54 protein-coding genes and 1 tRNA gene (1 of these 55 running past the window's edge) are annotated in these 57,671 nt (G+C 39.5%); 30 read left to right on the forward strand and 25 right to left on the reverse strand.

Annotated elements, in window-relative coordinates; genetic code table 11:
- Positions 1-1,498, forward strand: a 1,498-nt coding sequence (locus KME09_22675; GenBank protein MBW4536740.1) for a type IV secretion system DNA-binding domain-containing protein, incomplete at its 5' end; no start/stop codon positions are given.
- A gap of 372 nt (positions 1,499-1,870) precedes the next feature.
- Here KME09_22675 and KME09_22680 read toward each other — a convergent pair.
- Positions 1,871-3,448, reverse strand: coding sequence for a pentapeptide repeat-containing protein (locus KME09_22680; protein ID MBW4536741.1), 1,578 nt, complete (start codon positions 3,446-3,448; stop codon positions 1,871-1,873).
- A 392-nt stretch (positions 3,449-3,840) separates the two neighbouring features.
- Here KME09_22680 and KME09_22685 point away from each other — a divergent pair, with 392 nt between their 5' ends.
- The 3 genes from KME09_22685 to dnaB all read left to right on the forward strand — a co-directional run bounded on the left by KME09_22685 (position 3,841) and on the right by dnaB (position 6,573).
- A complete protein-coding gene (locus KME09_22685) occupies positions 3,841-4,137 on the forward strand; it encodes a hypothetical protein (protein ID MBW4536742.1) in 297 nt (98 codons plus the stop codon).
- 79 nt (positions 4,138-4,216) lie between these two features.
- Positions 4,217-5,221: a helix-turn-helix domain-containing protein gene (locus KME09_22690; GenBank protein MBW4536743.1), complete on the forward strand. Its 1,005-nt coding sequence runs from the start codon at positions 4,217-4,219 to the stop codon at positions 5,219-5,221.
- Positions 5,218-6,573: a replicative DNA helicase gene (gene dnaB / locus KME09_22695; protein ID MBW4536744.1), complete on the forward strand. Its 1,356-nt coding sequence runs from the start codon at positions 5,218-5,220 to the stop codon at positions 6,571-6,573. Before KME09_22690 ends, dnaB begins: the two co-directional genes overlap by 4 nt.
- A 108-nt stretch (positions 6,574-6,681) precedes the next feature.
- Here the strand turns inward: dnaB and KME09_22700 are convergent, their stop codons facing one another.
- From KME09_22700 to KME09_22720, 5 genes are all read right to left on the reverse strand, one after another.
- Positions 6,682-7,050, reverse strand: coding sequence for a DUF5615 family PIN-like protein (locus KME09_22700; protein ID MBW4536745.1), 369 nt, complete (start codon positions 7,048-7,050; stop codon positions 6,682-6,684).
- A 2-nt stretch (positions 7,051-7,052) separates the two neighbouring features.
- Positions 7,053-7,340 carry a DUF433 domain-containing protein gene (locus KME09_22705; protein ID MBW4536746.1) on the reverse strand — a complete coding sequence of 96 codons (288 nt, stop codon included), beginning with the start codon at positions 7,338-7,340 and terminating at the stop codon, positions 7,053-7,055.
- A gap of 184 nt (positions 7,341-7,524) precedes the next feature.
- Entirely contained in the window at positions 7,525-8,724 is a 1,200-nt protein-coding gene (locus tag KME09_22710) for a site-specific integrase (GenBank protein ID MBW4536747.1), read from the reverse strand.
- 161 nt (positions 8,725-8,885) lie between these two features.
- Positions 8,886-8,959: transfer RNA gene (locus KME09_22715), tRNA-Pro, on the reverse strand.
- A gap of 96 nt (positions 8,960-9,055) precedes the next feature.
- Positions 9,056-9,727: a Fe2+-dependent dioxygenase gene (locus KME09_22720; protein ID MBW4536748.1), complete on the reverse strand. Its 672-nt coding sequence runs from the start codon at positions 9,725-9,727 to the stop codon at positions 9,056-9,058.
- 353 nt (positions 9,728-10,080) lie between these two features.
- Between KME09_22720 and KME09_22725 the strand changes: the two genes are divergently transcribed.
- Complete coding sequence (locus KME09_22725; protein ID MBW4536749.1) at positions 10,081-10,929, forward strand: alpha/beta hydrolase; 849 nt, start codon at positions 10,081-10,083, stop codon at positions 10,927-10,929.
- A gap of 224 nt (positions 10,930-11,153) precedes the next feature.
- Complete coding sequence (locus KME09_22730) at positions 11,154-11,558, forward strand: nuclease A inhibitor family protein (protein ID MBW4536750.1); 405 nt, start codon at positions 11,154-11,156, stop codon at positions 11,556-11,558.
- 101 nt (positions 11,559-11,659) lie between these two features.
- Here KME09_22730 and rpoD read toward each other — a convergent pair whose 3' ends face one another.
- Complete coding sequence (rpoD, locus tag KME09_22735; GenBank protein ID MBW4536751.1) at positions 11,660-12,781, reverse strand: RNA polymerase sigma factor RpoD; 1,122 nt, start codon at positions 12,779-12,781, stop codon at positions 11,660-11,662.
- A gap of 793 nt (positions 12,782-13,574) precedes the next feature.
- Between rpoD and KME09_22740 the strand changes: the two genes are divergently transcribed.
- A complete protein-coding gene (locus KME09_22740; GenBank protein MBW4536752.1) occupies positions 13,575-14,642 on the forward strand; it encodes a hypothetical protein in 1,068 nt (355 codons plus the stop codon).
- A gap of 216 nt (positions 14,643-14,858) precedes the next feature.
- Here KME09_22740 and KME09_22745 read toward each other — a convergent pair whose 3' ends face one another.
- Both KME09_22745 and tilS read right to left on the reverse strand, forming a co-directional pair.
- Entirely contained in the window at positions 14,859-15,878 is a 1,020-nt protein-coding gene (locus tag KME09_22745; GenBank protein MBW4536753.1) for a polysaccharide deacetylase family protein, read from the reverse strand.
- A 315-nt stretch (positions 15,879-16,193) separates the two neighbouring features.
- A complete protein-coding gene (gene tilS / locus KME09_22750; protein MBW4536754.1) occupies positions 16,194-17,165 on the reverse strand; it encodes a tRNA lysidine(34) synthetase TilS in 972 nt (323 codons plus the stop codon).
- 235 nt (positions 17,166-17,400) lie between these two features.
- On the opposite strand from tilS, the gene KME09_22755 reads away from it, so the two are divergent.
- Together KME09_22755 and KME09_22760 are read left to right on the forward strand one after the other, a co-directional pair.
- A complete protein-coding gene (locus KME09_22755) occupies positions 17,401-18,450 on the forward strand; it encodes a response regulator (protein MBW4536755.1) in 1,050 nt (349 codons plus the stop codon).
- A gap of 116 nt (positions 18,451-18,566) precedes the next feature.
- The gene (locus tag KME09_22760; protein ID MBW4536756.1) at positions 18,567-19,469 is read left to right on the forward strand and encodes a tetratricopeptide repeat protein; all 903 of its coding nucleotides are present in this window, start codon (positions 18,567-18,569) and stop codon (positions 19,467-19,469) included.
- A gap of 67 nt (positions 19,470-19,536) precedes the next feature.
- On the opposite strand, the gene KME09_22765 is transcribed toward KME09_22760, so the two are convergent.
- The gene (locus KME09_22765) at positions 19,537-20,241 is read right to left on the reverse strand and encodes a pirin family protein (protein ID MBW4536757.1); all 705 of its coding nucleotides are present in this window, start codon (positions 20,239-20,241) and stop codon (positions 19,537-19,539) included.
- 104 nt (positions 20,242-20,345) lie between these two features.
- Between KME09_22765 and KME09_22770 the strand changes: the two genes are divergently transcribed.
- Both KME09_22770 and KME09_22775 read left to right on the forward strand, forming a co-directional pair.
- Positions 20,346-21,245, forward strand: a complete 900-nt coding sequence (locus KME09_22770; protein MBW4536758.1) for a LysR family transcriptional regulator — start codon at positions 20,346-20,348, stop codon at positions 21,243-21,245.
- A gap of 242 nt (positions 21,246-21,487) precedes the next feature.
- Complete coding sequence (locus tag KME09_22775) at positions 21,488-21,778, forward strand: hypothetical protein (protein ID MBW4536759.1); 291 nt, start codon at positions 21,488-21,490, stop codon at positions 21,776-21,778.
- Positions 21,779-22,048: 270 nt separating this feature from the next.
- Here the strand turns inward: KME09_22775 and leuS are convergent, their stop codons facing one another.
- The gene (gene leuS, locus KME09_22780; GenBank protein ID MBW4536760.1) at positions 22,049-24,637 is read right to left on the reverse strand and encodes a leucine--tRNA ligase; all 2,589 of its coding nucleotides are present in this window, start codon (positions 24,635-24,637) and stop codon (positions 22,049-22,051) included.
- Positions 24,638-24,753: 116 nt separating this feature from the next.
- Between leuS and KME09_22785 the strand changes: the two genes are divergently transcribed.
- Complete coding sequence (locus KME09_22785) at positions 24,754-25,458, forward strand: hypothetical protein (GenBank protein MBW4536761.1); 705 nt, start codon at positions 24,754-24,756, stop codon at positions 25,456-25,458.
- 222 nt (positions 25,459-25,680) lie between these two features.
- Here KME09_22785 and KME09_22790 read toward each other — a convergent pair whose 3' ends face one another.
- From KME09_22790 to KME09_22810, 5 genes are all read right to left on the reverse strand, one after another.
- Entirely contained in the window at positions 25,681-26,142 is a 462-nt protein-coding gene (locus tag KME09_22790) for a DUF4281 domain-containing protein (GenBank protein MBW4536762.1), read from the reverse strand.
- 117 nt (positions 26,143-26,259) lie between these two features.
- On the reverse strand, positions 26,260-27,282 hold the full coding sequence (locus tag KME09_22795; protein ID MBW4536763.1) for a DNA polymerase III subunit delta': 1,023 nt from the start codon (positions 27,280-27,282) through the stop codon (positions 26,260-26,262).
- A 56-nt stretch (positions 27,283-27,338) separates the two neighbouring features.
- Complete coding sequence (locus KME09_22800; GenBank protein ID MBW4536764.1) at positions 27,339-27,773, reverse strand: FHA domain-containing protein; 435 nt, start codon at positions 27,771-27,773, stop codon at positions 27,339-27,341.
- 179 nt (positions 27,774-27,952) lie between these two features.
- Positions 27,953-28,474: a DNA recombination-mediator protein A gene (locus KME09_22805; GenBank protein ID MBW4536765.1), complete on the reverse strand. Its 522-nt coding sequence runs from the start codon at positions 28,472-28,474 to the stop codon at positions 27,953-27,955.
- A gap of 115 nt (positions 28,475-28,589) precedes the next feature.
- Positions 28,590-29,786 (reverse strand): DNA double-strand break repair nuclease NurA, encoded by a 1,197-nt coding sequence (locus KME09_22810; GenBank protein ID MBW4536766.1) that lies wholly within the window; start codon positions 29,784-29,786, stop codon positions 28,590-28,592.
- 392 nt (positions 29,787-30,178) lie between these two features.
- Here KME09_22810 and KME09_22815 point away from each other — a divergent pair, with 392 nt between their 5' ends.
- A complete protein-coding gene (locus KME09_22815; GenBank protein MBW4536767.1) occupies positions 30,179-30,454 on the forward strand; it encodes a chromosome segregation protein SMC in 276 nt (91 codons plus the stop codon).
- Between the two features lie 635 nt (positions 30,455-31,089).
- Entirely contained in the window at positions 31,090-31,368 is a 279-nt protein-coding gene (locus KME09_22820) for a YggT family protein (protein MBW4536768.1), read from the forward strand.
- A gap of 2 nt (positions 31,369-31,370) precedes the next feature.
- Here KME09_22820 and KME09_22825 read toward each other — a convergent pair whose 3' ends face one another.
- From KME09_22825 to pds, 3 genes are all read right to left on the reverse strand, one after another.
- Positions 31,371-31,829: a hypothetical protein gene (locus tag KME09_22825; GenBank protein MBW4536769.1), complete on the reverse strand. Its 459-nt coding sequence runs from the start codon at positions 31,827-31,829 to the stop codon at positions 31,371-31,373.
- A 69-nt stretch (positions 31,830-31,898) separates the two neighbouring features.
- Positions 31,899-32,828 carry a phytoene synthase gene (locus KME09_22830; GenBank protein MBW4536770.1) on the reverse strand — a complete coding sequence of 310 codons (930 nt, stop codon included), beginning with the start codon at positions 32,826-32,828 and terminating at the stop codon, positions 31,899-31,901.
- A 139-nt stretch (positions 32,829-32,967) separates the two neighbouring features.
- Positions 32,968-34,386 carry a 15-cis-phytoene desaturase gene (gene pds / locus KME09_22835; GenBank protein MBW4536771.1) on the reverse strand — a complete coding sequence of 473 codons (1,419 nt, stop codon included), beginning with the start codon at positions 34,384-34,386 and terminating at the stop codon, positions 32,968-32,970.
- A 281-nt stretch (positions 34,387-34,667) separates the two neighbouring features.
- On the opposite strand from pds, the gene KME09_22840 reads away from it, so the two are divergent.
- Both KME09_22840 and KME09_22845 read left to right on the forward strand, forming a co-directional pair.
- A complete protein-coding gene (locus KME09_22840) occupies positions 34,668-36,530 on the forward strand; it encodes a hypothetical protein (protein MBW4536772.1) in 1,863 nt (620 codons plus the stop codon).
- A gap of 29 nt (positions 36,531-36,559) precedes the next feature.
- A complete protein-coding gene (locus KME09_22845; GenBank protein ID MBW4536773.1) occupies positions 36,560-37,273 on the forward strand; it encodes a hypothetical protein in 714 nt (237 codons plus the stop codon).
- 160 nt (positions 37,274-37,433) lie between these two features.
- Here the strand turns inward: KME09_22845 and KME09_22850 are convergent, their stop codons facing one another.
- Positions 37,434-38,561 (reverse strand): 5-(carboxyamino)imidazole ribonucleotide synthase, encoded by a 1,128-nt coding sequence (locus KME09_22850; protein ID MBW4536774.1) that lies wholly within the window; start codon positions 38,559-38,561, stop codon positions 37,434-37,436.
- Between the two features lie 182 nt (positions 38,562-38,743).
- On the opposite strand from KME09_22850, the gene KME09_22855 reads away from it, so the two are divergent.
- Positions 38,744-39,394, forward strand: coding sequence for a Uma2 family endonuclease (locus tag KME09_22855; protein ID MBW4536775.1), 651 nt, complete (start codon positions 38,744-38,746; stop codon positions 39,392-39,394).
- Positions 39,395-39,472: 78 nt separating this feature from the next.
- Here KME09_22855 and KME09_22860 read toward each other — a convergent pair whose 3' ends face one another.
- The gene (locus KME09_22860; protein ID MBW4536776.1) at positions 39,473-39,790 is read right to left on the reverse strand and encodes a DUF3067 family protein; all 318 of its coding nucleotides are present in this window, start codon (positions 39,788-39,790) and stop codon (positions 39,473-39,475) included.
- A 277-nt stretch (positions 39,791-40,067) separates the two neighbouring features.
- Here KME09_22860 and KME09_22865 point away from each other — a divergent pair, with 277 nt between their 5' ends.
- The 8 genes from KME09_22865 to KME09_22900 all read left to right on the forward strand — a co-directional run bounded on the left by KME09_22865 (position 40,068) and on the right by KME09_22900 (position 51,454).
- The gene (locus KME09_22865) at positions 40,068-40,628 is read left to right on the forward strand and encodes a cytochrome b6-f complex iron-sulfur subunit (protein ID MBW4536777.1); all 561 of its coding nucleotides are present in this window, start codon (positions 40,068-40,070) and stop codon (positions 40,626-40,628) included.
- A gap of 72 nt (positions 40,629-40,700) precedes the next feature.
- Positions 40,701-41,687, forward strand: coding sequence for an apocytochrome f (locus KME09_22870; GenBank protein MBW4536778.1), 987 nt, complete (start codon positions 40,701-40,703; stop codon positions 41,685-41,687).
- Between the two features lie 206 nt (positions 41,688-41,893).
- The gene (locus tag KME09_22875; GenBank protein ID MBW4536779.1) at positions 41,894-44,590 is read left to right on the forward strand and encodes a phycobilisome rod-core linker polypeptide; all 2,697 of its coding nucleotides are present in this window, start codon (positions 41,894-41,896) and stop codon (positions 44,588-44,590) included.
- Between the two features lie 666 nt (positions 44,591-45,256).
- The gene (locus KME09_22880; GenBank protein MBW4536780.1) at positions 45,257-45,742 is read left to right on the forward strand and encodes an allophycocyanin; all 486 of its coding nucleotides are present in this window, start codon (positions 45,257-45,259) and stop codon (positions 45,740-45,742) included.
- A 107-nt stretch (positions 45,743-45,849) separates the two neighbouring features.
- The gene (apcB, locus tag KME09_22885; protein MBW4536781.1) at positions 45,850-46,335 is read left to right on the forward strand and encodes an allophycocyanin subunit beta; all 486 of its coding nucleotides are present in this window, start codon (positions 45,850-45,852) and stop codon (positions 46,333-46,335) included.
- Between the two features lie 299 nt (positions 46,336-46,634).
- The gene (locus KME09_22890) at positions 46,635-46,838 is read left to right on the forward strand and encodes a phycobilisome linker polypeptide (GenBank protein MBW4536782.1); all 204 of its coding nucleotides are present in this window, start codon (positions 46,635-46,637) and stop codon (positions 46,836-46,838) included.
- 165 nt (positions 46,839-47,003) lie between these two features.
- Positions 47,004-48,233 carry a putative lipid II flippase FtsW gene (locus KME09_22895; GenBank protein MBW4536783.1) on the forward strand — a complete coding sequence of 410 codons (1,230 nt, stop codon included), beginning with the start codon at positions 47,004-47,006 and terminating at the stop codon, positions 48,231-48,233.
- Positions 48,234-48,370: 137 nt separating this feature from the next.
- Entirely contained in the window at positions 48,371-51,454 is a 3,084-nt protein-coding gene (locus KME09_22900; GenBank protein ID MBW4536784.1) for a tetratricopeptide repeat protein, read from the forward strand.
- Between the two features lie 261 nt (positions 51,455-51,715).
- Here the strand turns inward: KME09_22900 and KME09_22905 are convergent, their stop codons facing one another.
- Both KME09_22905 and KME09_22910 read right to left on the reverse strand, forming a co-directional pair.
- Positions 51,716-51,952 (reverse strand): hypothetical protein, encoded by a 237-nt coding sequence (locus tag KME09_22905; GenBank protein MBW4536785.1) that lies wholly within the window; start codon positions 51,950-51,952, stop codon positions 51,716-51,718.
- A gap of 78 nt (positions 51,953-52,030) precedes the next feature.
- Positions 52,031-53,368: an FAD-binding oxidoreductase gene (locus KME09_22910; protein MBW4536786.1), complete on the reverse strand. Its 1,338-nt coding sequence runs from the start codon at positions 53,366-53,368 to the stop codon at positions 52,031-52,033.
- A 360-nt stretch (positions 53,369-53,728) separates the two neighbouring features.
- On the opposite strand from KME09_22910, the gene KME09_22915 reads away from it, so the two are divergent.
- From KME09_22915 to queC, 3 genes are read left to right on the forward strand one after another with little or no spacing between them, the layout of a single operon-like run.
- A complete protein-coding gene (locus KME09_22915; protein MBW4536787.1) occupies positions 53,729-54,367 on the forward strand; it encodes a tyrosine-type recombinase/integrase in 639 nt (212 codons plus the stop codon).
- A gap of 4 nt (positions 54,368-54,371) precedes the next feature.
- Positions 54,372-55,322: a transposase gene (locus KME09_22920; GenBank protein MBW4536788.1), complete on the forward strand. Its 951-nt coding sequence runs from the start codon at positions 54,372-54,374 to the stop codon at positions 55,320-55,322.
- A 44-nt stretch (positions 55,323-55,366) separates the two neighbouring features.
- Positions 55,367-56,044, forward strand: a complete 678-nt coding sequence (gene queC, locus KME09_22925; GenBank protein MBW4536789.1) for a 7-cyano-7-deazaguanine synthase QueC — start codon at positions 55,367-55,369, stop codon at positions 56,042-56,044.
- A 4-nt stretch (positions 56,045-56,048) separates the two neighbouring features.
- On the opposite strand, the gene folK is transcribed toward queC, so the two are convergent.
- Both folK and KME09_22935 read right to left on the reverse strand, forming a co-directional pair.
- Complete coding sequence (gene folK, locus KME09_22930) at positions 56,049-56,540, reverse strand: 2-amino-4-hydroxy-6-hydroxymethyldihydropteridine diphosphokinase (GenBank protein ID MBW4536790.1); 492 nt, start codon at positions 56,538-56,540, stop codon at positions 56,049-56,051.
- Between the two features lie 2 nt (positions 56,541-56,542).
- Positions 56,543-56,764 carry a hypothetical protein gene (locus KME09_22935; GenBank protein ID MBW4536791.1) on the reverse strand — a complete coding sequence of 74 codons (222 nt, stop codon included), beginning with the start codon at positions 56,762-56,764 and terminating at the stop codon, positions 56,543-56,545.
- Between the two features lie 105 nt (positions 56,765-56,869).
- On the opposite strand from KME09_22935, the gene KME09_22940 reads away from it, so the two are divergent.
- Both KME09_22940 and KME09_22945 read left to right on the forward strand, forming a co-directional pair.
- On the forward strand, positions 56,870-57,085 hold the full coding sequence (locus KME09_22940) for a hypothetical protein (protein ID MBW4536792.1): 216 nt from the start codon (positions 56,870-56,872) through the stop codon (positions 57,083-57,085).
- Between the two features lie 81 nt (positions 57,086-57,166).
- Positions 57,167-57,671 carry the 5' end (the start) of an aminotransferase class V-fold PLP-dependent enzyme gene (locus tag KME09_22945; protein ID MBW4536793.1) on the forward strand. Its footprint extends 653 nt past the window's final position, so the window shows 505 of its 1,158 coding nt (coding positions 1-505); its start codon is at positions 57,167-57,169; its stop codon lies off the right edge, out of view.

Consider the following 57,671-nt stretch of genomic DNA (forward strand, 5'->3'; position numbering starts at 1 on the left):
GGGAATGGAGAATACAGAGGTTGCTTTGTTTCTCATCGAACATCCAGTGATGATTTTGCCCTATGTGCTAGAAAAGCTGGTGACTAGATTTGGCTATTTAAAACTAATCTCTGGCAGCTTCATCGCTGCTTCGATCACTGTATATTTACTATTAAAGCCCAACAACAAACTCCACCGTCACAATCAAAGTGTGGTGCGAGGAGCGAAGGTTATACCTACTCGTCAGCTCAAAGCCAAACTCAAAAAAGAACCAAAATCAAAATATAAGCCTCAATTAGAAATTGTCGGTCTACCTATTCCCAAAAAGCTAGAAGATCGTGGTTTCTTTATGTTTGGTTCTCCTGGAACTGGTAAAACTCAGGCTATTAGCCAAATGACCGCTATTCTCCGAAAAAGAAAAGATTTTCGTGCCATCGTCTTCGACCGCAATGGCGAGATGTTAGAGAAATTCTACAATCCCCAAAGAGACTTCATTTTCAATCCCTTTGATGCTCGTAGTCTTCACTGGAGCCATGTTCACGAACAAGCCAGACCTGAAACTATGGCAGCAGGTTTAATTCCCCAGTCATCTGCAACAGAGCCTTTTTTCTCTAATGCTGGCAGGGCAGTAATGGCAGAGTTGTTTCGCCAAACTAAAAGTAATCAAGAGTTGTGGTCGTTACTAATCAGCGATAATCAAACATTAAGCTCATTCATCTCAGGAACTTTAGCTGCTAGATATTTAGCAGAAGAAAGAACAGCCACTTCTGTACTGTCTACTGCTGCCAACTACTGTCAGTTCTACGCCTGTTTGACTCAGCCTCACAATCAAGCTCTAAGTTTTTATGACTGGGGAAGGAGCGATAGTCCCTGCTGGATTTTTGTTACCCTCAGAGAAGACGAGTCGGAACTGCTTAAACCTCTTCATAGTTTAATTTTTGAGTTGATGCTCCAAGGTTTGCTATCCAACGAAGATCGAGCTAGAAAGACGGCAATTATTATCGATGAGTTAGGAGCATTGAATCAGTTACCTAGTCTCCATCGCTTACTCAGTGAAAGTCGTAAATATGGAGGATGTCCGATTTTGGGTACTCAAACCGAGGCTCAAATTAATGCTAAGTATGGACAGCAACATACTCGGATTATTTTACAGGGAACAAAGACTAAGTTAATTTTAAATTGTGCCGACCCTCAGACAGCAGAAACTATGGCGAAGATTATCGGTAAGCAAGAATTTCGCTACACGGCAGAGAATCATAGTCGCTCTCGTCGTTCTGGTAGCAGCGGTAATAGTCGAACAGATAGCTTTAATGAACAGTTACGAGAGAGTTATGCTGTGATGCCTGATGAATTGGCTAACCTCCGCGACCTTTATGGCTATCTCAAGATTGCTCAAGATTGCGCTCCTGTTAAGCTCAAGCCTAAGAAATTTGCTGCTCGTGCCAGAAGGTTTGTTTCGTTACCAAATTCATCTACAGATCACAATATTCAAGATCAGTGGCGAGATTTGGAGGATTAGATAGTTGCCAGTCGTCGGGCTGCGATGGCTCGCACAGGGAATGCTAAGATTCTAGATCTCTTCCCACGCCCGATTCGCTTCGCCGACTAGCTTAAAATAATTAAATAGAACAAGAGAGTAGTGCCAACAGCAAATTACTAGAATTATGTTTAACAGGAAAATTTAAGACTTTAATTAATTACACTTTATTTTCCGCATACATTGCGGTTAAAGTTACCCTAATTACAGGTTAAGCAACCAAAGAAAATTATTTACAATGAGTTTGTTACATTAAAAATTTTCAGATGATAAGCATCAAAAACTTAAAGAGTTAGCAAAGGTTCTAGAAAAGCTAAAACAGAATTTTTAAAATTCTGAATAAAAAGCATTTATCTACATGATAAGATTTATCAAAATGTTTTGAAGATTTACAAGTTGATCTTTACTTAAAGAAGATCTAATCATCTCAAACCTATTATTAACTATTTTTCCTCTAGCTATTTCTTCTTCTATATGATTAGATTCAAATAGAATTGCAGTTATTTGACAAATAATTATTTCCTCATCATTGTTATTTTTAATTATATATTTTTCATCAACAAATTTATTCTCTTTGGTTATATCAAGGATTTTTTGAGCTATTGACATTGCTCGCTCGAATCTATCCTGCTGTTCTTTTCTAGTATACTGAAATATCCGTTTGAGTATAATAAGATCTTGGGAAGAGAAAAAGCTTTCAATTGCATTATTTCTAATGACCAAAACTCTTTCAGATTTTTGATTATTATACCTTTTAATATAAACCTCATACAAATTGCTGTCAATTTTTTCTATGTCGACAAGTATATCGATCAGGTTGATTTTATTGCATTTGAAAAAAGCAAAAGAACCACTCTTTTTCTTGTACTTATATCTTCCATATCTATTTACTAAAAGTTGAGCATATTTCACAAAATCATGCTCAATATTATAAGAATCAACAAACTTTTGTGTCGAAAGAGGATGATAAAGTTTTAAACAAGTAAATTGTGCCAAGACGAGATCTTGTACGGTAATTCCTTCAAATCCTTGAGGTGAAATAAATACTTTTTCAGTTATTATGTCTTCTAAATTAGTTTCTAAAAAAGTAGAGCCATAAACAGAACAGGTATCAAAAACAGCTTTTTTCAAAGAGGCTTGGTTTAAATTGGCTTCTCTCAATTGTACTTTAGTAAATTTTGCAGATTCTAAATCTACTTGCTTTAAATTTGCTCCAGAAAGATCAACTCGATCAAATACAATTTGCTCCATGCAAGCTTTTTCAAAACTTACTTCTTTGAAATCTGAATCTAAAATGCAAGCTTTATATAAATTGGTTTCTCTAAAAATAGCTCGATCAAAACGAGTATATTGAATATTAATCTTCTTTAAATTAGCTCCTGAAAAATTTGAACCAATAAAAGAACCTCCTTCAAGCTCTGCTTTTTCCATGTTGGCTTCAATAAGGCTTGCATGTTGTATTGATATAAATACACCCCTAAAACCAGCTAAATTAGCATGGTCTAAATTATACCCATCTAAATTATCAAATTCTCCTTTTATCAAACAAATACCAGATAACTGAGGAATAACATCTGGATGTTTCTTTCGCCAACTATTCCAAGCTCTAGCTCCTTTTTTGAGCATTGATAAATGGCGTTCGTTGTAAGTGAGAGTTTTATTTTCTATATTTAAATCTTCAATTTTAGATATTGGTTGCTCAATAAATTCAATAAATTCTTCAAAAGATAAATCAAGCAATGAGGCGATTTTTAGAAAATGTATTCTGTCAGGATTCTGCTCACCTTTTTCCCAACGAGCTACTGTTGACTGAGTAACTGAAGGCTCAAAAATTTTACCGAACTTACCCTGAGTCAAATTATTTATTGACCTAATTTTTTTGATTAATTCTCCTAAAAGATTATTAGATGGGATTTCAGAAGTATTGGTCACTGTCTTGCAGAGCAAATGTTAACTTAAGCAATATTTTTTTAAGCAATCGTCATTATAACAGTAACATTATATGTCAGAGTAAGTTTTAGGTTTTAACTATATTTTTAGGTGTTATCACATTTTTTTGTATTTTTTTTAATAAAAAATGTGGTATCTTGAAACAAGATTCAACAATTTGAAAACAAACAACCAAATAAAAAGAGCCGAGAGAAATAGGGTTTACCGTCGAAAGTAAAAATGCCCTTCAATGCTCGACTCTCTATTAGACAGCTTTCGCTGTGCTACCTATATTTTACTCGAACGTAGTGAAATATTACCTAGCTTGTTGAACAGCTATTTTTAAGAGAGTCATGTGGTTTGTATCTCGGCGCATCACCAACAAGGAGAACAACATGACAATTCATACAGCGCTGGAAACAGTTGCCAATAGCAATTGGATAAACAAGGGTACTGCTGCCAAGTTATTGGGAATTTCAACTCACACTTTAAAAGTTTACCGTCAAAGGTATTGGACTTTAGGGATTCATTTTCAGTATTTGAATTCACGCACTATTCGATATCACGAAGGACTATTGCGAGATTGGTTTGCCAATATTTCTCAGCCTTTGGTTCATCAACGAGCGATAGAGATATATTTAGCCTCTCTGCTCTCCAATCAACAAAAGAAACGTAATCGTAAATCTAGATAATTTTTCATTTTCCAAATAAACACAGTGCCTTTTGAATTATTTCAAGGGGTACTGATTCTTCACATCATTTTTCTACATCATGTCTAATAAAAAAGTTCAAGGCAAGTTTTATCCACTCCAGCATCAAGAATTCCTTAAACTCAATCAAATTCTTACTCAGTCAGAGCTTTCTGTCTATCTATGGTTGAAAACCAATGATCCTTTTGGAGAAAAATTCATCGAAGCTGATACTCAAAAAATCGCTGAAGATTTAGAAATCAGCCGTCGCACTGTTCAACGCGCTCTAGTTAAGCTGCAACAAGTGAGCTTAATTGAACTTGTAATTAGTAAATTCAAGTATCGAATGAAATCTAAGTTGTCGTCTGACAACGGTTGTTTCTCTGAGATTAGCGATGAGTCCACAAGAAATATGTCAAAATTATCGGATGACAACAAGATCGCCTCGGCGACAATAGGATCGTTTGGACGACATCAGGATCGCTTAGACGACACTGGTGACACTTCAGCGACATCAGTGTCGCCATCATCACCTGAAACCATCTCAGAGCAAAGGTTTCAGACTCCTAAGATCTCTAAGACTTATCTAGACTTTAAAGACTCTCTCTCCGAAAGTGAGAGGGAGAATTATTTGAAGTTTGTGAAAGAAACGACTAAAAACTTTAGGCAGCCAATACAAGATATTGAAGCTTGGTTAGCCAGTCAAACCAAAGCTGGGCAAAATCGCTGGGAAGTTTATTACCTGAAGTACCAAAAGGAGAACAAAGTTCGTAAACCTAACTCTGATTCAACTTCAGTTCCTGATTCAGCAAAACAAAGAGCGATCGCTAACCATCAGAAGCAGTTAAACCAAGAAAAAACAGATCATACAAAAACTGGTAATGAAGTTGAAGTATTCACATCAGAATTCAATCGGCTATTGGATAGTCCTGACAACAAAATTAAAAGAATCGACCAACTAAAAAGTCAATCTAAACCAACAGCCAAAACGTTCGGAAGATACGTCTCTGAAAGCTGCGAACATTTACGTAACCTGAGAATGAAAAGCCTATTTGCTCCCGAATCAATTCAAGGAGGTATGGCATGAAAGAACCAAATTTACCTCCCGCCAATATTGAAGCAGAAGAGGCAATTTTAGGCGCAATATTATTCGATCCTAAAGCGATTTCTCAGGTCGAAGCTTCCCTGCTTCCTTCTGCTTTCTATGTTTCGGCTCATCAAGAAATATATCAGACTGCCTTGAAACTTTATCATCAAGGCAATCCTACGGATTTTATGGCTGTTAGTACCTATCTGGCAGATAGAGACAGGTTAGACAAAGTAGGAGGAACAGCTAAATTGGCTCAATTGTTGAACCGTACTATTTCGGCAGTGAACATCGATCGCTATGTCGATTTAGTGATGGATAAATTTTATCGAAGAAGAGTAATTGAAGCTGGTCATAAGATCGTCGATCTAGGCTATGATTCTACGCTTGAACTAGAAAAGCTCTTGAATGATTCGGAGCAAGAGATATTTAGCGTTACTCAACAAAGGACAAAATCTGGCACAGAGCATAATAGTGAGATTGCTATGTCTGCTTTTAATCAACTTGAACAAAACAGTCCGATCTATCCCACAGGAATTCAAGAACTGGATCGACTAATTATGGGACTTGAGCCTGGAAGTATGACAATCTTGGCTGCTAGACCATCAATGGGCAAAAGTGCAATCGCTCTTTATCTCGGTTTGCAACAGATAATTCACCATCAATTACCTGTGGTTATATTTTCTCTGGAAATGACTAAAAAGCAAATGGAATATCGACTTTGGGGTTTAATAAGTCGTTTATATTGCGATCACCATTCAAATTTAACTCCGATCAACGGCGATCGCATACGAAAACATCGAGCGGGATTGTCTTATCTGGCAGAAAAGGAGGTGGAGAGCATCGCCAAGATTGTAAAGGTTGCTGTAGATCTGCCTCTATACATGAATGATAATCGGGGAATCAATGTAGCGGGAATTGCTTCTGAGGCTCGTCAAGTCAAAGCCAGAGAGGGCAAACTAGGTTTGGTGATTGTAGATTATTTACAAATGATGGCATCTGACAATGGTGGCAATCGCAGTTATGAACTGGGTGATGTGGGTAGAGGGTTGTATCAACTGGCAGGAGAATTGTCAGTACCAGTTTTGGCTCTATCTCAAGTCAATCGAGGAGTAGAAGGCAGACAAAACAAGCGTCCGATGATGTCGGATCTTTCTCAGTCGGGCATTCTGGAGATGGTGGCGGATAATATTATCTTTGCTTATCGCGATGAATATTACGATTCAGCTACTTCTCAACCTGGAATTTTAGAATTGATTTTGGCTAAAGCCAGACATGGGGATACAGGAACGGTAGAGGTTTTGTTTGATAAATCTTCTGGGATGATTCGCTCTCTTAAAGAATTTGCTTAATTGAGTAAATGAAATCGTTTTGTTATATTGACTCATCTTGCGAAGCAATCAGGCTCGATGAGTTTCTTTTTCTATGAAATTAAACCTATCCAAATATGCTTGAAGAAGCTAATTTTTTACATAAGAATTTAAAAATATCAATTGATTTATCATATCTTCGGCAGAATTAGCAGCTACTAACTTTAGTAATCCAGTTAATTGCTGACCAATTGCATATTGCTGCTGAGGTGCAAGAATAATTCCTGTATGAGTTTTTCCTTGAATCATATAGTCTCGATGTAATTTACAAAAGTCGCCTATGTTGAAACTATAAATTACCCGTTTTTGTTTAGTTGACCAGATTAGTTGTTCTTCATCTGAACGTCCCAACATTCGAGCATCAATCACTGTAATGACATCTAAATCGGCATTAAGTAAAGCTTTAACTAATGCGCCTTTAATTGTATCTTCATCAAGATAAAGACAAATTTTACTCACTACTAATTTCCTGTTGTATACTCCGCTGTGAGTTGATTACACTCTTGATTGTAAATAGCAAACTCAGCATCTAAAGAATTTTTGTTGTCATAATAGTATGCTATGGCTGTATATATTGCGGCCAGCGTCAGATGAGGTTTGTCTTCTAAAATTTCTTCTGGAGTAACGCCAGCTTTAATCTCATTAATCACGTATTGAACAGTAATACGAGAGCCATCAATTCTTGGTCTTCCTCCACAAACATCTGGAGTTGATACAATTAACCTATTAATATTAACTGTAGCTGTCATTTCTTTATAATTCACAGGTTTTACTTATTAATTATATCTTTGAATTTGAGATTGCTTTGCGCTAATGATTTGGATTACTGCCTTCGGAATAATCTCGATACGCTTTAGCCCTGTAACCTGCGCGCTTCATCCGACCGACGGCTAGAAAAATTAGCGAAGACCATATCAAATATAGACAACAAAGTTATCTGAAAATTTCTGGAAGTCTCGGACGACTATTCACATTTCCCGCATAATTTTCATACAGTGTTTGAACATCATGTCCAGTCAGTTGAGCTACTTCAACTGGGTTCATTCCTTGATTTAGCGCATGACTAATAAGCGTGTGACGGGTATTATAAGGCTTTCTGTATTTCACACCTACTTTAGATAAAATCGATTTCCAAGCTCGATTTCTAAAATTATGGTCATCAATAGGATTACCTTTAGAAGATCTAAAAACAGGTTGTTCTAAATCAAAACTCTTATGCTTCATTGAAAGCAAGAGCGATCTCAATCGAGGTGTAAGGGTAATTGTTCTAGCTCTATTGGTTTTAATTGCTTTTCTGGTACCTCTACTTAAACTCTCGCCTATCCAAACCGTAGAACAGTCTTCATTAAGATGTTTCCAGCACAAGCCAATAGCTTCTCCTGTTCTGCAACCCGTACCAAATAAGAATTCAACAAACTCGACGTAGTGCGAATAATATTTATCTTGCTCAAATCCTTGAATAATCGCTTTAATCTCTTCTGATGCAAAGGGGCTGGGCATTTGTTTGGGTGGAACTTTAATTCTCTTAATTAGAGGCTTCCAAGGATCAGATTCAACTATTTCTTGCTCTGTTCCCCATTGCCAACAGGCAGATAGCCAGACTATAGACTGCTTCAAAGTCACTGGTGCTAGTTTTCCTGATAGATATTGGTAAAATTGCTCTGAATAATCTAGCTTGAAATTACTAGCAGATTGATTGGCTAAAGAGTCAGCAGTATTTTTGTCTTTTAAATTGAAAGACTTTAAATGAGTCAAGACAGTTTGATATTTTTCTAGAGAACGAGGCGAGGATACAAGCTTAGATTTGTATTCAATAAATCTTGCAATTAACTCTTCCACAGTTAGCAGATCTGCTGCCATCTGTTCCTTGATTTTTAGAGGTTTATATTTCTGTAGAGTGGTATCAAAATTATTTGAAAGAATATCTAGCTCGATTTGTCTTGCTCTCTGTTCGGCAAATTTGCGATTGATGCTAGTGTCTAGTAAACCAAGGGCAAAAGCACGTCTTTTGCCAGCATAAGTGAATCTTAATCTAAGCCAGCCTTTATCAGATTCAATCTTAACTGTTCCTTTCGCCTTCTTTTTCTGTCTACCACTTTGGCTACCAACAATATCTTGTTTACTCTGATCCATGAGGAGTTTAAGGGCGAAAATTCGTCTACCAATTTTCTACCAATTTTAACTTAAAACACCCTGAAAAATAACCAAAATACGTCGCTTATTGAGAATGAACAAGGGTTTCAAAATGTCTCTAAAAACGACAAAACCCTCTCGATGAGAAGGTTTTAAATGTATCGGAGCGACGGGATTTGAACCCATGACCCCCACTACCCCAAAGTGGTACGCTACCAAGCTGCGCTACGCCCCGTGATTAAGCACGTATTAAAGTATACGAGGTTTCCGTTGTTTTGCGCAAGTATTTTGGTGAAAGGGATAAAACGCGATCGCTGAGGGAATTTTCTCTTTACACTTGCGCCCACTTACGCAGTAAATTAGCAATACTTTTAGAGATCAAATCAAATTCTGGAGTTTTACCAGATTTAGCAAAGATCGCCCGACGCGCCGTTTCTAGATCGAAAAGAAGCTCGCGATCGCTGCTATCGCGAATTATGCTTTGTACCCAACCTACTGCAACTAATCTTGTTCCCTGAGTCACAGGGTTTACCCGATGCAACGTAGTAGAAGGATAAACAATTGCTGAACCTGCATCTAGTTTATAGCTTTGTTCTTCTTGCACACCTTCAATGGTTAATTCTCCCCCTGTATATTCTTGAGGGGAATTAAGAAACAGGGTAAAAGAAACATCAGATCGACATAACCCAGATTGGTTATTCATCAGGGCATTATCAACATGGGTATCATAAGACATTCCCTGGCTGTAGCGACTAAATAACAGGGAATGAATTGACTTAGGACGAATCGCCGATTGAAATAAGGCATTGTGGTTCAAAGCAGCGCGAATTTTGGTTTTAAGCTCTTTTTCAGATGTTCCTACTTTTAATTGCTGATTATGCTTAACTAATTTAGCGTGCCAACCTGCTGTCAGTTTTCCATCTATAAATTCGGCTTTTGATAAGACTTGTTGAATCTCTGTTAACTGATCGGGAGATAGTATTTGATTAATCGAGAAAATCATGATGTGTTGTACGTGTTTAGTTCTTAGTTTTGGGGAAACTGAGGAAAACAGCGATTAAGCATCTTAGAAAAGATTAAATATGATTAAATACATCCAATGTGAATTAAAACTTACTTTTCGGATAGCTACCGCTGCGGAAACGTGGGATTGTCAAGCCCTTTATGATAGTTCTCCAAACTTTGAATTTTAGAGAAAATTTTCAAGAAATTTAGCCAAGTAATTGAGAAATAGTATTACACAACAACATGTTGCATTATTTAACCAAGATCTTAAAACAATTGAAACAACTCCAGATCTAGATTTCCCTACAGAATAAACTAAACAGTAGAAAAGTAAATTTATCTGCAATCAGTATGCCTACAGTTGATGTTCGTGGAGTAGATCATTATTACGAGTGGATTCGTCGTTCAGAGAATGCTCATAAACCAGTCATGGTATTTGTCCATGGTTGGGGAGGATCGGCAAAATATTGGCGCAGCACCGCAGAAGCGATCGCCGATGACTTTGATTGTCTACTCTATGATCTGCGAGGCTTTGGTCGTTCTCCCATACCACAGAATGCCCCTAATTTGGGCTATAAGATGGAAGATTATGCCGATGATTTAGCTTTGCTGTTAGATGCTTTAAACCTCAATCGAGTCTATCTCAATGCTCATTCAATGGGAGCATCAGTTGCTACATTTTTCCTCAACCGCTATCGTGAAAAAGTGCAACAGGCAATTCTCACCTGTAACGGTATTTTTGAATACGATGCCTTAGCTTTTGCAGCTTTTCATAAGTTTGGTGGCTATGTAGTCAAGTTTCGCTACAATTGGTTTTTAAAATTTCCCTTTGCCGACAGAATGTTTATGGCACGGTTTTTACATCGTCCAATTGATAAAAGCGATCGCCAGGCATTTTTAGCCGATTTTCTTTTAGCTGATTATGCAGCTGCGGTAGGCACAATCTATACTTCCGTCAGTAAAGAAGCGGTAGAAATCATGCCTCAAGAATTCGCCAAACTAACAGTACCTACTTTAATGGTTTCAGGAGAAAAAGATATTATTATTCCTGCCAGCATGGGTAGACAAGCAGCCGCTTTAAACAACAAGATTGAGTATGTAGAACTACCAGAAACCTCACATTTTCCCATGTTGGAAGACAAGCCAGCTTATCTCAAGACAATTAAAGAATTTTTGCAGGTTAGCAGTGCAGTGGCTTAATAATTACTGATTACTGATTACTGATTACTAATTACTGATCAACTGGTGGGCATTATCTTAAGCGATCGGTCTTTATTCTGATTATTGGCGATGCACTAAAGCACTAGCTTCGCGTCGCCCACCCTACATTGTTCACTGCTCATTGCTCATTGTGACGCGAGCTTGCGAGCTAATGGTAAACCATACCGCTTCGCATATCCTTTAGGACTCATTGCTCATTGCGTATGACTGATCCAGATCGAGAATTAATTAAACAATTAGAGTCAGCAACCACAGATCTACTCTGGTTTAGTGAAGCAGAATACCCGATTCAAGTTGTCTATTGGCATGATGCAGCTAATTTTACTCTGGATACCTTATTACAGCAGCACGATTATCCTCCTGACACCAAAGTAGCGATGCCAGAATTTTCTGCTTTTTTTGCTGTTGCCACTAAACAGGAGACTTGGCACAACGAAGCCGAACAAGCTCAAGTGCTGAGATACCAAACTCTAGTCAATTTAATGGCAAATAATCTCACAAATATCAAAGTATATTTGCTGGGAGATATTGAAATTGATGCCTATATTTTAGGTACAACTCCGCAGATGGCGATCGCTGGATTGGCCACTCGAATAGTTGCAACTTAATGAACCTAATTAAATTGCGCTATTAAAAAGGGATCTGACAGTCAATGCCGATCCCTTTTTTTCTTGTTAGTTTCTATCTAAAGGTAGATTATTTTATTGGTTTAACGGATGTATTCTTTTAATATACTGTTGCGGTTGGGGTGACGCAGTTTACGTAAGGCTTTAGCCTCAATTTGGCGGATACGCTCGCGAGTAACATTAAAAATCTGGCCGATTTCCTCTAATGTTTTCATGCGACCATCATCTAAACCATAGCGCAGACGTAGAACATCGCGTTCACGAGGACTAAGAGTATCTAATACGCTTTCTAAATCCTCTCTTAGTAGGCTTTTGGACACCTGGTCTTCTGGGGTTTCGCCATCAGCCTCGATAAAATCGCCCAAACGAGAGTCTTCTTCTTTACCAATGGGTGTTTCTAAGGAAATAGGTAATTGAGCTGATTTAGCGATAAATCTGAGCTTCTCAATGGTCATTTCCATGCGAGTAGCAATTTCTTCTTCTGTAGGTTTGCGTCCTCTTTCTTGAGAAAGTAATTTAGTAGTTTTTTTAATGCGAGAGATGGTTTCATAAAGATGAACAGGAAGACGGATGGTGCGAGATTGATCGGCGATCGCTCTGGTAATTGCCTGTCTAATCCACCAAGTGGCATAAGTAGAGAATTTATATCCTTTTTCGTGATCGAATTTTTCTGCGGCTCTGATTAGACCAAGAGAACCTTCTTGAATCAAATCCTGAAAAGATAAGCCACGGTTCATATATTTTTTGGCGATCGATACTACCAAACGTAGGTTGGACTGTACCATTTTATCTTTCGCTCGGCGACCAATAAACAAGCGACGGCGGAATTTACGGTATTCCATGTCTACTTCTCTTGCCCATTCTTCCTCGGTAGCTTCTCTACCTAGACCATCTTCGAGACTATCTTTTAGTCTTTCTAGTTCTAATAAGTCGGCAATCTGACGTGCTAGCTCAATTTCTTCTTCTGCTCTTAGCAGTCGGATGCGACCAATTTCTTGTAGATAAATACGAATAGAATCTTCAGTGTACGGTTTCTTTCTACCGCGTTCAGCACGTTTTGTAGTACTAGCTGGTTTCTTTTTCCCTTTAGCTGCTGATTTTAGCTCGATGCTATCTTGATTCTTGCTGCTATCTTCATCGATTAGGCTCTCCCAATCGTTTCCAGGATTGGCGATCGTTGCTAGGACTTGATTAGCTTGGGTCATGCCGTTTTCCTCTTGCTCCTTCAGTGAAAAAATAATATATAGTCGTTTTAGTTAAGTTTAGTTAAGCCGAGCTTAACTATGTGTCTAATTACACTTTTACCGCTCTTGAAATTATGGAAGGTTACCTTCTTGGTGAAATAATTGATGCTATTCCATTAAACCTCAAATGAAATTAATTGCCTACTGAGTAGTATCAACTAGAAATTTGCAATTGCTTCTCGATTTTAGCTTCGATTGCTATAAGTTTGGTAAAGATTGGTCAGAAATTTGAGCATATTTCCCTAAATCTTTTAAAGAGAAGACAAAGTTTCTTTTAAATCCAGCTCCTCTGGCATTGTAAGCAATTTAACCAAAAAAAACACGAATTGATTTTGAGCATTAAAAAACTACTCTCTAAAACTTCAATCAGCAAAAGTTATGTTTTCTAAATAATCTGATGTATTGCCCTTTGGCAGGATTGTAAAGCACAATCAAAAATTCTTATTACGAAATATAAAGTAAAAATTGATCGAGCTTATTTTTTTGCCGAAAAAGCTTTGAACACATACCAGATAAGTACAATTGCTTAAGAAATTACCCCAAGGTTTTGAGTAAACATAATTATGTATAAATATCGGCGAAGCGATCGCCTAATCATGCTGAATCAAGGTAAAATTGTCGCTGATGGCATTCCCGACACGATCATAAGAAACCCTAACTTAATGGAGTCGGATGGGATATAAAGTGACTCATCCTCTAAGTCACTATCATAAGGATCTAGGTAAGAAATAATAGCAAAGAAGCAGGGAAAAAGATGTCACAAGATAGTCAGGTTAAGATGTCAGAAGCAGAAGCTCAGGAGTTAATGCGATCGCTGCTGCATAAAGAAGGAAGTTGGGTCGAGTGGGGACAAGGATGTCAGCAGTTACAAAAAGCAGGCTACAGCACTCAAAGGATTTTTGAAGATACGGGGTTTCAAAACAGTCAGCAGAATCTAGTAATTGTTGCTTCTCAGGTGTTTGATAATTTAGTTAAGGCAGAGGTTGCGCCTGAAATTCTAGACTACTTTAGAGGGCCTCGTAGTGATGTCCTGTATGAATTTCGCGTACTTAACCAGGAACAGCGGGTAGATGCTAGCTTACTAGCCTACGATAAACGGATCGACATCGATGGAGCGATCTTAATCTCAAAGGCAATCAAAGACGTTTCGCGCATGTCTCAGTTACCAGAAGCTTTTACTAATCACCCTGGAGATTGGGTCGCATATTTAGCTTGGAAACGCGCCAAAGCTCAAAAAGATCTACAACAGCGATCGCGTTTAATTGCTCAAGGCTTAAAATTTGCTTACTCTTCTACTGCAAGATCGGCGATCGAAAAGTTATTGAGCGACTTTACTATAGTTAACTCAGTTTCCGAACCATTACTTCCTTTATATCGACTAGAACTAGAGGAAGAATTGCCAAGGATAGTTCCCTTAGCTGGCTCTTATCCTCTGGGTAGCCAAGCAATCTCCACTGTCGAACAAGTAGAAATTCAAAAGTCATTTAGTCAGATTAAAGCTAAAGGCGGTGCTTATGTGCCAATTCCTGGTTGGCAAGTAGTGCTAAAAGCCGAAGATCCTGTAGGTTATCTTTGTCCTAGTAATCTTTTGCCTAAGTATCTTGGCGGAAATGTAGAAGAAGTTTTAGTTATCCTAGACCGAGCAAATCGTGCCTGGGATGTTAACAGCTATTTTGTCGTTGAAATAGAAGATAAATTAGAGCTGCGCTGGTTTGAAACTGCACCAGAAGAACCAATCATCGGTCAACTAGTGCTAATTCTACGTCCGAAAAAGATTTTAGACGAAAGTAACATTACTCAGCCTTGGCAAATGGACGACTAGAACAATGAGCAATGAACAATGAGTGAACAGTGAACAATGTAGGGTGGGCGACGCGAAGCTAGTGCTTTAGTGCATCGCCAATAATCAGAATAAAGACTGAGCGCCTAAGATAATGCCCACCAGTTGATCGGTAATTAGTCCTAAAGGATAAGCTTCGCCCTAAAGGACTAGCTTCGCGTCGCAAATAATTAGTAATTAGTAATTAGTAATTAGTAATCAGTAATCAGTAGTTAATACTTTAGATACTTGCTTTTGTGGGTTTAAACAAAGTTTAGCAATCTCGCCCATGTTTAGAGATTGCATTTTGTCTTGAGTATTTAGCTTCTGGTATGACTGAAGAATTTTCTCTAAAAAGTTCAGATTTTCTGCTAGATTGACGCCAAAGTTGTGGGGATGCCACCATAGATGATATACCAGTCCATGATTAGCAGCATACTTTAACCCTGAAGTGATGCGACGTAGACGTAGACCATCTAGATACTTAAGCTTGGCGGAATAGGGACGCAGAAAACGGCTAGCAGGAATATTGATCGGATAGGTAGAGCGCAAATCTGACCAAGACTGGCAATTGTGACCAGTCAAATTAATATATGCATCAAGCAGGCGCAAAATTCGCTTACGAGGTCGATCGCCGTCTCCCCTTTCGTCATGATAAATTGAGCTAGTTTCGTTGCCTCGATAACAATTGATCCCGCAGTCTATAATCGCTGCTAAATAAGCTTGATTATATTGATTGCGCGGAAATACTAAGCTGGTTGTGCTTAAGTTAGCTTTTTCGGCAATGGCGATCGCTGCATGAAGATCTGCTTTAAATTGTGCCTGAGTTTGTCCTGTTTCTAAACAGTAATAGTGAGAAAAAGTATGAGTGCCAATTTCTTGTCCTGCATATTGTTTAACTAATTCGATTAAATCTGGACAAAAATGCAGCTGTTGATTATCTTCTTTTTTTAAAGTATTGATGTATTGATAAGGATCGAGTTGCGATCGATCATAACTGGGTAGTTGCGCTGGGATATTTTCTTGTAATTCTTCAATATCAGCATAATAAAGAAACCCAACAGTAGCCCAAGTAGCGTGAATTTTATATTTTTTAAATAGTTCTAAAATAGCGGGTATAGCTTGACGAACTCCTACTAAATGCTTTTGATAATCATCGAGAGAAATAACGTCTCGCATTCCCCAATAAAGCTCTAAGTCAAGAGAAATAACTAGAGTTCCTGGAGATAATATATTCATATTTTAAATTTAAAATATATGATAATAAAGCTTATCTAAATACTATTTATTAGTAGTAGCTTAGATATATATTTTTTTTAAAAATACTCGATCAAAATAACTTTTTTAAACAATAGATTTTGTTGTCTAAAATTATTGCATAGCAATATGAGTACAAAACAAACTTGATATTTGCAGAACAAATGTATAAAATTAGCTTTGTAAATGAGTTTTAACTATGAAATAATATCATAATTAAACTAAATAATATAGATTTAAAATGAGCGGTTAAATTATTGCTTAAGTAACAAGATTGTACAGGTCGTAATCATATTATTATTGATGGCTAAAAATAATCCATTCGCCTGAAACTTCGGCGATCGCACCTCCTGGAAGAGTAGAAGTACGGCTTTTATTAGGAGCGGAGATTAAATTAACCACTGCTTCAATTTGCTCAAAATTTGGTTGTCGAGACATAACGCGAGGTAAGAATTGACGGATAGCTCGACGCTGAATAGCTAAGGGTGCAGGCTGTAGAGATGATCGATTTAAGCGATCGCCATTAGCTGCCTCTTGGAGTAGTTGATTGGCGGTATTTTCCAAATGTGCCAAATCGGCTCTTAAAATCTCTGCGGTTTGTGCCAGAGAGTTTTCTACTTGAGGATTAAAACGCTGTTGTAGATAGGGAATTAGCTCCCCACGAATTCGATTGCGAGCATAGCGATCGCTTTGATTAACTACATCAAACCAGACGGGTAAATCAAACTGAACACAAAATTCTTGGGTTTCTTGACGACATACCTCTAAAATAGGACGAATCAAAGAAATTTCTGGAGTTAAGGAACGTTGCCAAGTTAAAGCAGCTAATCCATTTGCCCCAGCACCACGAATTAAGTTATAAAGTAAAGTCTCGGCGCGATCGCTTTTTGTATGCCCTGTAACAATATATTCAAACTTTTGTGATTGGGCAATTTCGCTCAAAGCTTGATAACGCCATTTTCTAGCTGCTGCTTCAGTTTCTTGGAGATTGTGGGCAATTTTAAGATAGAAAGGTAATTCCCAGCTTTGCGCCACCTGACTTACTCTCTCGGCTATACCAACATCTGTTGACCACTGATGATCGCAATGAGCGATCGCCAACTGCCAATGCCACTTAGAGCGTAAATCCAAGAGTAATTTGCCTAAACAGAGGGAATCTTGTCCTCCAGACACGGCAACTAAAATCTTGGCTTCAGGGGGTAAAAGCGATCGCTGAAGTAAGGTTTTATGTAATTTCGTATGGAGGGTTGTCCAATAAATCTGAGACATACAGCAGGTAAGATTTAAAAATTATGGTAATTATCTTAAGTAATTTCCGACACATCAAGTTATTTGGTGTTGGTCACATAGCAGCTTGACACTGGCATAAAGATTGAGTAAAGGAATTTACATCAAAAAGAACCATAGGTAATTATGTATGTGTGGTTGCTAGTCAGAAAAAATACTGAGAAGATTCTCCACTAGTAGTAATGTTATTTTGTAACTTTTTAGATTACTTTTTAATATGATTCGTGTTTTATTAGTTGACGATCAAAAAATGGTCAGGGAAACCTTGAAAGTTTCGCTAGAAATGGAAACTGATATCGAAATTGTCGGTACGGCTAATAATGGTATTGCCGCAATTAAACAAGTGGAGATGCTTCATCCTGACATTGTGATCATGAATATGGAAATGCCTGGTTTAGATGGGGCTAGTGCCACAAAACAAATTACTAGTCGATTTGTGCAGACCAAAGTTTTGATGCACACTTCCTCTGACAATGATGAATACATCTCAAAATCATTGGCAATGGGGGCAAAGGGCTATCTCTTAAAAAATGTTGACACTCAAGATTTAGCAGGGGTGATTCGGAATGTAAATAAGGGCTATACTCAAATTTCGCCTGGACTATTAGACAAATTGTTAATTACTACCGATTCAGGTGTTGTGATCAGCAAACTCGAGAGTTCCCTTGCTGCCTATCAATCAGGTAATAGCACCACGATATCTACTGCCACACCCCAAAAATCCCTTTCTAATCTAAAACTTGTCTCTCGTCAGCAGCAAGAAGAGATTGGTAAGTTACGTCAGAGTCTTGACGATAATCAATCAGAATTACCCAAAATCAAGCAACATCTTGCTCGTTACCAAAAATATCTGTGGCTAATATCTTTGCTGTGGTTAATATCTCTTCCCTTACTAGTATTGTCTGTCTTAAGACTCGATCGCAAAACTAATGATCTTCAACTACAAACCAATAATCTGGAAAAAAATTTAGAATCAACCGTTATTCCCCTAGAAAGAGTTGGCTTATACGGGGAGTTTAGTCTCAATGGGATCGCTCAAAGAGTTGCTAAAGCTTATGCACAAGATTCTAAGTTGAGTCAGATTTCTTCAGTTTATGTTGCTCAAAAAGATGATGCGATCGTTTTATTTGGAACTATTGCCAATGCCACTCTCTTAAGGCAGATGGAAAATCTTGCCAAGGAAGTTGATGGGGTGAAGCAAGTTTATACTAATAATGTGACAATTCAATCTGATTTGAGCAGTAGTATCCTGGGTTCAGATCGATAAATTTGCTTGAAAATTCGGTACCAATTCAGAAAATGGTCAGAAAATTTGCCGTTCAGTAAGACAATGCAGTAACTTGTGAGTATTAATTATTTAAATTTTAAAGTAGAGACGGTGTTGTGTCTAAAAACTGGTTAATTTCTCTGATAACTTGTGCTGGTATTTCTAGTTTATCTTTACCTGCAACAGGGCAAGCCGTATTGCCTTATGTCCCTAAATTAGATTCAGAAAAACTTGAATTACAAGGATTACAACTACTGCAAGATGCGGTACAGTTAATTCGCTTCCAACAATATGACTTAGCCTTACCAAGAGCAGAATTAGCCACTCAACTCGCTCCAGCAAATTATGATGTTTGGTTTATTCTTGGCAGTCTTTATGTCCAGCAAGAAAAAATCGATAAAGGAATTAAAACCCTAGAAAAAGCTCAAAGTCTAGCTCCTGAACAAGAAGGAATTTTATTCAGATTAGGCGAAGCTTATTTTCAGAAAGGAGATTATGAAACAGCACAAGAAAAGTTTGAAGCTGGATTAGCCATCAAAAATGAGTCTCCTGACGCTTTGTTTAGTTTAGGCAATACTTATCTCAAATTAGCTATGTTTGATGAGGCAATTGAGGCTTATGAAGAAGCTTTCCAAATGGAGGCGACTTTCTGGCCAGCATTGAATAATGTTGGACTAGTAGAATATGAACAAGGCGATCGCAATGAGGCAATTTCTAGGTGGGAATCGGTTATTAAGGTTGATGGAAAACAGGCAGAACCTAAGTTAGCCTTGGCAGTAGCCTTGTTTGCCGAAGGTAAAGTTGATGAGGCTATTAAGTTAGGGAAAGCAGCTTTAAAACTCGATAGTCGTTATGCTGACATTAAGTTTCTCCAGGAGAATCTCTGGGGAGAACAGTTAATTGAAGACACTCGCGAGTTTCTCAACAATCCTCAGATTAAAAAAATTGTTTCCAATAACAAACCAGCTAATCCAGAAGAATTACCTGCGCAAAACCAAGGTGTTCCTATCCCTCAATAGATTTTTCGGCGTTGGTGATTAGTAATTAGTAATTAGTAATCAGTAATTACTAATTACTGTTCATTTCTCACATTGCCAGATCAAATAGCAAGAATTCAGCATCGGCATTATTTGCAGCGATCGCAATTTCTGTTTCATCAGTTATAGCAGCACCATCTCCCGCCTGTAGTAACCGCTCGTTGAGTTTGACTTCGCCTTTAGCCACCTGTAGCCAAATCCCTCGATTGTCTTTGATTTGATAGGTAAGGCGATCGCTCTTCGTTAACGAACCCAAGTAAAGATTTACGTCTTGATGGATCGTAACGGAGTTGTTTCTGCCATCTCGTGAGCCTAAAAGGGTTAGTTGCCCTTGTTTCAACTCTGAACTAAAGTTTTTTTCTTCATAGCTAGGCTCTAATCCTCGTTCCTCTGGCAAAATCCAAATTTGCAATAGATGAACTGGTGCTGTTGCCGAGGCATTAAATTCACTGTGTTTAACTCCCGTACCCGCAGACATCCGTTGAACATCTCCTGGACGAATTACTGAGCCATTGCCCATACTGTCTCGATGTTCTAATTCACCCGATAACACACAGGTGATAATCTCCATGTCTTGATGTCCATGAGTACCAAAACCTTCAGCGGGAATAATTTTGTCTTCATTAATTACCCGTAAACTCGCAAACCCCATATGTTGTGGGTCATAATAATTGCCAAAAGAAAAGCTATGTCTGCTATCTAACCAATTGAACTTAGCAACACCTCTTTGATCTTGAGGACGAATGGTAATCATTTGATTTTACCTCCTGGTGTTCAATATATTTATGATAGATCAGCTTAAAATAAAAGACAATATAGTATTTAATAGACATATTGTATCGATATTATCTACAATCTATGGATAAGTTTGCCAGCATGGAAGCCTTTGCTCAGGTGGTACAGTCAGGAGGATTTGCCGCTGCGGCGAGAAAGATGGGAGTCTCGCGATCGACAGTTAACAAGTTAGTGATTAACTTAGAAAATGAATTAAAGGTACAGTTGCTACAAAGGAGTACTCGCCAGGTTAAGCCGACACCGACAGGATTAGCTTTTTACGAACGATGTCTGAATATCTTAGAGGAAGTTTCAGCAGCAGAGGAGGCGGTATCTGAGCTACAAACTGAACCCAAAGGAACTCTGAAAATCAATGCACCAATGTCTTTTGGCACATTATATCTAGGTAAGGCGATCGCCCAATTCATCGCTCAATATCCAGAATTACAGGTACAGTTAACCCTAGACGATCGCTTTATCGATCCCATCGCTGAGGGATACGATTTAACTATTAGAATCGCTCAACCAGAAACATCTCCTAGTTTAGTTTGTCAGGAGATTTCACCTGTGGCCAGAGTTCTGTGTGCTTCTCCTGGGTATCTAAAAAAACGTGGTGTTCCGAGTCATCCTACTGAATTATCACAACATTCTTGTCTGCATTACGGACAGATAGTTACAGGAAACCAATGGCAATTAAATAATGGCGCTCAAAAATATCAGGTAACAGTTAAGGGAGTGCTTTGTTCAAATAACGGCGAAGTCTTAAAAGATTCAGTCTTACAAGGTTTGGGGATAGCTTTGTTACCTACTTTTATGATTGAACCAGAATTAAAACTAAAAACACTGGCGATCGTTTTACCAGATTATCAACCACCAGCGATCGCGCTTTGTCTTATTTATCCTTTAAATCGACACTTGAATACCAAAATAAAATTATTTGTCGAGTTTTTTAGACAAAGATTTGGCAATGATAATAGCGATTAGCTGGGAGATCGCGAGCAAAAATATGCCAATGTTGGGTTTCACTTTGTTTTACCCAATCTAAAAGATTAGCGTCGCTGTTGTTCAAGGTCACAATCTTAAGGCAAAATAAAGATAGTCTGCTTGAGTGTTTTGTGTCATGACGTTTAGTGAGGCTAACAACTCACCAAAAAAAATATCTCAAGTTGTCGAAAACCTCAATATATATATAAATTTTAAATTCACAATTTAAGCGTGATCCAGAAATGACTACAAATATAGAAACAGAATTAAAAGAAATACTATTGGAAATCAAGTCTGATGTTAAAGACTTGAAAAAAGAGGTATCTGACATCAAAACGGATGTAGTAGTTTTAAAAACTAATCAAGAGAACATAAAGGAAAAATTATCTACCCAACAAAAAGCTATTGATAAAATTCCTGACTTAGCCGAAAAAGTTGGAGAACTAAAAAACTGGCGACAAATCGCCATAATTATAATTACTGGAACAGCTAGTACTGTTTTTGGCTGGATTTTAAAAAGTGGTAAATTTTAACTTCTAATATTTTGCTCAATTTAAACTCTCTATCTAAAAATATTGTTCATTCTTTGACTGGTTGGCAATATATTTTAGATGCTCTATCTCTATAGCTATTTTTGAGAAATGGTATGATAACTTAATTCAATTACTATATCTTCTATGAACTATGATAGTAGTAAGCTAGATTGAGGTACAAAACTTTACAAATACCAGCTTTAGTTTAGTTTCACTATCACTCTAGCTAACCTACTAAATTTCTTGGCAAAGCTTAGCCTAGCCCTAAAACTATTTTGCCACTACAAAGTTAACTAACTTATTCGGGACAACAATTATTTTTTTCACCTCTTTCCCCTCGATATATTTTTGCGCAATCTCAGATTCAGTCGCATATTTTTCTAACGCCGACTTATCTGAGCCAGCAGGGACTTGAATTGTGCCACGAGTTTTTCCCATAATCTGCACCACTAAAGTAATCTCGTCAACTACTAAAGCTGATTCATCTACTTCGCGCCACGGCTGTTTGTGGACTGATTCGCTATTGCCTAACTTACTCCATAATTCCTCAGCTAGGTGTGGTGTAAAAGGAGCTAGCAACAAGACTAAGGTTTCAATTCCTTCCTGATATACAGGAGAAGTTTCACACTGGGCATCTTTTAAGGCATTGCTTAACTTCATTAACTCCGAGACGGCAGTATTAAACTGATAATCTCCTGTTAAGTCTTCGGTGACTTCCTTGATGGCAGTATGAATCGCTCGACGCAATTCTTTTTCGGCTTTAGTAAATGTTGATGCTTCTGTTACTTGAGCAGGCTCGTAACTGCTTACTAAAGTCCATACCCGATTTAAAAAGCGGAATTGTCCTTCTACGTCTGCATCATCCCATTCTAAGTCTTTCTCTGGGGGTGCTTTAAACAGAATAAACATTCTGGCAGTGTCTACACCATATTGTCCCAAACCTTGTTCGAGACTAACACCGTTATATTTGGATTTAGACATCTTTTCAAAGAAAACTTCTAATTTATCACCCGTTTCAGGATCTACAGGATCATCAGGGTTAATCTCAGTCGCAGGAATATATTTATTAGTTTTAGGGTTTTTATAAGTCAAACCCTGCACCATTCCTTGAGTCAGCAAGCGTTTAAATGGCTCGTCGAAATTAAGTAAACCGCGATCGCGCAATACTTTAGTGAAGAAACGAGAATATAATAGGTGCAAAATAGCGTGTTCGATACCGCCTACATACTGATCTACGGGCATCCAGTCATTAACCCGATCGGTCGCAAAAGCTGTATTAGTGTTACTAGCGTCGCTATAACGGAGGAAATACCAGGAGGAATCAATAAAAGTATCCATCGTATCGGTTTCCCGTTTAGCAGGCTTACCACAGCAAGGACAAGCTACATTAATCCAGCTAGTTAACTGAGCCAAAGGAGAACCACCGCGTCCCGATAATTCGACAGATTCGGGCAATTCTACGGGAAGATCTTGCTCTGGTACAGGTACAGTACCGCAATCATCACAGTGAATCACAGGGATGGGACAACCCCAGTATCTTTGGCGAGAAATTAACCAGTCCCGTAAACGATACTGAATACGTGCCTGACCATAACCCTGTTGTTCAGCATATTCGATAATTTTGGTTTTACCTTCAACCGAAGGCATACCGTCAAACTGTTCTGAATTAACTATCGTTCCTGGTTCAGTATAGGCATCCTGTAGGGGCGAATCGCGACGCGAAGCTAGTCCTTTAGGGCGATTCGCCCCTACATCAGTTCCTTCGGGAACAATTACGGTTTTAATCGGCAAACCCTTCTCGGTGGCGAATTTAAAATCCCTCACGTCATGAGCAGGAACACCCATTACTGCCCCAGTACCATATTCATACAGCACATAGTCAGCAATTAAGATGGGTACTTCTTCGCCGTTAAACGGATTAACTGCTTTTCCGCCAGTCAAAATACCCCGCTTAGGTTTATCTTCTGCCGTACGTTCAATTTCAGTCTCTCCTTTAATCTCTTCCATAAAAGCTTCTACTGCTGCTTTTTGTTCGGGGGTAGTTACTTCAGGAGTCAAAGGATGTTCAGGTGCAAGCACTATATAAGTCACACCGTAGACAGTATCGGGACGAGTGGTAAAGACAGCAATTTTGTCAGTTCTACCCACAACGGGAAACTCTAAATAAGCCCCCACAGACTTACCAATCCAGTTAGCCTGCATGGTTTTGACTCGTTCTGGCCAACCGTCAAGCTGATTTAAGTCCTGTAATAGCTTCTCGGCATAGTCAGTAATTTTAAAGAACCACTGTTTGAGCAACTTACGTTCCACAATTGCCCCAGAACGCCAGGAACGCCCTTCATTGTCCACCTGTTCGTTAGCCAGTACAGTTTGGTCAATGGGATCCCAGTTAACCGCAGCCTCTTTCTGATAAGCCAACCCCGCATCAAGAAATTGTAAGAACAGCCATTGCGTCCATCGATAGTAGTCGGGTGAACAGGTAGTAACTTCTCGCTCCCAATCAATCGAAAGCCCCAACTGCTTTAGCTGCTCGCGCATTTGAGCAATGTTTTGCCACGTCCACTGAGCAGGGGGAATACCGCGATCGATTGCTGCATTCTCAGCAGGTAGACCAAAAGCATCCCAACCCATAGGATGTAGTACTCGATAACCCTGCATCCGCTTTAGACGAGCAATTACGTCAGTGATCACATAGTTACGCACATGACCCATGTGTAGATTACCCGAAGGATAGGGAAACATAGACAAAGCATAAAATTTTGGGCGATCGCTTTGGGGAGGAGTTTCATCGATCGCCGATTCTTGCCACTGCTGTTGCCATTTTTGCTCAATTTCTGCTGCGTTGTATCGTGACTCCACAACTGGGGTTACTCCTATAAATTGCTTAAATTAGATAACTCTTAAATAGTATAAGTAAACTTGGTCTTAACGCTGCTCTCAATACTCTATTCTTTGAAATCCTAAAATATTAGTTTATGGCTCAAAATATTGTTCAAATTAATCCAGAATCAGCTATTTTGGCGATCGCCAATGCTACTCAAGATAACCCGATAATCATTGATTTTGATGAAACATTATTACTTAGAAACTCAACGGCTGAATATATTAATAGTCTTCGTCCTCGCTGGCTCGGCTTTATTTTGATTATGCTACTAAAAATAATTAGACCTTGGTGTTGGCTACCAGGATCGTTGAGAGGCAAGCAGACTAAAGATTGGTATTTAGTAGCAATTCCTTCTATTTTATTACCCTGGACATTATTTCTGTGGCAGCAAAAAGCCAAAAAATTAGCTGAAGAATATAGCAATACTGAAATTATTGACGCAGTTAATAGTAACACTGACGCACCAGTTATCGTGGCGAGTTTGGGCTTTGACTTGATTATCACGCCTATACTGCAACATATGCCGATGAGATGGGATTCTTTAGTTGGTTGTCGATTTTGGTCAGGAGCTAGCGATCGCCAGCAGGGAAAGCTCTTAATGATGCAAAAAGTATTATCACCTTCGGCAATTACTTCAGCCGTCTTAGTCACTGATTCTGAAGATGATTTAGGATTACTGCAAGTGGTTGAGCATCCTTGTTTTGTTTTATGGTCTACCGCTAAATATGTCGATCCGTTTCAAGACTTTTGGCTTGATGCTGTAGTCAAAAAATTCAAAAAATCACTTAAGGGTTGAGGACAAGTAAAGTTCAAACAATATCCAAGATCTATCAGGATGTTGATGCGCTGGAGATTAAGTAGGTGGGTGTAATTAAATTGGAAATGAGGTTAGGGAGTAACAAGTAACAAGTAACGAGTAACGAGTAACAAATAGCTCTAAGGGTAGGGGTTTGATAACGAAGTGTATCCTTTAGGATAACTTATTTTGCCTACCTACTTAGATCGGCTTTTTCAAATGTTAGGGGGTTGCGGGAGTAGAAGCTTCTTCATCTTTAGTAGTCGAGAAAAATCGCTCTGTAATCCAAGCCGTGAGGATATGAGATAGCAATCCCACTGGCCCTGCAAAAAGACAGAGAATTAAAGAATGAACCGTCCAAACTCCAGTTTTTTGTCCCTGCCAGTAAATCCAGCGACCAACAAAGAGATCTAAAACTAAAAAATGAACCCATCCCGTAGCTGCAATTCTTTCGGTAGCAAAAAATTGAGCGATATCTGTTAGCTTAGGATTGGACAGAGCCTGAGCCGATTCTGGAGTAATTGACCCTGAAAAAAGATAGATATATAGACCTGCTAGTGCGACAAATGGCAGAAAAGATGCCATGACTTTTTGCGTAATTCCCCATTTAGGGAGGAAAATCATCAAAATCCAGAATGGAAGCACGAAGAAATTGGCAAAATCGAATAGCTGAGCAATTGTCATTACAGATACGGAATTAACGAGTTTTCTTGAAGTGATTCTAACAAACAAGATCGATAGCTTCGCTCGTACGTGGGTAGTAAGTAGTAGGTAGTAGATATTTATCAATCCAGCTAAATATTAAGTTGTGTCAGAAGAATCAACTGATAGACTGGAAATTAAATTTAATAGCGCGCACTCCCAAACTAGACGAGGCTGCACATAACTGAGCAAATACTGACGAGTTTTTTCCCAGGTTTCCATTAGCTCTAGCTGCTGATTTTGTTGCCAGTAATAAGCTTGCAGATAATCCACCAGCCACAGTTGAACTGAACTGTCTAGCTGAGTAGTAATAGCTTGGGCTAGATTGAGAGCCTCTAAAGGAGTTTTGGGCGATCCTTTAGGGTACCCTAAAGGACTAGCTTCGCGTCGCGCGGAGCGTAATCGCTTTAACTGCTGTAATAGTTCATCGGGAATTAGCTGTAATTGCTCCCAAGCAGCGATCGCCTGTCCTGGACTTCCTTGGGCGATCGCCATTAGCTCAGGATGCTCTAAAATGGCAGTGTAGTTATTGGCTTTCAGGATCGTGCTTAAATCTTTTGAACAGAGGCGATTAAACTGGATTCGCTGACAGCGAGACACCAAAGTAGTCAATAAAGAGTCGGTATCGGGAGCAATCAGAATTATTGTGGCTTTTCCAGGCTCTTCTAAGGTTTTTAATAAAGCATTAGCTGGTGCTTCCCCCATCGTTTGAGCATCTTCAATAATGACAACCTGTCTCGTGGCTTCCAGTGCAGGACGATTGAGAAACTGGGTGATCTGGCGAATCTGTTCAATCCGAATTTTGGGTGGTGTTTTATACTGCAAACCTTGTTCGGCAGCTTGAGTGGCGGTGTATAATTTTTCCCCCTTGATGAAAGTGGGTTCTACCCAGAGTAAGTCTGGATGATTACCTGTCTCTAGCTTTCTGCTGGCGAGGTACTGTTTTTCTAGAGATAAACCATTAGTTAATAGCAGCTGGGTAAAATTTTTCGCAGCGATGGTGCGTCCAATACCCGATGAACCACAAAAAAGATAGGCTGGTGCAATTCGGTTGAGGGCGATCGCTTGTAGCAACAATTCAACTGCTTTTGATTGACCTAGCAGATTCGGGAAAGCTTGCATATCTCAAGGTCAGCTAAATATAAATGATTAAAGTACTAGATTCGTTAGTTAGTCAATTAATCATGTTCTTCATCATCAATCATGGCAGGATCGATGAGGGTAATATCAAAAGGATCGTCGGGGGGAATAGTCGGAAAAACATCATATTCTCGATATTCATACACGGCTTCCACCTGGGGGCCAAAAACCACCTTATCTCCATGCTTTAAATCGTGAAATCTAACTTTCTTCCCATTGACCAATAAACCATTGACACTATTATTGCCTTCTGAGTCACCATCGATAATTCGATAGTAACCATGATCTTCTTCCTTTCTTCTGACTAGGGTGGCATGATGACGTGACACAAACTGAGATTGCAGCAAAATATTACAGTGAGCGCTTCTACCCATAGAGTAGCTCTCATCCTGAAGACGAACTTCCCGATGACCTTTGCCATCGGTAACAATCAAAATGTGTTCTTCACGGTGTTTTACAGGTCTTGCAGTCATGAGCAATGTTTCCAATTCCCCAGTCTATTCTGATAACTAGCTCGATCTATCTAATTATGGAATAGATGGGATGCCATAAAAAATAGTAACCAGCAGCTAAACTCAAACGGTTGCTAATTTGCGATCGACAATTCTAGCGGTTACTGAGCAATATTATGACTCCAAATCAGTACCACAGCTTAATCAAAATAAAATAAGGTAACAATTTTTCTTTGTTCCTCAGCTTCTCGACAAGTTTTTAAGAGAGTATCGCTATCATGAAAAGCAAAGCAAATTAACTGTTGACAACGAGAAATAATTTCGCTGTTACACATTGCACTAGCTTCCCCTAGAGACATATGATCGTTGTTAGAATTTTCAATTAGATGAACTACTTGCTCCAATTGCTTTTTAGATTCTTTAGGCTGGCGTGAAAGACTCTGGGGCAAAATTACGGTTAATAAATTTGAGTCAGCGCGCATTGCACCTTTAATCGCCGCCGAATTAGTGCCAATCGCTCCAGAAGTAACTAACCGATTTCCTGCCAAAACCAAAGCGTAGCTCATCATTTCAATTAGCTGCTGGTGCATTAGGGGTACATGGCGAGAACCTAACAAGGCAAATCGCTTAGAACCAGTTTGTTGAATTGCTGCTAATTCTTGGGTTAATGTATCGAGGCGGATGTCACTTGCGGTAACAGTGTCTAGTGGTTGTTGGCTCAATGAACAAATATTGTGATCGTAAGATTAACGCCAGTAATTGTAACAAATGATTGTGGTTCAAGGCGATAGGTTGTGGGAAAACTTTATTTTCAAGCTTTAAGCTCCAAAAACAAGATTAAGCAATACTGCCTCGTTTACGTGCTTCTTTGTAGGATGTACCGACGTTGCGCAAACCTGCTTTGATTAGTTGCTGTTCTAATAGACCAAAAAAGCGAGCGCGATCGCCTCCTCGAACTACCGCCTGATTATGTGCTTCTGCCAGGGCTACGGGATAACCATAGCCTTTTTGTACCTGAGCCAGCATAATACCTAAAGACTGGTCAAATAGGGCTTTATCTTCCACTACCCAAGCGGGAACTTCAATCCGCGCTACTTCTGCACCAACGTTGACGTAACAAAAATGCACTCTTTGAGCTTCGGCGTAAAGTTCTAAAATACGTAAATTACTGCGATATAAAGGGCTGCGCTGTCCTGGTTGTAGGTGACTTGCCCAGAAAGTTGAATCCCTTAAAGAATCTAGTTTCTGACAGGGATATTTGTCAATTAAGTCCCCACAATGAACTACACAGTTAGGATGTTCGTGTTCGCAGGTATGTAACCGCAAAAAATTTAGTCCTTCGGTACTTCGAGAGGCGCTGACGTAACCCATCATCGGGATTTTAGTTACTCTAAGGCGTTCACAAGCAGCTAAAATCGGTGGTAAAATTTTGTCCCTAGCTTCGACAGGTAAGCCATCTAAAAACCAGTAAATCAGCGAGCCATCAACCAAAGCTAGATTAGGTACATCATGGTGTTCCCCTGGGGGAAGTACCCAATTACAAGCCATCTCTGCCAGCATCTCGGCTTCGGCTACAGTGCGTCGATAACCCATCCATTCTTCTAAACGAATACCCCACTGCCGAGATATGTATAAGTCTTCGGTTTTATAAAAAACTTCGGGGAGGCTATCTAATAATGGGTGCAAGCTTTGTCCATAGTGGAGCATAATCTGACCGATATTAATCAGATAGCAGTAGGCAATCTCATGATGGGAAGGAGAAATCTGTGAACCATCGGTGGCAAAAACACTATGGCTATAGGGCGCTGGCTGAATCTCAAAACACCGATCTAGAGGCTCAATGGGAGTAGCTGCGGCAAAAATCAGGCGATCGCGAAAATCTGTCTGTAGCTGAATTAATTCTGCCTGTCGATTAGCTGCCTGTCGCTGTAAATTCTGGGCAGACTCCAATCTTTTGCCAGAAGCGATCGCCTCTTTGTGTAGATGTTGACTAATCCCAGGAATTTGCCCCGCAATTTTGGCTAGATCCAGCATGGTTGTTAATAATTTTGGTATATAAAGCAGATTTTTCAATCATAAAACATCTGCTCAATTGAGCTGGCGCGAATATTTACAATTAACAATTAACTTTGTAGCTTGATATATTTCCCTAAGTAAAATTATTTAGTCCAGAATCATTAAAATCTCGCCTCACAAGCCTGTAAAATATAAATAAGCAATTAATTAGTAGCAAAGTTATCTACCCACAACCTCTATAAAATAATGATTGCAGGGGCTATATTGCTAAATTCACACATTATTTACATTTTTACCCCACTAATTACCCAAACTTTATAGCTTGCTCCCATATTCGTAGATATACTGAGATTAAGTCACAAAAACAAACGTAATTAGTCTGTTGTATTAATTAACATATCAGTAAATTCATGGAAGATATCAATAACTATATTTCTGCTATCCAACAAGAGATTGTTGCCGAAGAAAAAACCGTTAAGGTTGCTCGATTAATTGTTTTGCTCATCAAAATCGAGAAAGAATTAGCTACTGTGAAAGAAACTTTAGCTAAACTGCAAAACCATCAGCAGAAATATAATCAAGATTCTCAGCTAGCGATCCAGATTGAGCAGAAAATTGCCACTGTCAATCGTCTTTCCGCCAAAATTAGTAAAGCAAGACTTAATTTAAACTACTATTTTATTTAGAGCCTCCATCTGGCTCACAGCGACCTGATTTGAAATAAATTAATCATAATAAACAAATTATTATAATTTACGCCTAAGCTAATGTGATACCAATTCTCAATAGTAAGAGGAGACTTGGTAGTAGCATGTATAAGTTAAAGTGTTAAGTTGAGATGGAGATGGGCGAGTTTGATTCAAGCATTTTTAGTGGTAAAACGCCAATTTATGTTTAAATCTTCTTGATTGCGTTATTCTTGCCCAGCAGTTAATTGTTTCTAAAGTCTGAGCATTGCCCATTCGACGCTTTAGACATTGCTGATGTAACACGCTCAATTCGATTTCGCTAATGTTTAACCCTTCGGGTTCAGCAGTCCTAAAGAATACCGCTTCGCGACGCGAAGGACGGACGCGCCAGCTGACGCGAAGCTAATCCTTTAGGGCTAGTCCTTTAGGGCATATTTTTTAGGGCAACAAAATTTCGAGCTGCTGACGAGCCAATCAGTATAATTGTTCTAATCTAATTTTGTACAGCTATAAAAGTCGGTAATCACTAGCTCCAGTAACGCTACTATCTGCATCGCTTTTATTTTAAAATAGGGAAGTTATGATAATTACACTAAACCAATTAATAATCGATCGCGGAGTTGATTAAATTTATGGATTTAATAGTTACCAGCCTGGTTAGCTTTCTTCAGATTTACTGGATCTTGCTAATTGTGAGAATTTTACTGTCTTGGTTTCAGACTGCGGAATGGGCGGGACAGATCATTTCCTTCCTTGCTCCTGTCACCGATCCTTACCTCAATATATTTCGGTCAATTATTCCACCTTTAGGTGGACTTGATATTTCAGCGATTTTGGCGCTGTTGTTATTACAGTTTGTCCAAAGTTCACTGGCTTCTTTTTCTGCTGCTAGCATGGCAAGCGGATTTTAAAGCTAATTTTCGTTCTCAAAATCGTCGTAATAGTAAGGACGAACTTTTCCTGCAAACCCAGAGGCTTTAAAGTTTTTTAATTTTAGAGGAGTTGGTTGATTTGCAGGGACACTGACTCTGATTTCAAAGTCACTCACACCAGGGGGTACTTCTTCAATCGTGCCAATTCGCCCCCGATTTTCAAAGGTTGAGTTGTCATTTGCATCATAAATCCGACCAAATACATCAGCATCTACTACGGTTTTGCCTGAAATATTTTTTGCTTTACCTTTAATGGTATAGCAACTGGCTGGACGAAGATCGCCGCTAGCAACGCTTCCGTCTGCCTCATCTCCCGCACATGGCTCGTAGGAAAGATTGCTGAGACTGATTGAAGTCATCGCTGCTGCGGGGGGAGTTATCATCCAACTACCCAACCAGAAGGAAATAGAAATCAGTAGCCCTGTTATAAATCGAATCATAGGTAATATTCGTCTCTATTGATTGTTTGATTATTTCTATTTGGTTGAATTCAATTTGCTACCTAAGAATCACAATACTTGCGCTCTTAACCAAGCAACAGGAAGAGATAGGGTTTTCTTTGGTTTAGAAACAAAAGCCCGCTGATTAAAAACATCGTAGTTATTTGCTTCAATTTCATCCAGAATTCTCTGATAATGCATTAAAGAAGCCCAAACTGGTAATCGAGAGTCACGAATTAAATAGCGAATACCTGCTTCGGCTTGTTTGTAATATTCTCTAGCTCGCTTAATTTGAAATTTCATTACTGCCTTCCAGCGCTCGTCTACCACTCCTGCTAGCAAATCCTGCTCTGTATAATTAAAAGCGTGGAGATCTTCCAGGGGGAGATAAATACGATCGCGCTGCATATCTTCGCCGACATCGCGCAAAATATTAGTCAGCTGCATGGCTATACCCAAAGCGATCGCTTCTTCGGTGGGAACATAGATCGGTCGATCTTTTTGCCACGGTACACTGTTAGCATCTACACCAATACCCAACACAGCATTGGACATTAAGCCGACTGTGCCAGCAACACGGTAACAATAGAGTTTAAGTTCTTCAAAAGTTTGATAGCGATTACACACCAAATCCATGCTTTGTCCAGCAATCATATCGCGAAAAGGTTGAATGCCCATCGGATAATTTTGGATGGTATCAACCAGAGCAACATCAGGATCATCAATTGGGTGCCCTGCAAAAACAGACTCTAACTGATGCTCCCATGCTGCTAAAGTTTCTTTGGTAGTGTACTTAGCTTTAGCGCCGTCAACTAGTTCATCAGTAAGGCGACACCAAGCGTAGATTGCCCAAATTGCCTTACTTTTCTCTTTAGGCATCAACAGAGTGCCAAGATAGAAGGTTTTAGCGTAATCTGCCGTAATTTTACGGCAAATCTCGTAAGCCTCATCTGTTGAGACTAATTTTTTTTTCGTTTCGGTTTTTGGTAATTGCAACATTCAGAAGCAAGCAGAAGTTACTGTCTTTTATTGAGCGGAGAATAGGGTAGTATACATTTTTGCCCTATGTCATTTAGCATTGTCTCATCCTATTGTTACTAGAAACATATAACAAGACAACAAAAGTTAGATTTGTAGATTAAACGGCGACGGCTGGGGTTTTATTATCCACTTGGGTTGAAGTTGAATAATCAGCCGCGATCGCTTTGGCTGCTAGTTTACCAGAAAGTACCGCACCTTCCATGCTGCCTAAATATTCTTGTTTGGTGAAGCTACCCGCTAAGTAGAAATTATCTATGGGAGTTTTTTGTGTGGGTTTAACCGACTGCGTACCCGCTAAAGCACGATAGACAGAGCGAGGTGTTTTAACTACCTTAGATTTTAGCAATTTTGCCTGATTATCTCCTTCAAAGTGTTGCGGAAACAGTTTGGTTAATTCTGCCATCGTCGCTGCAATAATTTCCTCATCCGACTTGGAGATCCAGTCTTTAGCAGGCGCTAGTACCAGCTCTAACATTGATTTATCAGGATCGGCATACTCTTTACAGGTGTTACTCATATCGGCATAGACACTCAGTAAAGGCGATCGCGAAAATAATAACTGGTCGATTTCGGTAATCTTGCGATCGAACCAGAGATGTAAATTAATTACCTCTACTCCTTCTAACTTACACATATCCTGGAAGAAAGTTTGCTCTTGCCAAGCTTTAGGTAGCAGAGGTTTCAAAGGATCGACAGGTATCGCCGAGACATAAGCATCTGCCGTAATTATGCGATCTTCTGCACCGTCTAAACCACGAATCAAATAGCCTTTAACCGTGCCATCTTCATTGGTCATAATCTCCTTAATCGGCGTATTAAGATGTACTTCTCCACCTCTGGCGGTAATATAGTCAACCATTGGCTGACACAATCTCTCGGTGGGTGAACCATCCAAAAACGCCACTTTTGAACCATAACGCTCCTTCAAAAAGCGGTTAATTGCCGTGAGGGGAATAGTAGCAGAAACATCTTCAGGATTGATAAAAGTCAAGGCTTTAGACGCAGCAATAAAAATATCGCTATTAACTCGCTCATCAATACCCTGCTGTTCTAACCAAGCCAGTAAATCATACCGATCCATATTTTCCACATACTGTTGTCCCCGAATAATTGCAGGCAATAACCCGACAGCAAACTTAAACTTCTGTGTCCAAGTCAACATATCGTTGTTACGAATAATCGACACAATTACGTTAAAAGGAGCAGGAATATCAGGAACATCGAAACGAGAATATGTCCCTGGTTTCTCTGGCTGGTTGAAGATTAGAGTATGTTCTTTCCACTGTAGCCTGTCTTCAATGCCCAACTCTTTAAACAGTTGAATCATATTGGGATATGCCCCAAAAAAGACGTGTAAACCAGTTTCATACCAGTCTCCATCCTCATCCTTCCAAGCAGCTACCAAGCCACCCAGAACATCTCGACGTTCAAGGACAATCGGTTCATGTCCCTCGTCTACCAAATACTTAGCGCAGGCTAATCCTGCTAATCCTGCTCCAGCGATCGCAACGCGCATTGACAAATACTTATCTCAAATAACGGTTTACATTACATAAGCCACTTAATTAGTTTTTGTGAGTTTGTGACCTAGTTTTGATTATTATACTTTGCATTTCGTTACAAATGCTTAGATCGATTAATATTTATCAGCGACAAGCTATTTATCAGAGTTATTCACCAGTTACTTTCTCATAATAGAGTCCAGAGAAATTTTGCAACCAACTATTTTGCTCTTGATTTATTAATCAAGTTGATTTTATAATCATTCGACGACAGGGTGGAAAACGAGAAGTTGTGATGGAAGAATTGCTCCAGGCGATCGCTAACAGCAGTATTGAACAGCAAGTATCTTTGTTACCTCAAGCTTTAGAGTATGGAGAATCAGGTATTGATTTTTTGATCGATCGCCTCAACGATCCTGAACTGGAAATACGAGCAAAAGCCTACGAACTTTTACAACATAATCAGTCTCAAAAAGTTCAACAAGCGATCGCTCCAGGACTTTTATTTAATCCTGGGGATAAGATTTTTCATATTAGAAAAAGCACGATGTGGTTTGACGATAGTTTTTATAGCTTATATCCATCCTCAAATGTAGATAAAGAAAAACATTTAGTTACCGACAATGACTATATCAATCAAAGTTTTAAAATCATCAGCTTTGATCGAGCAGCTTATGTAGTTACTTTTACGCCCTACTTTATTAATTATCAACAAGCAAAATTAGTGGCAGAATCATTACACAATAAAAGAATTTCCGAAGTAAGCATTACAGAATTTGAGTTTAATGATGATCAGGAAACAATTAAACATTGGTGCGATTGCTATCAAATAACTCAAGCGGTCAATAATTTGCAGAAAGAAAAGAATCTAAAAAATGGTTTAGATAGGTGGCTTGAAATCGATGGAATGTCTGATTTTAAAGACAATATCTATTGGTCAACCGTCGAAAGTTATTTAAAATCCAGCGAACACTTAGATTTGTTAAATCAACTTTGGCAAGATTTAGTAGGTAAGTTCGCATTTGTCGGTGAAATTATTTTTGATAAAACTACTTATTTAAGTATCGATCCGTATTATTCTCAGATCTTGGACTATGAGGACAGATATAAATATTCTTATGGTGAAGATGTAGAAGAATTCTCGTTATCTTTAGAAGAAACAGAGACAAATTATTTACTAACTGCACTAAATAGTTCTCAGCTAGAAATTAGAATCCTTGCTTATCAGTTGTTGAAAGGAATTAATTTAGATAAAGCGCAGCAAGCTATTTATCAAGGAGTGAAACTAAACCCAGGAGACATAATATACAGCGTTTATCAATCTGGTGTGGGATATAATGACCAAATATATCATCATATTGTAGGTAATCCAGATGATGTTGGTATTGAGCATCTTCGTAGTCAGATTACTAATAGTCATGAATACGAACTACCGTTATACCCTCAGCGCAGATATTGTTTTACAGATAAAAAGCAAGCTGAAGAAGTAGCAGAGACTCTACATCGAAAGTTAATTAAAGAAAGAGACTTTGCTTTGGAATGGCGTAAAGAAAATCCAAATTTTGATTTAAAAAAGTGGTGTCTTGATAATGATATTGCTTACAAATATGGGTGGGACGAATTCAAATTGGGTGGCATAGATAGTTATGATGCAATTTTTGAAATTAAAGAGCTAATCGCTCATGATGAACAGCTATACGACAATTTAAGACGAAGTAGATACATATATCATCCAGGACACATGGATACTTGGTGTAAAGATAATCATCTTTGTTATGAGCAGATTTGCGATGAGCATCATCCTGACTATTGGGACAATTATGGAAAAGTTTTGGATTATATAAATCTGCCCGAAAATATTGAGCTATTAAGTAAGTTTTGGAAAGATGGTGAGGGTAACTTTGCTTTTGTCAAAGAAGAAATTGTGTTGCAAAAGGTATATATTAAAATCGGCGAAGAACTACATGGTCAAGCTGAAGTCAATAATTTATTTGCCGTATCCGAAAAAGATCGTGAAGCAGCAGAAAAATTATTAGTTGAATTATTAGAAAATAGCAAAACCCAGACTGAATCTAAATCAAAAGCACGAGGAATACTACAAGATTTTCATGGAGACGAATCAGAAGAATATCAATGGGAGAACGAAATTCCTTTTTAAAAAGCTCAATACAAAAAATTATTAATCAAATGAAAGGATTAAGTATAACGGCGATCGGCTTGAGATGTTTTGATGAGTGTTTGGATATTTTTTACACTCTAAAGTCACCTTTAAAATTAGATTATTTAGAATTAGCAATTGGCAGTAAATGCGAGATTGATCGCGACTATCCAGATATTCCTTTGATCCTCCATGATTCATGTTTATACGATCGCTATTTTCGCTATAAATTAGATCCTTTACAACCATCGACCTGGAAAGCTTATGCTGATTTCATTAACCGTCATCAAGTTTTAGCCGTATCTCTTCACCCACCCCTAAAAAGTTATTGCAGTCAAAAAGAATTAGAAGTGGCAATGATGAAAATGCAGAAAGCATTGCAAGTACCTGTATATCTAGAGGTTATGCCTGCTGACAATTATTGGTGTTCTAGTATTCCAACTCTTATTGACTTTCCATTATTAATTGATGTTTCTCATGTCAACATTTGGCATCAGGGTAACACCACTACCACTAAAGAGACTTGTCTGACTTTGCTTAACTCTTATACAGTGGGGGCAATTCATCTGAGTCATAATGCAGGAAAAGCAGATACTCACGATCTCATTCCCCATAATGTTTGGTTTAATGATTATTTAGCAGAATGGAATGATAATTATTTTGTTACTTACGAAAGCTTAACCATTGATTACGCAGCTTATGAGAGGCTGGATAAATGTCGTAGATTTGAAGTTGATATCTGAATTTTTACTGCGCTGTTCCCTAAAGGATTAGCTCGCAAGCTCGCGTCACAAATAGGTAGACCTCAACAATGAAATTTTAAAAAAGCTAAAAGCTAAGAGCTAAAAGCTAAGAGCTACGTACAGATTACTTTTCAGCTTAATACTTGAAATTAGCAACGCCTTATTTCCCATACCAAATTGACTCTATCTGCTCGATAATAGACTTTGCTTGAGTTAGTTTTTTCTCATCAAGAATTACTGTAACGTGACCCAATTTTCTCCCTGGACGAGATGTTTTACCGTACCAATGAAGGAAGCTACCAGGTATTTTGAGAATGCGATCGCGTTTTTCTTCATAATCAGTATCAGACTCTTCAAAACCCAATAGATTGACCATAATTGCCCCTGATGACTTTAAAGCTGTTGAACCTAAAGGTAAACCCGTAACAGCCTGGAGCTGCATCGCAAACTGAGAAGTCTCGCAGCCATCTAGGGTGTAGTGTCCTGAATTGTGGGTGCGGGGCGCAATTTCATTGACTAACACTCGATTATCTTTGGTCAGAAAAAATTCAATCCCAAATACCCCTACTACTTCGAGTTTATCTAAAATCGTGCTGGCGATCGCCTTAACTTCTTCAGCTATTTCATTTGCGACATCTGCGGGGGTAATTGTCCAATGACATACTTGGTTTTGCTGAAAAGTCTCGGTAACTGGATAAATAGCGATCGCTCCAGAGTCATTACGAGCAGCAATAATACCTAATTCTCGTTCAAAAGGGACAAATTCTTCAATCAACAACTCCGCAATGGGAACAGTTTTAGCTAGCTGTTGTAAACATTCAATGTCTTTAATAATAAAAGTTCCCTGCCCATCATAGCCATGACGACGAGCCTTTAACACCAGAGGAAATCCATAGTCAGCAATGACTTGTTCCTGAGATGACCACAGACTAAACTGCGGTACAGGTAAACCAACTTGCTGCAAAAAACTACGCTGATGATACTTATCTAATAGGGGTTTCAGCGTATTCAAACTAGGTTTAAATATTGCGTCTATACCTAATTTTTGCAATCCCTCTAGATCGATAAACTCATTTTCAAAGGTAATTACGTCGCAAAGTGTTGCTAGCTTAGCTGTGGCGATCGCATCATCAACATTGCCTAAAATAAACTGCTTGGCTTGACTAACGGCAGGTTCAGTTTCACTCTCAGCTTGCACAATTAACTCTAGATCTAACAATGGTGCTTCTGTACCCATCATCCAAGCCAATTGACCCCCACCAATTACCCCAACGCGCTTACCTACCATGTTTTTTTTAGCCTATTTTTTAACTGTATTTTCAAACCATTAACAAGTTTATTATCTAGTTATGGGCAGACTTTATCAAAGATATTGGTAAGCGATCGCTAAGTTAATCAGTTTGGTCTTTTTCCCCAATTCACACAAGGCGTAAAATAAAAAGTAATACTTAGGCATCGAAAGAAATTGATATGGTTGCCATCACTAAACAATTAGTCACGAACACTTGGGCAATTGCTACTTGGGATGAATTTTTAAAAAATATTGAAAATCCTGCTCATGTTAAGACCAAAGGCTACTATTACGATGGCAAATACAGAATTGAAATTACTCCCATTGGCAACGAACACGCTCAATATCATTCAATTATTAATTATGCAGTTTATCTTTACGCCACTTTAAAAAACATCCCTTTTACTGGAAAAGATAACTGTAGCTATCGACAGGTTGGCTTAAAAGAATTTCAACCAGATTTGTCTTATTATGTCGGCAATAATGCCAATGCTATTCCCTGGGGAGTGGGGATAGTTGACCTAAATGAATATCCAGTCCCAGATTTAGTGATTGAAGTTGCTAACACTTCTCTAGCCGATGATTTGGGCGAAAAAAGATTACTTTATGAAGACCTTGAGATAGCAGAATATTGGGTGGTAGACGTGCAGAATGTTAAAGTAATTGCCTTTGCCATTGAAGACAATGGGAGCAAAAGAGTTGCCGAATCTCTGGTGTTGACAGGATTAAAAATAGAGATTTTAACTGAAACACTTCAACGCAGCAGAACTAGCAATCATACCGAAGTTGGTAGCTGGTTAATGCAACAGTTTCAATCACAATCAAATTAAGCACTATCTATAATTCCACAACCATCATCAACTGCGATCGCATATTGCAACATTTTTTAACAATATCTTCATCAGGTTCTAAACATCATCTAAAATCCACTCGGAATTGCGTTCTCCCAGATCGAGCTGAATACTCACTGCTTTGCCTAATCTGGGACGTTCGCGAGTTTTCTCAATATAAGACTGTATCTGCGCTACACTGTTCCAACCGTTGAGATAATTGGCGATCGCCTGAAGATTTTCGGCATATTCCTGCTCGGACAGGGGAAAAGAGGCTTGTTCTAGGTATTTCCACATTACCTGGACATAAATCTTCCCTTTAATCTTTCTCAGCTGCATATCATAAGAACAGCCCCACTTTGCTAATAAAAGTTGGTGTAATTGTTCGCCTGTGATAATGTTTTGACTCATAAAGCTGTTGACTTTGAGTGGAATCGATTCTCAATCTCTGTAATAATTTAATACATTGGTTTATCTTGCGTTACCCAAATGGTCAGCTCGGAGTTTTGCTGGATGTTGTTTAACCTTCAAACTCTAGTAGACTATAAAGTTGGACTCGCAACTGTTAACTTTTTAAAGCGGAGAATGTGACAAAATTCTTTGGCATAGAAAACTTTAAACATCTCCCAGTCATCATTTTAAGTTTACAAAAAAATACAATTTATCTATAGCTATGGTTCAATCTTCTGGTACTAATATCCCGAATATGGATGACGATAACGTCCCCGATTTAGGGCGTAGACAATTTATGAACTTACTCACCTTTGGCTCAATCACAGGAGTAGCTTTGGGTGCGTTATATCCAGTTGTCAAATACTTTATTCCCAACACAGGTGGCAGTGGTTCTGGCGGTGTAACGGCGAAGGATGCTTTGGGCAACGATATTATCGTGAGCGAATTTATCGCGACACATCAACCAGGCGATCGCACCTTAGCTCAAGGTTTAAAAGGTGACCCTACTTATATTGTGGTTGAAGGGGATTCAACTCTGCGTAACTACGGGATTAACGCCGTCTGTACTCACTTGGGTTGTGTTGTTCCTTGGAATGCCAGCGAAAACAAATTTATGTGTCCCTGTCATGGTTCTCAGTATGATGAGACAGGTAAAGTGGTTCGAGGCCCCGCACCTTTATCTCTAGCATTGGCAAAAGCTGAGGAACAAGACGACAAGCTAATCTTTAGTCAGTGGACAGAAACTGATTTCCGTACTGGAGAAAAGCCTTACTGGGCATAAATTAAGGACTGACTGAATAAATTCCCCATATTAATCATATAGTTAATCTTTTTGAGATTGTTGATCTAACAAATGAGAACATTGAAACCATTGGCAGTATTAAAGTTTGCCAAGGACATAATTACTAAAACTACCATTGTGGCGATCGCTACTGTGGCTATTTTCTTGACCAGCGATCTTGCTGTATCTCAATCGGCTGCTGCATATCCCTTTTGGGCGCAACAAACTGCTCCAGAAACTCCTAGAGAAGCTACAGGCAGAATCGTTTGTGCCAACTGTCACCTAGCAGAAAAAGCCGCAGAAGTAGAAATCCCTCAGTCTGTCTTACCCGACACCGTATTTGAAGCGGTAGTGAAAATTCCTTACGATTTAGCTAGTCAACAGGTTTTGGGCGACGGTTCTAAAGGTGGTTTGAACGTTGGTGCAGTACTAATGCTGCCTGAAGGCTTTAAAATTGCCCCTGAAGACCGTATTCCCGAAGAAATGAAGGAAAAAACTGGCGGGTTATACTTCCAAGAGTATAAAGAAGGTGCAGATAATGTCGTAATTGTCGGCCCTTTACCTGGCGAACAGTATCAAGAAATTACTTTCCCCGTACTTTCTCCTAATCCTAAAACCGATAAAAATATCCACTTTGGTAAGTATGCCGTTCACTTAGGCGCTAACCGAGGACGCGGGCAAATCTATCCGACTGGAGAAGCGAGTAATAATAACGCAGTTAAGGCTTCTGTTGCAGGTACAATCGCAGCTATTACTCCTCAAGAAGCTGGTGGTTATGAAGTGGCAATTGAGACTGAAGACGGTACAAAAACCGACAAGATTCCTGCTGGGCCTGAATTGATCGTAGAAGAAGGTCAGCAAATCGCTGCGGGTGAAGCTTTGACTAACAATCCTAACGTTGGTGGTTTTGGTCAGAAGGATACTGAAGTAGTACTACAAAGTCCTGCGCGGATCGGAGGCTTAATGGCTTTCGTGGGTGGAATTATGATTTGCCAAATTTTACTTGTGATTAAAAAGAAACAAGTAGAGAGAGTTCAAGCAGCAGAAATGGATTTCTAATTCATTTTGTTTTAGCTGTTATTTAATTGAATAACATCAAGGCAGGTTTTAATACCTGTCTTTTTTGCTGGCAAAAAAAGATAATAGCGATCGCTTTATGAGACTTACTTCATTTAGTACATAGTTCTTAATAAATCACCCTTCCAAGACCGAAACGTTTTAATCTAAAAGCTGAAGTATAAGTAAACAACTAATTAAAAGTAAACATGAGTGTAACGGCAAGTGGTGGCAGTTCATTAGCCCGTCCTCAACTCTATAAAACAGTAGCGGTGTCGGCAATCTTGCAGGCAGAACAACAAGACCGTTATTTAGAACAGGGCGAACTCAAAGAATTAACAGCATATTATAAATCTGGTTTTCAACGGATCAACATCGCTCAGACGATTACTAACAATGCCGATATTATTGTCTCCAGGGCAGCAAATCGCATTTTTACAGGTGGTTCCCCGATGTCATATTTGGAGAAACCTGCCGCGATCGAAGAAATGGCGTTAGCAACTCCAAGTGGCAATACCAACGTTCCTGGTGAGCTGATCGTAGAGCAAAAAGAAGATAGTAAAAACAACACAAATTTATTCAACGCCTTTAAGTCTTTATTTGCTGGGGGAGCAGGGGCAGTTCCTGCGGGTTTTAGACCCATCAACGTATCTCAATATGGCCCAAGCAATATGCAGAAGTCTCTGCGGGATATGGCTTGGTTCTTGCGGTATATCAGCTATGCAATTGTCGCTGGCGATCCCAATATTCTGGTAGTTAACATCAGAGGACTGCGGGAAATTATTGAGCGAGCTTGCTCTACTGCCGCCACAATCGTCGCCTTGCAGGAAATGCGTGCTGCGACCAAAGATTACTTCCGCAAAGATCAAGATTCTTCAGATATTATTGAGCAGTATTTTACCCTTGCCATTAAAGAATTTGAAGCTCCTACCCCTTCAACTAAGTTGCGTCAGCGCGCTTCTTCTGACTTGCAAGGTTTGCAGCTACCTCAAAGCTACTTTAATGCCTCGGAAAATCGTCAAAAGTTTGTCATGAAAACTGGCTTGTCTACTTTAGAGAAGCAGCTAGTGATTAAAGCAGCCTACAGACAAATTTTTGAGCGGGATATTACTCGTGCTTATGGTCAATCTATTTCTTATTTAGAGTCGCAGGTTAAAAATGGCGACATCTCGATGAAAGAGTTTGTCCGTCGCCTCTGTAAATCCGAACTTTATCGCAAGCAGTTTTTTGAGCCGTTTATCAACAGTCGCGCTTTAGAATTGGCGTTCCGCCATATTTTAGGTCGTGGCCCTTCCTCCCGCGAAGAAGTCCAAGATTATTTCTCGATTGTTTCGGCAAAAGGATTGGCTGGTTTAGTTGACGCTTTAGTTGATTCAAAGGAATATGCTGATTACTTTGGCGAAGAAACTGTTCCCTATCTACGAGGCTTGGGTCAAGAAGCTCAGGAATGTCGTAATTGGGGGATGCAGCAAGACCTACTGAACTACAGCGCACCTTTCCGCAAAGTACCTCAGTTTGTGACTACTTTTGCTCGTTACAATCGCCCTCTACCAGATCAGCATGTCTATGGTTCAGGTAACGATCCGCTAGAAATTCAGTTTGGGGCAATCTTCCCCAAAGAAACTCGCAATCCTAGCAGTAGTCCTGCACCCTTTAATAAAGATACTAAACGCCTACTGATTCATCGTGGCGCGGGGATTAATAACCAAAATAGTAATCCTGCTGCTAGACACGAATTCCCAGGCTCTTTGGGGGCAAAGGTATTCCGCCTCAACAATCAATTACCAGGCGCAAACAATCAAAACAGCGTTAACTTTGCCGAAAATTCTACTCAGACTGTAATTCGAGCTTGCTATCGCCAGGTATTTGGTCGAGATGTTTATCAAGGTCAAGAACTCAAGGTTGCTGAAATCAAGCTAGAGAATGGAGATATAACTCTACGTGAGTTTATTCGAGCCTTGGCTAAATCTGATACCTTCCGTAATCTGTATTGGACATCGTTGTACGTAGTCAAAGCAGTGGAATATATTCACCGTCGTCTCTTGGGTCGTCCTACCTATGGTCGTCAGGAAATTAACAAGTACTTTGATATTTGCTCTAAGCGTGGTTTCTATGCATTAGTTGACGCCATCATTGACTCCCCTGAATACTCGGAAGCCTTTGGTGACGATACTGTTCCCTACGAGCGTTATCTGACTGCTGGTGGTCTGCAACTGCGTAAGGCCCGTCCTGGCGCTATTGAAGAAGGTATTGGAGCAAAAGTTGAGCCACATATAACACCTCGCTATGTCGAGTTGGGTCAGATTAGTTCTTTCCGCACTGAGCCTGAAGTTAAGCAGAAAATAGCTCAGGGAGTAAGCGCCCAGCGAGTACAAAGTAAGGTATTTAAGCTGACTACTACTGTAGACAAAGTAGCGCTGAAAAACGTCGTTAGGGCTGCTTATCGTCAGGTGTTTGAGCGAGATATTGACCCTTATGTGGTACAAACTCAATTTTCTGTCTTAGAAAGTCGTTTGGGTAACGGCGAAATTAATCTGAAAGAATTTATTGAAGGATTAGGCTGCTCGGAGCTATATCTCAAAGAATTCTATACTCCTTATCCCAATACTAAGGCGATCGAACTAGGGACGAAACATTTCCTAGGACGTGCGCCAGTTAATCAAAAAGAAATTCAGAAATACAACAAAATTCTGGCTTCTCAAGGTCTTAAAGCCTTCATTGGAGCAATGGTTAACAGTATGGAATATATCCAGGTGTTTGGTGAAGATACTGTGCCTTACCGTCGCTTCCCCACTCTTCCCGCTGCTAATTTCCCGAACACAGAGAAGCTCTATAATCGCTTGACCAAGCAGAATGACGAAATCGTTGTGCCTAGTTTTGATACGGTTAAAACTACTTCTAGATAAGAGAAAATAGTTAGACTAAAGCGATCGCTTTGGTTGAGTAGACTGAATAGATTGTTAACCAGAAAACTGAGAGCGGTTTCATCGATGGTGATGAAGCCGTCCTTATACTGCTGGTTCTTAAATAAAGCTTGTCCACAGATGTAACTAATTACAACAGAATGCAACATTAAATTCTGTTAAGTAAGGAGAATTAACTGCAACAAAATATCGGATTATAGTTAGGTTGGGCAATTGCTACAGCAATAACTTAGTCAACTTTAATCGACAGTCCTAAATACTACAGAGCATTTATGGGAGCAGTTTATTTAAAGCAACCAAAATAGCTCAAGCTTGTAGAAAAATTACTTTATGTAAAGGTTTGTTGATAAGTTGGCAATTGATGGCAAATTAGTTTGGACAAGTTGCAATACTAATTTGTAGCAGAAAGCTAGAAACTAGGTAGCAAAACAGAGTAATCTATAACCTAGGGGAGTATCAGCAGCCAGATTTAGGTAGTAGAGAATAAGCCTAATCTAAGGGTTGTTATGTCAGCAAAATTTTTTCGTCACGTTGGCGAAGAAACCTAACTAATTAACAACAGGCGAACTGAAAATCCTTGAAAACCAAAGCTACCGATCAAAAGGTAATTTATTCATTAATTTCATAATCATTGGGAGGAATCCATCGATGAGTATAGTCACGAAATCCATCGTGAATGCAGATGCTGAGGCTCGCTACTTGAGTCCTGGTGAACTAGACAGAATTAAATCTTTTGTAACTAGTGGTGAAAGCCGTTTACGTATTGCTCAAACTCTAACTGAGTCTCGTGAGCGTATTGTCAAGCAGGCTGGCGATCAACTTTTCCAAAAACGTCCTGACGTTGTTTCTCCTGGCGGCAATGCTTACGGCGAGGAAATGACTGCAACTTGTTTGCGTGACATGGATTACTATCTACGCCTGATTACTTATGGTGTAGTAGCTGGCGACACAACTCCAATTGAAGAAATTGGTTTAGTTGGTGCAAAAGAGATGTACAAATCTTTAGGTACTGACGTTGGTGCAATGGCTCAAAGTATCCGCGAAATGAAAAACGTAGCTACTTCAATGATGTCTGGTGATGACACCTCTGAAGCTGCTTCCTACTTCGATTACGTAATCGGAGCTATGCAGTAGTCGGCAATGCCTGGCTGCTAATATAACTAGTAACAAATTTTTTCAAAAACACACTAACTTATCAGTGTTAAACAGTTTAAGACTCGGTAAGATAAGGAAATAAAACTATGCAAGACGCAATTACCTCTGTAATTAATTCGGCTGACGTACAAGGCAGATACCTCGATGGTGCTGCGATGGACAAGCTCAAAAGCTATTTTCAAACTGGTCAATTAAGAGTTCGCGCTGCTAGCGTAATTAGTGCTAATGCAGCTAGCATCGTCAAAGAAGCAGTAGCAAAATCTTTGCTCTATTCTGATGTAACTCGCCCTGGTGGAAACATGTACACTACTCGTCGCTATGCGGCTTGTATTCGTGACCTTGACTACTATCTTCGTTATTCTACTTACGCTATGCTAGCTGGAGATCCCTCCATCCTAGATGAGCGAGTATTAAACGGCTTAAAAGAAACTTACAATTCTTTAGGAGTTCCTGTTTCTTCTACTGTTCAAGCAATTCAAGCGATGAAAGAAGTAACTGCAAGCTTAGTTGGTGCTGATGCTGGCAAAGAAATGGGCGTTTACTTCGACTACATCTGTTCTGGCTTAAGCTAGTTCAGGATCGTCAGGCTAATCGTTTAAAATAGCGATTATCGCACAGATTCGGAAGTCTAGAGTGAGTGCTAGTTCCAACAAAGCTTAGTTTTCCGAGCGCTAAGGAAAAGTAAGTTGAGAAGAGATCTAGTATTGACTTCTGACTCCCGAATTTTGGTATTTGGGGGATAGCTAAATCACCAACTAAGTCAGTTTAAAAAAGCTCATTAAAAAAGCTCAATCGGCGACTTATTTTTGGCGTAGCAAAATTTACTACAGGAAAATTTAACTTTTTTTATTTAATCAGGAGAAATTATCTCATGCGTATGTTTAAGGTGACGGCTTGTGTTCCTAGTCAAACCAGAATTCGCACTCAAAGAGAATTGCAAAACACTTTTTTCACTAAGCTTGTACCCTACGATAACTGGTTTCGTGAGCAGCAACGTATTATGAAAATGGGCGGTAAAATTATTAAAGTTGAGTTAGCAACGGGTAAGCAAGGTATGAATACAGGCTTATCTTGAAACTGCCTTTAATCATATTTGAGTCCGAAGGGGTCTAAGCGACCTCTTTTTTGTTGTTCAATCTAGACTAGCAAACAAGACGATAAAAAAAAGTTTAATCATCATGTTTAATTCAGGCTAATCATCTGCTACCTTTAAAAAGCAAAAATACAAACATAAGATTTAATATTAGTGCAAGCTAAAGTTGTTAAACAATATCTTAGTTATTTCATTCCTTTCGTCGCGCCTCAAGTTAAATCTTGGACATGGGAAGCCCGCTTATTAAACTGGCTAACTTGCGTCTGGTTGATTATTGGCTTGGTGACTTTAATGTCTGCTTCCTATCCCGAAGGAATGCTCAACAATAATGACGGACTGTATATTTTAAAACGTCAGATGATTGGAGTGGCGGTGGGCATTGTCGGCTTCAACCTAGTGTCTCGTCTACCGTTAAACAAAACGATCAAGATTGCGCCCTTGATGGTGTTGGTTTTTTTGCTCCTCATTTTTGCCACTTTAATCCCTGGCTTGGGTAAGACCACCATGGGAGCAAGTCGCTGGATTGCCATTGGCCCTTTTTCTTTGCAGCCTTCTGAATTAATTAAGCCCTTTTTAGTACTTCAAGCAGCATATCTGTTTTCTCGTTGGCGCAAATTAGCAAATAGAGTACGTTTGGTCTGGTTGATTGCTTTTGCTTTAGTCTTGGCAGGAATTTTGAAGCAGCCTAATTTAAGTACTACAGGACTGTGTGGGATGAGTTTGTGGCTGATTGCCCTGGCGGCTGAATTACCGTTGAGTCAGTTACTAACAGTAGCGGGAGGGGGATTAGGAATAGCCAGCCTCAGCATAGCCTTGAACCCCTATCAATTAGATCGAATCACTTCATTCTTGGATCCCTGGCAAGACTATCATAATAAAGGATATCAGCTAATTCAAAGCTTACTGGCGATCGCTTCTGGCAGTTTTGGCGGTTCGGGATATGGTCTTTCTCAACAAAAATTATCATTCCTGCCAATTCGCTCGACCGACTTTATTTTCGCCGTTTATGCCGAAGAATTTGGCTTTATTGGCTGCTTACTGCTGCTGTTGTTAATTATTGGCTATGGCACTCTAGCCTTAAGAGTTGCCATTAAGTGTAGCCAAGCGCTTCCGCGATTAGTTGCGGTGGGAGCGATGGTATTTATTATTGGACAGTCATTAATTAATATTGGTGTTGCCACAGGCTCTTTGCCCACAACGGGCTTGCCACTACCTTTTTTCAGCTATGGTATTAATTCCATTGTTGCTTCATTATTACTGGCAGGGTTATTAGTCCGTGTAGCTAGAGAAAGCAACACCACTAGGATAATTCCCCTCAATCAAAGTGCATCTATTGGAGCTACTTTTTCTAGTCGATCGACTATGACTAGACAATAACTGTACAATAGAACATTTAATCTGGAACGATCCGCTAAAATGTTTCCCATGTCACTAACTAGTTAAAGTTGATGCCCTCACAATCAAAGCTAGTTAAATTACCATAGACCTTCCTAGCCACTAATTCCGAGAAAGTAATGCACCTGCCAGGCACTATTATTGATAATCAATATCAGATTATTCAAAAGTTAGGTTGGTCAGAAAGGGAAAAAACCTATCTGGCAAAAAATTTACAGGCTACGGTCGATGCCAAGTGCATCATCAAACAGTTGGACTTTGACAGTGAAAATGAAGCCAATTGGTACATTATCCAACAATATTTGTTTAGGGAAGCGACAGTCATCAAAAGACTGGGGGATCATCCTCAAATTCCTCAGCTACAACATTACTTTAGCCAGGGTCAACAGTTTTATCTTGTTCGTGAATATATTGATGGTGATAATCTCGAACAAGAAGTTGAACGGAAAAAATTTGACGAAGCTGAGGTAATTTACTTAATTCAAGATGGATTACGCATTTTGGACTTTATTCACAAAACTAATGTGATGCATCGTGATATTCAGCCAATTCACATAGTTAAACGCAAGCAGGATAATGTCCATGTCTTAATTAATTTTGGCGCACTGCGTAAAATTGAAGCCCAGGAAATTAATCTCAAGGGAGAGCTAATTTTAAATCGAGCCATTGACAACTTAGCTTATGCAGCTCCAGAACAAAAAATAGGAGAATTTTACTTTAGCAGTGATATTTATGCTCTGGCTAGAAGTGCCGTCTATGCTTTAACTAGGCGATCGCCTTTGGAACTAGAGCAAGCTAAGATTGACTGGCGATCGCAATGTCAGATTAGCAGTAAATTCGAGACAATTCTGATGAAGATGATGTCGCCGATAGTAGAAAATCGCTATCAGTCTGCTTTAGAGGTGCTGCAAGATTTACGACCATTGCTCAAAATTAAACAGTTAGTGGGTGGTCGCTATTTAATTACAGGTTATCTAGGAGGCAACGAGGGAGTTGAGACCTATTTGGCTAATAATCTACGCCGTCAATATCAATCTCCTTGTTTAATCAAACAAATTGAACTACCCCAGAGCGATGATCACAACAAGTTTCAGCTTGAAGGCAATTTTATCGAAGAATTATCTGTTTTAGAAAGGTTAGGATATCACGAGCAAATTCCTCAGCTACGGGATCATTTTGAAGAGAATGATGAATTTTACCTAGTTCAAGAATATATTCAAGGAAAAAGCCTGACACAGAAAATAGCCCAGCAAAATCTTTCTACTGCTCAAATAATTCAGATTTTCGAGAGTACTTTATCTGTTCTCCAGTTTATTCATCAAAATCGTCTCATTCACCGCAACATTAAACCGTCAAATTTAATTATTCGCGAACTCGATCAGCAGGTGATCATCACTGATTTTGGTATTTTGCATGAAATCAAAACCCGACCCAATCTTTTGCTAGATAGTCGCACTTTTGAGCGACAAAATTATTGGCCACCTGAACAGGCTGCGGGAAGACCAACGATTAGCAGCGATCTTTACGCTGTGGGTATGACTGTAATTGAGGCATTAACAGGAACTAAGCCAGCGACCTTTACTAGAGAACAGACTGGTAAGCTGTTATGGGAGCAAAACTTGACTCTAGACCGTCGTTTAATTAGAATCATCGATAAATTGATTCAGTTAGATTTAGGTCAACGATATCAGTCAGCGGAAAAAGTTCTTAGTGACTTGAGAAAAATCAACAGTTATGGAAGTTGGAATTATCAGCCAACTAAAATTAAACTTCAGGATTCTAAGACTGCTAATCAACAGAGAAGATCCAGAAGCTCTAGGAGATCTAGAAGATCGATTTTGCCACTGCTTATTGGTCTTTTAGGTGTTATTTGTTTACTGGGCAGTATTGAATTTACTTTTCCTACTGTTAGACCTCTTTATTATTGGTATCAGGGTCAGAAACTATTGCCCAAACAACCCCAGGCTGCTCTCGATCGCTTTACTCAAGCAACTAATCTCAAAGCTCAGAATTGGCGGGCGTGGTTAGGTAGGGGAGATGCTCTAGCATCTATGGAACGCTATCCCGATGCTCTAGAAGCTTATACCGAAGCGACAGAACTAAATCCTGACTTTAGTGCGGGTTGGCAAAAGCGAGGCGATGTTTTATTCCACCTAGATAAGTTTACGGAAGCGATCGCCGCTTATAATCAAGCTTTAGAGTTAGAGCCAGAATCAGCCACAATCTATAATCGCAAAGGACAGGCTTTATTTGAACTACAACAATATGAGGCTGCCTTAGTCATGCAGGATGCAGCATTAGAACGCAACCAACTAAACCCACAGTTTTTAAGCGATCGCGCCCAGGTATTATTTCAGCTAGGTCAATATAACAAGGCACTGGCTATATTTAATCAAGTTCAGGCAATTCAACCTAACAGTTTTCAATTATGGCAAGATAAGTTTCTCGTTTTAAAGGCTTTAAATCGTTCTCAAGAAGCAGAGAAGGTTCGGCGAGAAGTGAATAACAAATACATTCAAATCATTCAACAGCAGCCCCAGGACATATCAGCTTGGATTGCTCAAGGAGATTTTTTTGCCGAGACTCAGATGTACAACAAGGCAGTTGAAGCTTATAACCAGGCGATTAAATTAATGCCCGATAATTATGCAGCCTGGCTGGGTAAGGGCAAAGCTTTAACCCAACTGGGTCAGTCGGCAAATGCATTGGCTGCTATAGACCGCACTCTCCAAATTCTGCCTGAATCTTATAAAGCTTGGCAGGGTAAAGGTTTGATTTCCCAACGGCAAAATAATCTACCTGGCGCGATCGCCAATTACGATCAAGCGATCAAAATTAATGATAGTATCCCCTCTTTGTGGCGCGATCGCGCTATTGTCTTAAATCAGCAAGAAAAATATACTCAAGCTGTTGAATCTTTAACCAAGGCTAGCGAACTTAGCCCCTACGATGTGCAAATTTGGCAGGAGTTAGCATCCGCCTGGTCAGCATTAGGCAATGATAATCAAGCTATTGTGGCGATCGATCGGGGACTAAAATTCTATCCCCAAAATTTAGCTTTATGGAATTTAAAAGGTCTGATTCAAACCAACAATGCTCAGTATAACCAAGCCTGTCAAACATATCGTGATTCACGTGCGATCGCTGGCGAATCAATGATCATTCTGGATTCAATGAGACAGTTGGGATGCCGTTTAAACTAATATTAAATCTACAAATATTTGCTACAAATAGAAGACTTGCCCTAAAGGATTAGCTCGCAAGCTCGTCCTAAAGGATTAGCTGGCGCGTCCGTCCTTCGCGTCGGGGACTATCTATCTGTATCATTTTTATTTGTATTTCATATAAATTACGCTTAATGTAAATTAACTTTGTTTATTTGCGTAACGGACGCGATCGCACTACAGATCGCCTAAAGCTTAGTATATTTTGGGTTTCACTCCGTTCTATCCAACCTAGAAATCTTATGATTCAGTAAATTGCCACTTAGCTAAGATTTCCTCAACCTTTTCTTTTTCTTTTGGATTTAATTCAATATAGTTTTGGCAAGCCATTGACATAACATCATAAAATTCTTGCTCTGATACGATTATTTTTTCTTCAAAATACCAACAAAGAACTCCATTAAAAGGGTTTTCATCTTCTTGTAACTGTTCTGAATTGATGAACTGCCCAACTTGAGGAGAGGAAGCGATCGCCATCTACATATCTAGCACCGTTTATATGTTGGGTTTTGCTTCGCGCTACCCAACCTACAGATCAGCGATAATCAGTAATTATTAATAGCCTCTCATTTTGCCAGGGTTCAATAAGCCATAAGGATCGACTTGCTGTTTGAATGCTACTTTTTGCGGATCGATTTGTTTATTACCACCATCTTCAATGGTGTAGACATGAGGATTAGCGATGAACGCACCTTGGGATTCATGAGTACTAATGATCTGATTTAGTCTTGCTTCAGTGCTGTAGCGAATTAGCTGTAAACCCGCAGGTACAGCCTTCCCTCCTACACGCAAAAATTCTAGGTGAAGCATAATTTCATCTTCCTCCCCCTGTTGATAGAGTTTTTCTAGTCTTTCGAGGGTGAAATAAAAAGTTTGCAGGTAGGTTAAATTGCGATCGCAGCTTCGAGCAAGAAGAGTTGTATGATTCCAGGTAAATTCTAGTAGGCTATTGGCTTTGAGCGTTGAAGCTGGATGACTATAGGTTATTGCTCCTTTGTACTCTTTAACTAAATCCTGAAAAGCGGCAAAATCAAATTGAGAAACCATCAACAGAGCGCAAGGTTTGCCTTCGGGAATATAGCTTTGCAACGCCGTGAAGTAGCGTGAAATAGGTGCAGCATGAATACTAACCAGCTTTTTGACAATACCGTTGCTGTCACTTAAAGCCTGTCCAAACTTGGCAGCAGTCATAAAATCAGCAAAAATGGCGATCGCTTCTTGCCAAGGATAAGCAGGAGCGAGAGGGATTTCTAATTCGGTAATGATGCCTGTTGTACCATAGGCATGAAGTACATTTTGTACCTCATCTCCCTGTAATTCTATAACTCTAGGTTGATCCTCCATAGTTACAAGACGAACTCGACGGAGATTACCGCGATCGCTAATTTGTCCGTAATTGATCGAACCCATACCCACGCTCCCACCACCAATAAAGCCCCCAATACTAGCGGTACGATAGGTAGAAGGAGCCATGCGTAACTCCCAGCCGATTTCTCTAGCTTGTTTATCAAAGGCTGCCATTCTCACTCCTGGCTGCACACAGGCTATACCAGGTTTAAGGCTAATAATCTGATTCATTTTGGAAGTATCGAGAATTATACCGCCCTGCAACGGGATACATTGACCATAATTCCCTGTCCCCGCACCTCTTACCGTGAGCGGAATCTTGTTTTGCACGCAGACTTGGGCAATTTGCAGCACTTCGGCTTCTGTCGTGGGAAATACGGCTAGATCTCCGCGTTTATCTTGTAATTGCTCTTGGAGAATTGGGCTGAAATGATAATAATCTAAAGATAATTTAGTTAATCGCTCGCGATCGCTTGTAATTTCAATTCCCTTTAGTTCCAGAGCGATCGCTTGGTAGTCGATATTTGTATTTGTACTTGTATTCATTAATTTAGGATTACGTCTAAGCTTATTGTGACGCAAACCCTCTTATCAAGCAAGATTGACGGTATTTTAGTGATTATCTGAAAAATTGGTTAAAAAGTTGACACTGTTGAAAGTAACGCTTGTACCAAATCTTTGAACCAAAGTTAAGTCAGCCATAAGTAGAAAAAATATCTAATTTTTCCTACTATTCCCAATTCATTCCTGTTAGTTATTGGTTCTGGTTCTACATAGAACAAGTACCTTTACTGATGTCGATAAGCCTTGCTACAGGTACTATTGAGCGAATTATATTTACTCTTTATTGGTTGCTAGTACTGGAATTGTAGACATCTGAATACAATTCCAGTACCTCTTTTGAACATGAAAAATCACGGCAAAGGACAAGCGGCAATCTGGACACCGCAAATTATTCGTCAAATGCGATCGCGTTTTAAGTCAAATGCGCAAAGATTGATTTTTGAGATCTCGCTGTTTACTGGTGAACGAATGGGGGCAATTGTCCAGTTACTCGTGAGTGATGTATTTGATAAAAACGGTGAAGTACTTGAATTCATTACCTTTGCTAGCTCAACCCGAAAAAGCACAAAACACGGGTTGGCGAATACCCGTCAAGTAGCAGTCCATTCTGACTTAAAATTTTATCTTGAAGCTTATAAATTTGACGGATCGGGTTATTTGTTTCCCTCAGATAGTGAGACCGGCCATATCAGTTTGCGCGCGGTTGATAAGTATTGGAGAGCTATTTTTGATGAACTTGGTTTATCTGGTTACTCAACTCATTCTTCGCGCCGTTGGGTGATTAATAGCTTGAGAAAGTCAGGGATTGAAATTGTCACTATTGCTGAAACCATGGGCATGAACATTCAGACCGTGAGACATTATCTCGATAACGATCCGCGCGAATGTAGACGCGCGATCGCCACTCTGACTACGGTCGGCTTTTCGGAGAGAAACTACATGCGGACAAGTCCTTTGTCACCGAAAACGCGACCTATTTAGCTAGATGAGCAAATTGACTGCACGAAGGATAGGCATTTTTAACCGTAAGCAAATTAAAGATTATTTTGCTTTAAATCCAGATTGGATTAGTGCTGTGGCTTTATCTAAACTGATCGAGCGACCTCATTGCCGACACTTGGTTAAGGTCGGCTACTTGTCAGAAGAATTAATCAAGGTTAGCTACTTAAACAAGAATAGCGATGGGCAAAGCCCGCGCAAAGCGCATCGCAAAATAATTCACTATCATGAGTTCCCCGAAGTAGCACGACAATCGATGAAAATATCCAAAATCAAGGGATATACGCCATTGATTTACTGGCTAGCTATAGGCATCAAAAACACTCGTTACGACAATAAGTACAAGCTATCAGTAGCGCCAGAATTAGGCATTGCCATTACTGATTACACCCGTGACCATGCTCAAACCATCATTGCTTTAGAGTTACGAATTACCCAAACCCTCAGCGCGATCGCATCTTGCCTCAACCTACCAGAATTCGATGTTTATAATGCCGTGTTTAACCGCTTTGGATTTGGGCTAAACGTTAGAGCATTATTACTTTTCAACCTTTATCCGTTTGAAAAATTATTAGTTGATGGTAAACCTTGGGTAGAATATGAACGCCAAGGCTTGAAACTACAAAAACGCCCTCGTTCCCTGCGTAAGTTTCAAGCTTTTTGCGGTCTATCCTACAGCTACAAACAATCAGGAGACAAGGTTAAACGTAAGTTTCACGGCAACGGTATAATTCGCTCCCATCTTTATATCTGGGCAGTTTGCACTCTTTCCCGCACCAAAAATATCAAACATAATGCCTTAAGACAGGAATTAAGCGATCGCTATCAAGAACTGAGAAAATCAGTCAAGGGTAAAGACGCGCTAACTAGAATTCTATTTAAGTTAACTCGGATGTTGTTTTACGAGTTTGTGAAGGAACTTCGACAAGTAGAATAGATTAGAGAGAATATAAAGACAAGTTTCCCGTCAATCAAATTTTTATGAACAAAGCAGTAGTCTTACTTTCTGGAGGATTGGATTCCGCCACTACAGCAGCGATCGCGATCGCCGAAGGGTATCAGGTTATTGCGCTTTCTTTCCGCTATGGTCAAAGACACGAAAAGGAGTTAGTAGCTGCCAAAAAGATAGCTGAAGCCTTGGGAATTAAAGAACACTTTATCAGCGAAATCGATCTAGCTCAGTGGGGTGGATCTTCCCTGACGGATCAGTCTATGCCCATTCCTCAAGAGGGTTTAGAGCCTGATATTATTCCTTCTACTTATGTACCAGGACGCAATACGGTTTTTATGGCGATCGCTCTTTCCCTCGCCGAAGCGAAAAACGCCCAAGCGATTTATCTGGGAATTAATGCCGTAGACTATTCTGGTTATCCCGATTGTCGTCCTGAATATTTAGCAGCCTATCAAAAGCTGGCTAATCTCTCATCTAAAGCAGGAGTAGAAGGTAATGCCCCTCAGTTAATTGCACCTTTAGTAAAAGATTCCAAGCTGGATATCGTTCGTCGTGCTTTGGAGTTAAATGTTCCCATCGCCGATACTTGGTCTTGTTATCAGGGTGGTGAAACACCTTGTGGATTATGTGATTCTTGTCGAATACGCGATCGCGCTTTAATTGAAGCAGGAAGATCGGATCTCACTAGCGACAAGATAAGGCAATAGCTGACTAAATCGTAACGAATGGCTGTACTCCAGAAGTGTCAACGTTTCTCAGTAATTTAGCAATCTTGGTTCCCGATACTGGTTCAATCCAGTCAGCAGCAATTTCCGCCAGGGGTACTAAGACAAATGCTCTTTCTGTCATCCGTGGATGAGGCAAAGTTAAGGTTGGAGTATTAAGAACTAAATCTCCATATAGCAATAAATCTAGATCCAAAGTACGGGGTTGAAGATCTCCTTTACTGGTTCTCCCAAACTGTATTTCCGTAGCTTGCAAAATAGCTAATAATTCCTCTGGAGTTTGCGCAGCAGATAATAAAGCACAGCCGTTGAGATAGTCAGACTGAGTTTCATCAGTGCCAACAGGTTTGGTTTGATACCAACGGGAAGTTGTCTTCAGCTTGATTCCAGGAATTTGATTGAGGGCATTGAGAGAACTTTCTAAGATACTTAAAGAATCTCCCTGATTACTACCTAAAGCGATCGCGCATTCTGTCATGATTATTTGGGGGGTAGATAAACAACAGCCATATAATCACTGCGATTATCAAGATCAATTCTGGATTTTTGGTAGAGTTGCCTTAGTAACACCTCCGCCTCCTTGCCAGGAACATCCAAGATGTTTGCAGCTTGATCCACAGTGAGCATTTGCTTTTCTGTAATCATTTTAATAATTCGTCGACGGCGATGGCATTCGGCTTTTTCGCGTAGCTGAAAGCTTATCGGCGTTCAACATTAGTCAGCATGAAATCCTCGATCAAAAGTGCTTTCAGATTGATAGAGACAGCATGAACGTATAATGGATAAAGAGTTGTAGAGAGAGAGCTGATGACGTTACAAGAAATACAAAATCAGGCATTGCAGTTGTCTGTTGGCGATCGCTGGCGTTTAGTGCAGTCATTGTTAAGTTCAATTCAACAGGAAACGCTGGTGTTGAGTCATCCAACAACAGACGTGAATCCTTTGGCGGGTCTTAATCCCTGGACTCAAAGCCTGATTGGGGTAGTTCAGTTAGGGACAGAAGAACCTACAGAGTCCTACTGAGCTTGGTCGTTAGAAGTAATAGTTGCTTTTGTGCCAATCACGCTAGCTATACTTAGGAATGGAAAGTTTGATATTTAAACTATGGATCGTCGTCCAATCTATCTTGATGCTCACTCTACTACCCCAATGGATCGGCGGGTACTAGAAGAGATGTTGCCTTACTTTACCGAGAGTTTTGGTAATCCTTCGAGTAATACTCATGTTTATGGCTGGGAAGCCAATGCTGCCGTAAAAAATGCCAGAGAAGCGATCGCCCAGATCATCAACGCCACGCCTGAAGAAATTGTCTTTACTAGTGGGGCAACGGAAGCCAATAATTTAGCGATTAAAGGGGTTGCCGAAGCTTATTTTAATCAAGGTAAACATATCATTACTGTCGCTACCGAACATCGGGCGGTACTCGATCCCTGTGCTTATTTAGAAACTTTGGGTTTTGAAGTTACCTATCTGACTGTGCAGTCTAACGGTATTTTGGATTTGACTAAGCTAGAAGCAGCCATCCGCGAGGATACGATTTTGGTTTCAGTTATGGCAGCCAATAACGAAATTGGTGTGCTGCAACCTTTAGCCGAAATAGGCGAACTTT

Origin of the sequence: Pleurocapsa minor HA4230-MV1, assembly GCA_019359095.1 — a bacterium.
GTDB lineage: Bacteria > Cyanobacteriota > Cyanobacteriia > Cyanobacteriales > Xenococcaceae > Waterburya > Waterburya minor.

What these genes read in the sequence shown, in the direction of transcription:
- KME09_22915 (MBW4536787.1), top strand. Translation starts at nt 53,729, where the DNA reads ATGAAAAATCACGGCAAAGGACAAGCGGCAATCTGGACACCGCAAATT.
- KME09_22810 (MBW4536766.1), bottom strand. Translation starts at nt 29,786, where the DNA reads ATGCTGGATCTAGCCAAAATTGCGGGGCAAATTCCTGGGATTAGTCAA.
- pds (MBW4536771.1), bottom strand. Translation starts at nt 34,386, where the DNA reads ATGCGCGTTGCGATCGCTGGAGCAGGATTAGCAGGATTAGCCTGCGCT.
- KME09_22880 (MBW4536780.1), top strand. Translation starts at nt 45,257, where the DNA reads ATGAGTATAGTCACGAAATCCATCGTGAATGCAGATGCTGAGGCTCGC.
- KME09_22830 (MBW4536770.1), bottom strand. Translation starts at nt 32,828, where the DNA reads ATGTTGCAATTACCAAAAACCGAAACGAAAAAAAAATTAGTCTCAACA.
- folK (MBW4536790.1), bottom strand. Translation starts at nt 56,540, where the DNA reads ATGACAGAATGCGCGATCGCTTTAGGTAGTAATCAGGGAGATTCTTTA.
- KME09_22875 (MBW4536779.1), top strand. Translation starts at nt 41,894, where the DNA reads ATGAGTGTAACGGCAAGTGGTGGCAGTTCATTAGCCCGTCCTCAACTC.
- apcB (MBW4536781.1), top strand. Translation starts at nt 45,850, where the DNA reads ATGCAAGACGCAATTACCTCTGTAATTAATTCGGCTGACGTACAAGGC.
- KME09_22785 (MBW4536761.1), top strand. Translation starts at nt 24,754, where the DNA reads ATGGCTCAAAATATTGTTCAAATTAATCCAGAATCAGCTATTTTGGCG.
- KME09_22890 (MBW4536782.1), top strand. Translation starts at nt 46,635, where the DNA reads ATGCGTATGTTTAAGGTGACGGCTTGTGTTCCTAGTCAAACCAGAATT.
- tilS (MBW4536754.1), bottom strand. Translation starts at nt 17,165, where the DNA reads ATGTCTCAGATTTATTGGACAACCCTCCATACGAAATTACATAAAACC.
- KME09_22920 (MBW4536788.1), top strand. Translation starts at nt 54,372, where the DNA reads ATGAGCAAATTGACTGCACGAAGGATAGGCATTTTTAACCGTAAGCAA.
- KME09_22685 (MBW4536742.1), top strand. Translation starts at nt 3,841, where the DNA reads ATGACAATTCATACAGCGCTGGAAACAGTTGCCAATAGCAATTGGATA.
- KME09_22705 (MBW4536746.1), bottom strand. Translation starts at nt 7,340, where the DNA reads ATGACAGCTACAGTTAATATTAATAGGTTAATTGTATCAACTCCAGAT.
- KME09_22730 (MBW4536750.1), top strand. Translation starts at nt 11,154, where the DNA reads ATGACTGATCCAGATCGAGAATTAATTAAACAATTAGAGTCAGCAACC.
- KME09_22720 (MBW4536748.1), bottom strand. Translation starts at nt 9,727, where the DNA reads ATGATTTTCTCGATTAATCAAATACTATCTCCCGATCAGTTAACAGAG.
- KME09_22690 (MBW4536743.1), top strand. Translation starts at nt 4,217, where the DNA reads ATGTCTAATAAAAAAGTTCAAGGCAAGTTTTATCCACTCCAGCATCAA.
- rpoD (MBW4536751.1), bottom strand. Translation starts at nt 12,781, where the DNA reads ATGACCCAAGCTAATCAAGTCCTAGCAACGATCGCCAATCCTGGAAAC.
- KME09_22745 (MBW4536753.1), bottom strand. Translation starts at nt 15,878, where the DNA reads ATGAATATATTATCTCCAGGAACTCTAGTTATTTCTCTTGACTTAGAG.
- KME09_22775 (MBW4536759.1), top strand. Translation starts at nt 21,488, where the DNA reads ATGACTACAAATATAGAAACAGAATTAAAAGAAATACTATTGGAAATC.
- KME09_22845 (MBW4536773.1), top strand. Translation starts at nt 36,560, where the DNA reads ATGAAAGGATTAAGTATAACGGCGATCGGCTTGAGATGTTTTGATGAG.
- KME09_22840 (MBW4536772.1), top strand. Translation starts at nt 34,668, where the DNA reads ATGGAAGAATTGCTCCAGGCGATCGCTAACAGCAGTATTGAACAGCAA.
- KME09_22865 (MBW4536777.1), top strand. Translation starts at nt 40,068, where the DNA reads ATGGTTCAATCTTCTGGTACTAATATCCCGAATATGGATGACGATAAC.
- KME09_22905 (MBW4536785.1), bottom strand. Translation starts at nt 51,952, where the DNA reads ATGGCGATCGCTTCCTCTCCTCAAGTTGGGCAGTTCATCAATTCAGAA.
- KME09_22800 (MBW4536764.1), bottom strand. Translation starts at nt 27,773, where the DNA reads ATGACTGCAAGACCTGTAAAACACCGTGAAGAACACATTTTGATTGTT.
- dnaB (MBW4536744.1), top strand. Translation starts at nt 5,218, where the DNA reads ATGAAAGAACCAAATTTACCTCCCGCCAATATTGAAGCAGAAGAGGCA.
- KME09_22940 (MBW4536792.1), top strand. Translation starts at nt 56,870, where the DNA reads ATGACGTTACAAGAAATACAAAATCAGGCATTGCAGTTGTCTGTTGGC.
- KME09_22755 (MBW4536755.1), top strand. Translation starts at nt 17,401, where the DNA reads ATGATTCGTGTTTTATTAGTTGACGATCAAAAAATGGTCAGGGAAACC.
- queC (MBW4536789.1), top strand. Translation starts at nt 55,367, where the DNA reads ATGAACAAAGCAGTAGTCTTACTTTCTGGAGGATTGGATTCCGCCACT.
- KME09_22820 (MBW4536768.1), top strand. Translation starts at nt 31,090, where the DNA reads ATGGATTTAATAGTTACCAGCCTGGTTAGCTTTCTTCAGATTTACTGG.
- KME09_22855 (MBW4536775.1), top strand. Translation starts at nt 38,744, where the DNA reads ATGGTTGCCATCACTAAACAATTAGTCACGAACACTTGGGCAATTGCT.
- KME09_22765 (MBW4536757.1), bottom strand. Translation starts at nt 20,241, where the DNA reads ATGATTACCATTCGTCCTCAAGATCAAAGAGGTGTTGCTAAGTTCAAT.
- KME09_22795 (MBW4536763.1), bottom strand. Translation starts at nt 27,282, where the DNA reads ATGCAAGCTTTCCCGAATCTGCTAGGTCAATCAAAAGCAGTTGAATTG.
- KME09_22870 (MBW4536778.1), top strand. Translation starts at nt 40,701, where the DNA reads ATGAGAACATTGAAACCATTGGCAGTATTAAAGTTTGCCAAGGACATA.
- KME09_22710 (MBW4536747.1), bottom strand. Translation starts at nt 8,724, where the DNA reads ATGGATCAGAGTAAACAAGATATTGTTGGTAGCCAAAGTGGTAGACAG.
- KME09_22850 (MBW4536774.1), bottom strand. Translation starts at nt 38,561, where the DNA reads ATGGTAGGTAAGCGCGTTGGGGTAATTGGTGGGGGTCAATTGGCTTGG.
- KME09_22770 (MBW4536758.1), top strand. Translation starts at nt 20,346, where the DNA reads ATGGATAAGTTTGCCAGCATGGAAGCCTTTGCTCAGGTGGTACAGTCA.
- KME09_22825 (MBW4536769.1), bottom strand. Translation starts at nt 31,829, where the DNA reads ATGATTCGATTTATAACAGGGCTACTGATTTCTATTTCCTTCTGGTTG.
- KME09_22725 (MBW4536749.1), top strand. Translation starts at nt 10,081, where the DNA reads ATGCCTACAGTTGATGTTCGTGGAGTAGATCATTATTACGAGTGGATT.
- KME09_22740 (MBW4536752.1), top strand. Translation starts at nt 13,575, where the DNA reads ATGTCACAAGATAGTCAGGTTAAGATGTCAGAAGCAGAAGCTCAGGAG.
- KME09_22910 (MBW4536786.1), bottom strand. Translation starts at nt 53,368, where the DNA reads ATGAATACAAGTACAAATACAAATATCGACTACCAAGCGATCGCTCTG.
- KME09_22790 (MBW4536762.1), bottom strand. Translation starts at nt 26,142, where the DNA reads ATGACAATTGCTCAGCTATTCGATTTTGCCAATTTCTTCGTGCTTCCA.
- KME09_22900 (MBW4536784.1), top strand. Translation starts at nt 48,371, where the DNA reads ATGCACCTGCCAGGCACTATTATTGATAATCAATATCAGATTATTCAA.
- KME09_22815 (MBW4536767.1), top strand. Translation starts at nt 30,179, where the DNA reads ATGGAAGATATCAATAACTATATTTCTGCTATCCAACAAGAGATTGTT.